Raw genomic sequence first — 57,267 nt, 5'->3', positions numbered from 1 at the left:
TCGGCCGGCTCTCGGCGGCGCTAGAGCTGATCTCGCGCTCCACCCTCACCTATGACCGCCCGGCCTATGGCATCGACAGTGTGATGGTAGGAAACCGCGAAGTCGCCGTCCGCGAGGAGATCGCCTACGCGACCCCGTTCGGCTCGCTGCTGCACTTCAAGAAGGCGGGCGTCGCGGAGCAGCCGCGCATGCTGCTGGTGGCGCCGATGTCCGGCCATTTCGCGACGCTCTTGCGCGGCACCGTGAAGACGCTGCTCCAGGACCACGACGTCTACATCACCGACTGGCACAATCCGCGCGACATTCCCCGCAGCGAGGGCCGCTTCGGGCTCGACGACTACACCGAGCATCTCATCGACTTCCTGGGACAGCTCGGCCCGCGCCCGCACATGGTCGCGATCTGCCAGCCCTCGGTCTCGGCGCTCGCGGCGGCCGCGATCATGTGCGAGGGCAACCACCCATCGCGCCCCGCAACGCTGACGCTGATGGCGGGGCCGATCGACACGCGCATCCAGCCGACCCGGGTCAACGAGTTCGCCAAGAGCCGGCCGATCGAGTGGTTCGAACGGAACCTGATCAACTACGTGCCGATGCAGTGCCGCGGCGCGCTGCGCAAGGTCTATCCCGGCTTCGTGCAGCTCACCGCGTTCGTCTCGATGAATCTCGAGCGCCACATCAAGCAGCACATGGATCTCGCCAACCACATCGCCAAGGGCGAGAAGGACAAGGCGGCGACGATCAAGACCTTCTACGACGAATATTTCGCCGTGATGGATCTGCCCGCCGAGTTCTACATCGAGACCGTGCGCGACGTGTTCCAGGAGCACCTCTTGCCGCAAGGCAAGCTGATGCACCGCGGCCGTCCCGTGAACACCAAGGCCGTCAGCCGCATGGGCCTCATGACGGTCGAGGGCGAGAAGGACGACATCTGCTCGATCGGCCAGACGCTCGCGGCGCAAGACCTCTGCACCGGCGTGCGCGCCTATCGCCGCGTCCACCACATGCAGGCCGGCGTCGGCCATTACGGCGTGTTCTCGGGCAAGCGCTGGAACAACGAGATCTATCCGCTGCTGCGGGATTTCGTGCACGTCAATTCGTGAGCGTCATCTCTGCCCAAACGACCGCCGGCCAGGGGAAACGCCACGTGCCTCATGCTCTTGCCTGAGCAGCTCCTGCGCTTCCACGAATTCCGGAAGATTTCGTTCAGTCTCGAATTCTGCGAGCACGGGAGCAAGCACCTCGGATATCGCACCCGCTCGGCCAGTCGTCTTGTACAGGCGTGCAAGTTCAAGGGCGCTGCGCAGCTCGAAAGTCCTGGTCTGCTGGTGTCGCGCGATGTCCAGCGCTCGCTTGAACGCGTCTTCGGCACTGGATTCGTCCGAAGGGTCATGGCGCGATAAAAGCTTACCGCGGACACGATGCAGCTCGGCATCAAGCCAATGCTGGCCGGATTGTCCCGTCCCGGCGATCAATTCGTCCAGGATTTCCAGCCCGGTCTCGACTTCGCCTAACTCTGCATTCGCCAGGGCGACATGCATCCCCCAGAACGGTTCGCAGAGGTAGCAATCGTTCTCGTGCAGAAAGGTCCAGCCGTGACGCATATCCGCCAGTCCGGCCATTCGGTCGCCGGCACGCCACTTGGCCAGGCCATTCAGATAGGTGCCCGCGGCAACGTACAGCGGCATCGTGTGGTCGCGCGCGAGACCGAGCGCCAGGATCGTCTCTGTCTGCTGCAACATGCCCCCGCATACCCCGTCGAACACAGCGCGATGAACCAGCGCATTGGCCTGGGACAGCGCCCGTTTTTCTCCCGAAGCCCCCACCGCGTCCGCGGCGAGCTTGCGCGCGCGAGCGGTGCTACCGAGCGGCCAGAGCACCAGGGCAAGAAATCTCATGATCACGAACGGCAGATCCAGCGCCGAAGCCCTGAAGGTCGCAGGATCCGGTTCGGCACCATAGATCGCCAGCGCCCGCTCGAGATGCGTTAGTGCATTCACGTAATCGCCGGCGAACCAGCAGGTGACGCCGCCCGTCCAATGGGCGACGACGGCGGCCACCGGCGAGTCCGGTCGTCGGTCCGCGGCGCTCCTGATGGCATCCGCCAGCTCCCGCATCGGAGCGAGTTCGCCGTGTGTCAGGCAGGCATTGAAGAGCCCCGAATGCACCGGCGCAAGTTCAACGGGATCATCGATGTCGGCTGCGAACTGGCGCGCACGCGTCCATGCCGCGACCGTTTCTGGAGCACTGTGGCCGAGGCTGCCCCGCAAGGCACGGCCATATGCGATTTGAAGATGCAGCCTGCTCATCATCCGCCGGGGCTCGTCAGGCAACTGATCGGCGGTTGCAATGGCTTTGCCGAGATGCGCGACCGCCTCGGTATAGGCCGAGCGTTTCAGCGCCTGCAGGCCCGCCTTGCGCCACCATTCGAGGGCGACCTCGCTCAGCCCCGCCTCAGTAAAGTGGTGTGCGAGAACCTCCGGCTCGGTCTCGGCGACGGCTGGAAACTTCTCGCGCAGGACATCGCCAATTCGCGTGTGAAGCAGCTGCCGTTTGCTCCTGAGCAGGCTCTCATAGGCCGCTTCCTGAACGAGGGCGTGCTTGAAGCTATAATTTGCTTCGGGCGGAGTCCCACGACGCAACAGCAGTTCGGCCTCTTCAAGTTGTCCCAGCGCAGCGCTCAGCGTCAGATCATCGCGTCCCGCCACGTATCTCAGCAGCGCGTATGAGAAGTCGCGGCCGATGGCGGCGCCGATCTGCGCCACCTCCTTGACCGGAGCGAGCCGGTCGAGCCGCGCCATCAGCGAATCCTGCAGCGTGGCGGGAATAGCAAGCGGCGGGAGCGGACTATGCAGGCGGTAGCGCCCGGCATCCTCGACGAGCAGGCCGGACTCCAGCACCATCTTGGTCAACTCCTCGACGAATAGCGGGACGCCATCCGTCTTGTCGATGATCTGCTTCATCATCTCGCGCGGCAGCTGGCGACCGACGACCACCTGCTCGACCAGCGCGCGCGTGTCCTGCCGATCGAGCCGGTCGAGCCGCAACAGACTGACGTTGGCAAGGCCCGACCAGGAAGGCTCGAACTCCGGCCGGGATGTCATGAGCACGAGTATCGGCAATGCCCTGATCCGATCGACCGCGAGATCGAACAGTTCAAGGGTCGTGGCATCGGCCCAATGCAAATCCTCGCAGATGATCAGCAGCGGCTGGTCTCTCGCCAAACCCTCAAGCTGATCGAGAAGGGCGGCAAATGTCTGTCGCCGCTGCTGCGCCGGGCTCAAGCCAAGGGGCGGGCAATGGTTTCCGGTTGGAATCGAAAGCAGAGCCGCAATGAGCGGCGTTGCCCGGGCGACCTGCTTGGTTCCAAGCGCCAGCATTGCCTCGAGCTTGCCGAACTTTTGTTCCGGCGTGTCGTGCGAGCGGATTCCGGCGGCGCGCTCGAGTTGCGCGACAAAGGGATGAAGCGCACTGTTGGTGTGGTAAGGCGAACACTGATATCGCACCCGACGGTGCGTCCCCAACGAGGGGCTTTCGGCTAGCGTTGCGACAATGCGCGACTTGCCGATGCCCGCTTCACCGGAAATCAATACGATCTGGCCCTGCCCCTGCCATGCCTCACGCTGGCGCGAGAGAATGAATTCGATCTCGTCCTTGCGGCCGACGAAGCCGATCGAGCGCGCGGCACGGACCGCCTCGAAGCGGCTCTCGGATGCGGTCGCTCCTTCCACCGCCCAGACCGCGATGGGCTCGCCTATCCCCTTGACCTCGCGGCGACCGAGATTGCGAAAGGTGAAGAGATCGCCAAGCAGCCGGCGCGTCGACGATGCAACGACGACCACTCCCGGTTCCGCCAGGCTTTGAAGCCGAGCCGCGAGGTTTGGCGTATCGCCGACGGTTGCGTGTTCCTCCGACGCATCTCCGCTGATGAGGTCGCCGACCACCACAAGCCCGGTCGCAATTGCGATCCGCAGCTCAACCTTTTCGCCGGCGCCTGTCTCGAGTTGGCGAATCGCGGAGATGATGTCGAGGCCCGCTCGCACTGCGCGCTCCGCATCATCTTCGTGGGCGCGCGGATAGCCGAAATAGACGAGTATCCCGTCACCGACGAACCTGGCGATCCTGCCGTCATAAGCGGCAATGACGCGCGCGCACGCGGCGCGGTAGGCCCGGATCACTTCCCACATATCCTCGGGATCGAGACGCGCCGAGAGCGCAGTCGAGCCGACCAGATCGCAGAACATAACGGTGAGGTGGCGCCGCTCGGCGTCATGAGGAGGAGCCGGCGACGCGATCAACGCGGCTGGATCGAGCTCGGCAATGGCACGCAGCATCTTGCGGCGATGACCGAGCAGGACTCCGAGCTTGTCAAAGTCCTCGTCCATCAGTTCGGGGAGGATGCCCACGTCGATCCCATTTTGGGCAAAACGCTCCGCGTATTGCCCAAGCTCCAACTTCTCGAGCCACTCCGCAATCTGCATGGCTCCACCGATCTTGTGGCTGGCAGTTAGCAGAATTTTGGACCACGGCCGCGCGCAGACAATATCCCAACGCCACCATGATGGCACGTCTTGTTTGCTGTGCGAAAATTTAGGTTACTCGATACCGATAGGGGTTCGGCCGGGACACCGCTCGAAGCGAACGGCCGCGCTACCAAACATCGCTGGCACGCAGCGTTGGACGGCAGAGGTTGCGATGAGTCGTCACTGCTCACTCGAGACCTGAAGCCGAACCAACACTGCGGCTTTCGCTCACGTACGATGCCAAGCGGGCGTCTTTCCGTGAGCGCACTTCTTTCGAGCGCGCTTCCTTCATTGCTCGTTCGTGGACGCATCGCGGCTGCGAGCCATCGTGCCCGCCGCAACCTGAAGCGAAGAACCAACCACCCAACAGCCGGCGACAAAGCCTATCAGGCCGTCAGGCAGATTTTGGTCAAGGACAAGGATGCTGACGGACAGAGTTGCGGCAATGGCCGCGCCGAACGTTCCGGCCGCACTCATGATCTCAGCCGGCTCGGAGCCGGTCCATTCTTCCGAGATGCTCGATCTCGGCTTCCGTGCGACATTGCCGGACAAATCAATTCCGACATAATAGCTGATAGCTCCGTAGAGCATTGTCAGGAGCACGATCCAGCCGCTTTCAAACAGTCCGCCTTTCTGACGCAACAGGGTTGCACCGACATAGAGGCCGCAAGAGGCCCCAACGGCCGCCAGGCCAATTCTTTCAAGGATATGGGCTGACTTGATCAGACTGGAACGGGCGATCCGAAGACTGCCGATGTGCCTCTTGAGGGAGGATGCGCTGGAAATTTCGCTGCTCATCTTCATTGGGGGGCTCCTTCTGAGTAATTGGCAGCCTACTGGCTGACCCCAAATAGAAGCTGCCTGGACGCGTTTCTCGATGCCCTTGATTCCCACTTCTGAAAAATTTGTGCTGAGTGATGGGGCTGGCTTGCTCGTGAGCAAGACGAGGAGCCAGGCCAAAGCTGCGAGCACGCGGCTGCGCAGGCATTGCATCTCACCCGCGTTCGTCAATGAGGTCCGGGTGCGGCAATTTCTTACGGGAGTGGTAGTTCAGAAAAAGAGTGACCGAGTATGAAGCGGTTCACATTCCGCGGTTTCCTGTCGCTCCACCCGGTCACAATTTCCGGAGGACGTGTGGCGCTCGCAGTCAGGCGGACCACTCCTCGCCCCAGACCTGGACGACGTGTCCGGGCGACACTTCGCGATATTGACGCACCGGCGGCTGGTAATCCGGTGCGCGCACCGGGCTTCTGATCTCGTCGTTGGAGGCTTCGCGCCTCGTGCCGCGACGCGACGGGTCTGGCACTGGCACCGCCGCCATCAGCTTCTTCGTATAGGGATGCTGCGGATTGCCGAACACGGCAGCGCGCGGGCCGATCTCGACGATCTCGCCGAGATACATCACCGCGACGCGATGGCTCATCCGCTCGACCACCGCGATGTCGTGCGAAATGAAGAGATAGGCAAGGCCCATGCTGGCCTGGAGGTCGAGCATCAAATTGACGACCTGCGCCTTGACCGAGACGTCGAGCGCGGACACCGCCTCGTCGGCGACGATCAGCTTCGGCCCGAGCGCGAGCGCACGCGCAATGCAGATGCGCTGGCGCTGGCCGCCGGAGAATTCATGCGGGAAACGCGCGGCCATGTCGGCAGTGAGGCCAACGCGCACGAGCAGGTCGGCGACCTTGTCGCGCGCCTGCGCGGCATTGGCGAGGCCGTTGGCGAGCAACGGAGCCGCGATCGCCGTTCCCACCGACATGCGCGGATTGAGGCTCGCGAACGGATCCTGGAACACGATCTGCATGTGCTTGCGGAAATCGCGTAAAGCCCGGCCGTTCATGGCCAGCACGTCCTGTCCCTCGATCAGGACCGTCCCGCTGCCGGGCTCCGTCAGCTTGAGGATCGAGCGGCCCGTCGTCGACTTGCCGCAGCCGGACTCGCCGACCAGCGCCAGCGTCTCGCCGGCGCGCAGCGTGAAGGAGACGTTCTCGACCGCGTGAACACGGCCCGAGACTTTTCCGAACAGGCCCGAGCGGATCGGAAAGCGCGTGGTGAGGCCTGAGACTTCCAGCAACGGCCGCTCGGCCGTCGAGACCGTATCGGGCGTCTCCACCGGTTCGTCCGATGTGCCCGTCACCTTGTCGACGATGGGAAACCGCATCGGCCGCACCCGGCCGTCCATCGAGCCGAGACGCGGCACGGCGGCGAGCAGCGCGCGGGTATAGGGATGCGAGGGCGCGGCGAAGATGCGCGAGGTGGCGTCCGTCTCCACCGCCTGCCCGCCATACATCACCACGGTGCGGTCCGCGATCTCGGCGACCACGCCCATGTCGTGGGTGATGAAGAGGATCGACATCCCCTCCTCCTGCTGAAGCTCCTTCAGCAGTTCGAGGATCTGGGCCTGGATGGTGACGTCGAGCGCGGTGGTCGGCTCGTCCGCGATCAGGAGCTTCGGCTTGCAAGCCAGCGCCATCGCGATCATCACGCGCTGGCGCATGCCGCCGGAGAAGCGGTGCGGATGCTCGTGGAAACGCGATTTCGCCGCGGGGATGCGGACCCGGTCGAGCAGGCGCACCGTCTCGGCCTCCGCCGCCGCGCGCGACAGGCCGCGATGCTGGATCAGCGCTTCCGCGATCTGGAAGCCGATGGTGAGCACGGGATTGAGGCTCGTCATCGGCTCCTGGAAGATCATGGCGACGTCGTTGCCACGGATGTCCTTCATGCTCGCTTCGGGCAGCGACAGCAGGTCGCGGCCGGCGAGCGTGACGCGGCCCTCGACGCGGCCGATCTCCTTCGGAACAAGCCGCATGATCGAGAGCGCGCTGACGCTCTTGCCCGAACCGGACTCGCCCACGATCGCCACGGTTTCGCGCGGCGCGATGTCGAACGACACGTTGCGGACGACGGGAATCCATTGCCGCTCGAGCATGAAGGACGTGGTCAGGCCTGAGACCGACAGCACGGGGGACTGCGCTTCGGCAACGGCCTGGTCGGATCTGCTTGTGCCGATGCTCATGCGTCGCCCCTGACGCTTGCCGCGGAGAAGATGCGCCCCCTCCCCCGCTTGCGGGGGAGGGTTGGGGAGAGGGTGTTTCCACGATCGAGGACCCCCAAGAGGAGGGAGCCCTCACCCGGCGCTTCGCGCCGACCTCTCCCGCAAGCGGGAGAGGCAAGAGGAGCTCGTGGCAGCACCGGTGTTCCCATCACCATCACGCCCTCAGTAACCACGGCTGCGATCGACCCGCCCGGGAAGCTCTTCGCCGCGGCGGTGACGTGCGATGACGTCGAGCACGTAGTCGACGGCCGTATCGGGCGTGGTCATGCTGGCATTGTGCGGCGTGAGCAGGATGCGCGGATGGCTCCAGAACGGATGGCCCACCGGCAGCGGCTCGGGTTCAGCGACGTCGAGCACCGCGCCCGACAGTGCGCCGCTGTCGAGAGCGGCGAGGAAATCGGCTTCGACGAGATGCGGGCCGCGTCCGACATTGACGAGCCCCGCACCGCGCGGCAGGCCCGCGAAGAGGTCCGCATTCAGGATGCCGCGGGTCTCGTCGGTCAGCGGCAGCAGGCAGACGAGGATGTCCGTCTGCACGAGGAAATCCGGCAAGGCCTCAGCACCTGCGTAGCAAGTGACGCCGTCGATCTCGCGCGGCGAGCGGTTCCAGCCGAGAAGCGGAAAACCGAACGCCTTGAGCCGCTCGAGCACAGCCTGGCCGAGTTGGCCGAGCCCCATCACGCCGACACGCCGGCGCCTGGCCGGCGTGATCCGGATCTCGCGCCAGACCTGCTCCTTCTGCTGGTTGATGAAGTGCAGGAGATCGCGATGCAGGGCGAGCACGCTCATGGTGACGTATTCCACCATGGTCTCGGCGATGCCGGGCTCCAGCATCCGCAGCAGCGGAATGTGCGGCGGCAGTTTCGTCGGATCGAACTGGTCGACGCCGGCACCGACCGAGAACACCAGCTCGATGTTCGGGAACGTCGTCGCGATGTTATCAGGCGGCACCCAGGTCACGAGATAGCGCACCTCTGCGGGATCGCCGATGTCGGGCCAGAGCCGGAACGGCATGTCGGGCGCGCGCTCCGCGAAGAAACGGGCCCACTCCGCGCCGCGCACCGTGTTGGCCTTGTAGAGAACCGTCATGTCACGAGCATCCTCAGAACGGGCTGACCGGCGCGAGCCGGCGGCCGTCGATCATGCGCTTGTGGCTGTAGGCGGCGGGATCGACCAGCGGCGTCGCGCCCGTCACGATGTCTGCGGCGAGCTTGCCGGCCGCCGGACCAATGCCGAAGCCATGGCCGGAGAAGCCGGTCGCGAGGAAGAAACCCGGCAGCGCATCGACCGGTGAGATCACGGGAATGGTGTCCGGCGTGCAGTCGATCGTGCCGCCCCAGGCTTCCGCGATCTCGATGTCCTTCAGCTCGGGGTTGGACTTGATCAACGAAGCCAGCGCCGCATTGACCAGCGACATGTCGGGCGCGGGATCACGTACACGCTCGGTCTCGAACGGCGACGGCTTGTCGAGGCTCCAGCTCGTGCCACGCATGAGCTGGTCGAAGAACGATTTGCCAAACGACAGCTTCAAGCCGTTCTTGCGATGCAGATAGGTCGGCCAGAAGGTGCGCGCGTAACGGAACAGATCGGGCGACAGCTCGACCGTGCCGCGGTTGCGCAGCGCCAGCGTGAAGCCGCCGTCGAGGCGGCGGCGGATGCAGTAGAAGTCGGTGCCGAGCGCGCCCGAGGTGATCTCCGGCCCCGGCGTGGTCCGGCAGGCCGTTGCGTTGACGAGGCCGATCGGCAGCTCGATGCCGTGGCGGCGGCAGAACAGCGACGACCAAGCGCCGCCCGACAGCAGCACGGATTGGGTGCGAATGGTGCCCTTCTCGGTGACGACGGCACTGACCTTTCCGCCGGTCGTCTCCAGCCCGCGGGCGGCGCAGCCCTGGTGAATGGTCACGCCGTGCTTGCGTGCGGCAGTCGCAAGAGCGGGCACGGCCATCGACGGCTCGGCGCGGCCATCGCTCGGCGTGTGCAGTCCGCCGACCCATTTGTCGGCATTATCAGGCAAGCGCTCGGCAACCTCTGCCGGCGTCAGCACGGTGGAGTGGACCTGCTGCTCGCGCGCGATTGCGGCCCAGCGCTCCCAACCGGCGAGCTCGTCCTTGCTCTTGGTGAGGAACAGGACGCCGGTGCGGCGAAAGCCGGCATCGACGCCGGCGTCGTTCTGCATGTCCTCCCACAGCCGCAGCGCCTCGCGCGCCAGCGGGATTTCCTCACGGGCGCGGCCCTGCTGGCGGCACCAGCCCCAATTGCGGCTCGACTGCTCGCCGCCGACATGGCCTTTCTCGACGAGGGCGACGGAATGGCCCTTCTTCGCGAGATGATAGGCCGCGGAGACGCCGATCACACCGCCGCCGATGACGACGACGTCCACCTGCGCCGGCAGGCGTTCGTCGCTATTTATACGGTTGAGCGGCGGGGACATGGGGCACTCCTGGCATTCACTTCGGTCGAGCTCTTGCTCGTCATGGGATGTTCATTCGCGGATCGAGCGCATCGCGCAGCCCGTCACCGAGGAAATTGAAGCTGGTCACCGCGAGCGTGATGGCGACGCCCGGCACGATCGCGAGCCATGGCGCGCTGGTGAGATAGATCTGCGCGTTGTTGAGCATGTTGCCCCAGCTCGCGGCCGGCGGCTGGATGCCGAAACCGAGATAGCTGACATAGGATTCGAGCAGGATCGCCTTGGCGACGTTCAGTGTCGCCGCCACCACGATCGGCGCGATCGCATTGGGCACGAGCTCGCGGAACATGATGCGCAGGTTCGACGACCCGAAGGCGAGCGCGGCCACGGCGAACTCGCGCTCGCGCAGCGATCGCACCTGGGCTTCGACGACGCGGGCAACGGCCATCCAGGCCGTGGCCGCGATCAGCACCGTGGTGGTGACGAGGCCGGGCTCGGTGAGCGCCGCGAGCGCGAGCAGGAGGAAGATGGTCGGAAAGCACAGCACGGCGTCAACGAGCCGCATCAGGACCGCACCGACGGCGCCGCCATAGAAGCCGGCGAACGCGCCGACGACGATGCCGATCGCCATCGCCATCACCATCGCGACGATGCCGATCGAGAGCGAGACGCGCCCGCCCATCATCAACCGCGCCAGCACGTCGCGGCCGAGCTCGTCGGTGCCGAGAATATGCGCGCCCGACAGCGGCGGCGCGAACCGCTTCATGATGTCGATATAGGTGTCGTCGAACGGCAGGAGATAGGGGCCCAATGCCGAGCCGAGCACGAGAACGAGGATGATCAGCGCACCCGCAAGCGCCAGACGGTGACGGCAAAAGCGCCGCCACGCGGCCTGACCGGGCGTGCGCTGGACAGTGGAGAGGGCCGCAGTCGCCATGCCTAGCCCACCCGGATGCGCGGATCGACGACGGCATAGAGGATGTCGGCGAGCAGCGAGCCGATCAGCACCATCGTCGCCGAAAACATCAGGATGCCCATCACCACGGGATAGTCGCGGTAGCCGATGGAATCCAGGAACAGCCGGCCCATGCCGGGCCAGGTGAACACGGTTTCCGCCACCAGCGCGCCGCCCAGCAGCGTCGGGAACTGCAGGCCTGCCACCGTGATCATCGGCAGCAGCGCGTTGCGCAGTGCGTGCACGGTGAGGATGCGCCATTCCGGCATGCCCTTGGCGCGCGCGGTGCGGATGTAGTCCTGGTTGATGACCTCCAGCATCGAGGAGCGCATGAATCGCCCCCACATCGCGGTCTCGACCAGCGCCAGCACCATGGCCGGCGCAATCAGGTGATGCAGCAGGTCGAGGAAGGAGCCATCGCCGATGGTCTGCCGGTTGCCGGCCGGAAGCCAGCCGAGCTTCACCGAGAACACGTAGATGGTGACGAGGCCGAACCAGAAGGTCGGGATCGACAGCGCGATCATGGCGCCGACGGTGGCGAGCGTATCGAACACCGAATAGCGGCGCAGCGCGCCAAGGATGCCGATCCAGCAGCCGAGCAGCACCGCGATGATGGTTGCCGTCGCCATCAGCTCCAGGGTGGCGCCGAGATGCGAGGAGATCACCGACAGCACGGCCTCGCCGTCGCGATAGGACTTGCCCCAATCGCCTTTCAGCATGCGGCCGAACCAGTCGAGGTACTGAATCGGCAGCGGCCGATCGAGGCCAAGCTGCTTCGTGACGCGGTCGAGGTCCTCCTGCGTCATCTGCCCGGAGACGGCAAACTGCGAGAGCGGGCCGCCCGGCGCTAGATGCAGAATGGCAAAGCCGATCGCCGAGACGATCACGAGCAGCATGATCGCCTGCGCCAGGCGATTGGCGACGTAGCGGGCCATCTCAGGCGATCCAGCCGGCCTGAGACATCAGGCCCAGTACCATTCGCGCATGTTCCAGCTGTTGATCGACATGTTGATGTTGGGACGGAAGCCTTGCAGCCCCTCCTTGATACCCTCGGCGATGAAGCTCTGGAATAGCGGCAGGATCGCCAGGTCGTTGCGGATGAGCTTTTGCAGCTCACCATAGGTCGCCTTGCGCTGCGCCAGGTCGAATTGCTTGGCGCCTTGAGCCAGCAGCCGGTCGGCCTCCGCACTCTGATATTGATACGTGTTGTAGCCGCGGCCGCCCTTGGCGGGAATGGCGCCGGAGCCGAAGCGCGGCGTCACGTCGGGGTCGCTGCCCAGCATGAAGTTCACGCCGACGATCACCGAATTGAACTTCGATTGCTGCCAGAAGTCACCCCAGATCACGGCCGCCGGCATGTTGTTGACGCGCATCGTTGCGCCAATGGCGCGCCAGTCCTGGATCAGGAGCTGCTGGCACTGCTCGCGCACGGCACTGCCCGCCGTCGTCGAGTTGGTGAATTCGAGCTTGACGCCGCCCTTCTCGCGAATGCCGCTGGAGCCGCGAACCCAGCCCGCTGCGTCGAGCAGCGCATTGGCCTTGGCAGGATCGTATTTGTGCTGCGGCAGCCCCTGCTGGAACGACCAGGCCTGCTGCGGCACGAAGCTCTCGGTCTGCGTCGGCAGGCCGTAATAGAGCGCATCGATGATCGCCTGCTTGTTGATGCCGAGATAGAGCGCCTCGCGCACGGCGCGATCAGTGAAGGGGCCAAAATCCAGGTTCGGCGCGATATGCTCGACCGAGGACGTCGAAGAGACGAAGATCTTGCGGCCCTTCAGCGTCTTCGCCTCCTGCACGAAGTTCGGCAGGATGCCTGCAAGGCCCGTGTAGTCGACCTGTCCAGTGCGGAACTGCGTGTAGAGCACGGTGAGATCAGGGATGTATTTGAAGACCACGCGTTCGACGTACGGCCCCTTGCCGTGATAGCCGGTGTGGGCATTCAGCTGGATATGATCGCCGGGTACGCGCTCACCCCAACGGAACGGGCCGGTCCCGACCGGCGCATTGTGGAACGGCGAGGCGTTCGGATCGGACACCTTCTCCAGGATGTGCTTGGGCACGATGAAGGTGAACGACGCCAGGATCGACATATAGGGCGAATAGGGCGCTTCCATCCGCCAATGGATCTCGTCGGGCGCCACGACGGTGATGTCCTTGACGAGGCTATGGCCGACCCGGCTGCGCGCGCGAAAACCGGGATTGTTGATCAGCTCGATGGAGAATTTGACGTCCTCCGCCGTGAACGGCGTGCCGTCGTGCCACTTCACGTCGCTGCGGAGCTTGATCTTCCAGGTCAGGCCGTCGGCCGACAGGCCGCCATTCTCGAGGGTCGGGACCTCGCGGGCGAGGTCGGGAACGAAATTCCCGTCGGGGTCGATGTACCAGAGCGGCGAAAACACCTGCCACCAGATGCCCTGATCGACCTCGATGCCGGGCATCAAGGGATGGAAGACGGTCGGCTCCTGCGACAGCGCCGCGATCACCTGGCCGCGCGGCTTGTCCGGCGGGCTGGTCGGGCGCTCGGTCTGCGCGAAGGCGCTGCCTGCGAGGCTCCATCCTGCCGCGGCGCCGACGCCGAGCTGGAAGAACTGACGGCGATTCGGAACACCGAGATGCACTGCCCCAACGCCGAACTTGCCGGTGTCGCCTGCCATGACCCACTCTCCTTGTCGCACGCGGCACCGTCTCCCGCGCCCCCGAGACCCCGGCAAGGGACAAGGAGTGGGCTTTAGTGCTTCTAAATTTTTCGATCAAAAGTTCATCATGACTAAATACAGCTGTCAATCACATTGCTAGGATGCGCAAACTTTTCACTGTGGCTGAACCCCAGATCGATCCGGTCCGGGGTGAGACGATGCATGGGAGAGCGACATGGATGGTCGCGGCGATACGAACGGCACCAAGGACGCCCCGGCGATCGAGGCCGACGATGCGGTCGACCAGCGCCTCGGCGAGACCGTGCGGCTGCTGCGTCAGCGCGCCGGGCTCTCGATCCAGGACGTCGCCAACAAGACCGGCCTCTCCAACGGCATGATCAGCCAGCTCGAGCGCGCGCGCGCCATGCCGTCGATCCGCACCCTGCGCCTGCTCAGCATCGCGCTCGACGTGCCGATCTCCTACTTCTTCGAGACCAGCGATCCCAGCGACGTGCAGCGCTACATCGTGCGCAAGAACAACCGGCGCCTGCTGCGGCTCACCGCCAGCGGCGTCGTCAAGGAAGCCCTCACCCCTGACGGCAAGGGCCAGCTCGAGCTCTACGAGCTCACGCTCAATCCCGGGGCGTCCTCGGGCACCGACTTCCTCCAGCACACCGGCGAGAAGGCGGGCTACATCCTGTCGGGCAGCCTGCGGCTGTGGCTCGACAACCAGGCCCATCTGCTCGAGGCCGGCGACAGCTTCCGCTTTCCGAGCATCGTGCCGCACATGTTCGACAACCCGACCCAGCAGGTGGCGCGCGCCATCTGGGTGACGACGCTGCGCCAGACCGATTCGCCGCCAGGTTGAAGCATATTCCCTGTTCCCGGCGGCCTTTCGGAGCCGCAAATTGACCATCGACGGAGAGCCGGGCAGTCTGTAGCTCACATGATGCCGGGCTCGTCGACATGCGCGGCTGACGTCTTTGGTGTGAGACATGAAACTCAGGGGGCTTCTGACACTCGCGATGGCCGTGCAGGTCGTCGTGACCGCCGCAGCCCTCCTCGCCTCCTATGCCGTGACCGGAGCCGTCGGTGGCTTCGGCACGCCCCAGATCATTGCTCTGCTCGCAAGCGCCGCCAGTGCGGCGCTGATCGCGCGTCTGTGCCTGCCTGCGATCGAGACGACGCAGCACGATCAGGCGAAGGCCATCGCCGAGAGCGCGCAGATCACGCAAGCCATCATCAAAACCGCGCTCGACGCCTTTGTGCAGACCGATGAGCGCGGCATCGTCCTGGAGTGGAGCTTCCAGGCCGAAGCCCTGACCGGGTGGTCGCGACAGGAGGCGCTCGGCGCCGACGTCGTCGACCTCCTCATCGCCGCGCCGCTCCGCGACGGCTTCCGGCAACGCATGATGCGGCTGCTGCCCGAACTGACGGATACGCCGATCGGCATCCGCTTCGAGGCGAGCCTGCTGCATCGGAACGGCGACGAGATCCTGATCGAGGCATCGAGCACGGCGCTGCACCTCGGCGAACGCACCATCATCAACACCTTCGTCAAGGACGTCACCCAGAAGCGCGCCGCCGAGGAGCAGCTGATCCAGGCCCAGAAGATGGAGGCGGTCGGGCAGCTCACCGGCGGCATCGCGCACGAATTCAACAACATGCTCACGGTGATCACCGGCACGATCGAGATCCTCGCCGATGCCGTGAAGGACAATCCGCCGCTTGCGACCATCACCAAGCTGATCAGCGAGGCTGCCGATCGCGGCGCTACGCTGACATCGAGCCTGTTGTCCTTTGCCCGCAAGCAGGCGCTCCAGCCGGCCGAGATCGACGTCAACGAACTGCTCGAGGAACTGGCAAAGCTGCTGCTGGCGACCTTCGACAAGAAGATCGAGATCGTGACGAAGCTGGACGCCAATGTCTGGCTGGCCTTTGCCGATCGCGGTCAATTGAGCTCGGCGCTGCTCAACCTTGCCATCAACGCCCGCGACGCGATGCTGGGCGGCGGCAGGCTGACGCTGACGACGCGCAACGTCGTGTTCGGCGTCCGCGAGGCCGTGGCGGTCGGCGCCGGCTATGCCGGCGACTATGTCGAGATCGAGATCGCCGACAACGGCACCGGCATTCCGCGGGCCATTCTCGAACGCATCTTCGATCCGTTCTTCTCGACCAAGGAGGTCGGCAAGGGCACGGGGCTTGGGCTCAGCATGGTGTTCGGCTTCGTCAAGCAGTCCGGCGGCGGCATCAAGGTCGCCTCCGATGAAGGCCGCGGCACGACATTCAAGATCTACCTGCCGAAGGCCGAGACCAGCACGCTTCGCCCGGCCGGCTATGACGAGCGCAAGATCGTGGGCGGACAGGAAACCATCCTTTGCGTCGAGGACGACCGCGACGTCCGCCAATACGTCACGGTGCAGCTTGAGAGCCTCGGTTACAAGGTCATCCCCGCCGCGAACGCCACCGAAGCGCTCGCCATCGCCGCGGACGGCAAGGCGTTCGACCTGCTGTTCACCGACATCGTGATGGCGGGCGGCATCAACGGGCGCGAGCTCGCCGAGCAGATGGTGGCCGCGCGGCCGTCGCTGAGAGTGCTGTTCACCTCGGGCTACGCCCATGACTCGCACACGCAGGCCCGCGCCACGATGAGCGCACCGCTGCTGACGAAGCCGTACCGCAAGGCCGAGCTCGCGCGCATGCTGCGCCGCTCTCTCGACACCGCCGTCGATTCCGCGGGCGACGCGATCCCGACGCCATACTCGGTGCAGGCCGACGTCGAGGGCTTTTTGCGCAGGCAGACGGCTGAAGACAGCGGCACCACGCGATCGCGAAAGTAGCCGCCTCGGGCCTAGCTCATCCTTCGCCGCAGCGTCGCCGACGGCGTCTCGCCGAATTTTTCGCGGTAGGCGCCGGCCATGCGGCCGAGATGGGTGAAGCCGAGATCGAAGGCGATCTCGGTGATGGAGGCATCGGGTGCGGATTGCGCAAGACGCGCATGCAGGCCGGCAAGGCGCATGTCGAGCAGCATCTGTGAGATCGAGACGCCGAAGTGACGGCGGAAGCCGAGCTGGAGCGCGCGGATGCCGATGCCGGAGGCGCGGGCAAGCTGCACGAGGTCGAGCGGCTCGCCGGCATTGTCCGCAAGATGGTCGCGCGCGGCGCGGAGCGCGCGTGGCAGACGCTCGGCTTGCCCCGAGAACGTCCGGATCGCATCCGACAGGCCATGCCGCTGGCCGTTGAGGAGGTGATCGAGCAGCGCCTCGCGCCAATCCGCCATTGCGACCGGTGACAGCCTGCCGGACGGCCCGAGGCGTTCGGCTATCAGCATCAGCTCGGCAAGGCTGGCTTGCAGGCGGCGCCCGGACGGCGCGTCCAGGTCGATCGCAGCATCGAACTCGACCGCGTCAGCCGCCCTGCCCGACAGCGCCGCGGCGCGCTGCTCGACCATGCGGCGGTCGAGCAGCAGGATCGCCTGCGCGCAGTCGCTCCACACCATCCGGGTCGGGATGGTCGGCGACAGCAGCGAGGCGGTCCGGCCCGGCACGGCGTCGAGCTCGCCGGCGCCGGCACGTATGCGGGCCGAGCCCGTGAGCGGGACCTGCACCAGGAAGAAGCGCTCGAGGCAGCCGGGATCGATACTGACCGATCCGCCATAGGCGACGTAGTTGATGGAAAACCCTGCGAATGCCGCGCAATTGTGCCGGGCGGAGAACCCGGAGGCGCGCAGCCGTGACGGTGTGAGATCGTGCGGGCAGAAGATGCGCCCGATCTGCTCGGCCGCTTCGTCGACATCGTCGGTGGTGACGCGGGCGAAATCCGCAAGCCGTTCGGCTGCAGACGCCCTTGCGCTCACCTCCAGCACGGCTGCGGACATCGTCGACCACGCTTCGCGTCACGGAATTGCTTTAAGCCTATAATAGTTCCCCCGACGCGAAAAGGGCCGCACCCGCAAAATCGTCGTGCTGCAGGGCAATAGCCGCATCCGGATTCGTTTAGCGGATAGACAGGCGGCCCATCGCGGGCGGAAGCTCCCTCCCCGCCGGAATCCATCAGGAGCAAGCCATGACTGCACTCGAAAAGGGCATTACCGCGAACGGCACGGGCTATGGCGGCAAGAGCTGGAACATTCTTGGCCAGGTCTATTTCCCCAAGGCCGTCACCGATTCCACCTTCGCGTTCGAAACCAACAGCGATCCCGGCCAGTTCGTGCCGGTGCACATCCATCCGACCCAGGACGAGTTCATCCTGGTGCAGGAAGGCACGCTCGACCTCAAGCTCGACGGCCAATGGGTCAAGGCCCACGCCGGCGACCTCGTGCGCATGCCGCGCGGCATTCCGCACGGATACTTCAACAAGTCCGACAAGCCGTGCCGCGCGCTGTTCTGGGTCTCGCCGATGCAGAAGCTGGAGGCGCTGTTCAACCAGCTGCACAATCTGACTGACCCCGCCGAGGTCGTGCGCATCTCGGCACTGCACGAGGTCGACTTCCTGCCGCCCGAGGCCAACGACTAGGCGGCAGCCTCCTTCGTCCACTTTCATCTGCTTGCAGGCACTGACGGCCGCGCCTTGCGGCCGAACGTGACCGCATGCGCGAAACACATCGATTGCGAGCAACCCCATGGTCAGCCCAAAACATGTCTGCGTGATCGGCGCCGGCGTCTCCGGCCTTGCCGCCGCAAAGGCGTTCGCCGCCCGCGGCCACCGCGTCACCATCGTCGAGCGCAGCGGCGATCTTGGCGGCGTCTGGGAGCCGGCGCGCTCCTATCCTGACGTGCAGACCCAGAGCCCGAAGGATCTCTACCGCTACACCGATCGCGCGATGCCGGACGCCTATCCGGAATGGCCGACCGGGCCGCAGGTCCACGCCTATCTCGCCGACTATGCGAAGGGCTTTGGCCTCGACCGCATGTTGCGCCTCGACACCGAGGTCGCCGGCATGGCGCGGCGTGCCGACGGCAGACCGGGCTGGACGCTGGCGTTATCGAACCAGGACGGCGCTACGACGAACGAAGATTTCGATTTCGTCGCGGTCTGCACCGGGCAGTTCAACGAGCCGCGCGAGCTGCATTGTCCGGGCGAGGACGGTTTTCTGGCGCAGGGCGGCCAGATCCTGCATTCGTCGAAATACGGCGATCCTGCGCTGGCAAAAGGCCGCCGCGTCGTCGTGCTCGGCGGCTCGAAATCGGCCACCGACATCGCCGTGAACGCGGTGAGGTCAGGCGCACGCGAGGTCACCATCGTGATGCGCGAGCCAGTCTGGCGCATCCCCTATTTCATCGGCGGGCTCGTGAACTTCAAGCGCATCCTCTACATCCGCGCACAGGAGGAGATGTTTCCGGGCTGGGGCGCCAGCGCGATGGCAAGGCTCGCGCATCGCATCGCCGCGCCGCTGGTCTGGGCAAACTGGCGCGGGCTGGAGAGCCTGTTGAAGGCGCAGCTCAAGCTCAAGCAGTGCAAGATGGTGCCGACGGAGCGGATCGAGGACGGCGTCAACTGCTCGGTGCCGATCGCAACGCCGGACTTCTATCCGATGGTCGCCGATGGCCGCATCAAGGCGGTGTTCGGCACGTTCGATCATTATGAAGGCGACAGCATCGTGATGAGCGGCGGCGAGCGCATTGGTGCCGATGTCGCGGTGCTCGCGATCGGCTACAAGCTCGGCGTGCCGTTCCTGCCCGAGGCCTATCGGCAGAGGCTGGTCGATGCGGACGGGCAGTACCGGCTCTATCGCCTGATCGCCAACCCTGACCTGCCGGAGCTCGGCTTCGTCGGCTTCAACTCGTCGTTCTGCACCGTGCTCTGCGCCGATCTCGCGGCCAACTGGCTGGTGCGCTACGCCGACGGCCAGCTCGCGAACCAACCGACGACGCAGGCGATGCGCGACAACATCGAGATGATGCTGCACTTCAAGCGCGTCGAGCGGCCCGCCGCGGGCGTCTACGGCGGCCTCTGCGTTGCGCCCTATCACTACCGCCATTTCGACGAGCTGATGGCCGATATCGGCGCAAAGAACTGGAAGCGCGGCGGGCTCAAAGGCCGCTTCCAGCCGCCTGACGCGGATGCCTATGCCAAGTTCCTGACGACGGCGCCGGACTACCGGGCGGCGTGAGAGGAGAATTGCGGCTGCGCGCGTCTGATGCTTACGATCTCCCTGGCCATCGAATCGACGGGAACCGCCATGGGATCGAGACGACTTGCCGCCGCGGCCTTTGCAGCTATTGCCTTCTTCGTCACGACGCCCGCCGTTGCACAGGGCGGCGCGCCGACGCCAAAGCAATCCGAGGCGCTCGCCGCCTACGAGCGCGCGCTCGGCGATTTCAAATCGATCCTCGCCGAGAGGCGGCGCCAGATCGAGGCGAAGGAGCCGCTGCCGAACCTGCCGGGACAGGCGCTCTATCTCGCGCGCGTCGCGGTGATCAGCAGCTACAAGGATCTTACGGATGCCATGCCGTCGCGGATCGGCAAGCCCAACAAGTTCGAGATCCCGCCGGCCTATTTCGACGCCGATATCGAGCCGCTGGTCGACGAATACGGAAAGCTGTTCGACATCATGGAGGCGCCACCGGCCAGTGCGCAGAACTCGGCGACGCCGTTCAAGGACGTCGTCGATCTCGCGGCCGCGATCGCGCGTGCCAAGGGGCTTGCACCTGGTCACGCCGAAGCTGCCGGGCGAATCAGCCTCGGGCTATTCTTCGCCGAGACCAACGGCAAGCAGAATGTCCGCAATGGGCGCTCGAACACCTATATGGGCAGCTTCCAGACCGGCCCCTCCGAGGACCGCAACGGCCGCAGGAAATGGGAAGCGATCAAGGGCGAGATCGCAGCGATCGATCCCGAGCTGAACGCGCGTGACGACAAGGAAGAGGCGCGCGCCCGCGGCACCGATCACCGCTTCAACCACTGGACCAATGTGCGCGACGGCCTGATGAACGCGCATGCGGACATCTTCCGGGAGATCCCGGCAATCGTGAAGACGCTCCCTGATCCGATCGACCAGATGAAGCTGTTCGAGCTGATCCAGATCGTGCCGACCCCGACAAGGTCCGCGCTCAAATCGGACGACCTCCTGAACTACAGGGTGTCCAGCCCCACCATCATGAAGCACCTGCGCAACAACAGCATTTTCGCCTTCGGACAGGCCGACCGGGCCCGCTCCTCGGCAAGCTTCCGCGAAATCCTCGCGGCGATGTGGCTGTTCAACCGGAAGTTCGAGAAGGCCATGGCGAAATATGCAGAGATCAAGCCGCGCTGAGGAAGCGGTTTGCAACTGCAACTGGACGTCGTAGGCTCCCTCCCACTCCCTCGTCATAGGGAAGGAAGCGCCACGATGCCATCGGCCATCTCATGCGCCTGCTAATCCTCGGCGGCAGCCAGTTTCTTGGGCGCGCGATCGCCACCCATGCCTGTGCGGCCGGGCACGACGTGACTTGCGCGGCCCGCGGCCTCGCGGGACCGATCGCGGCGGGGGCCCGCTTCGTGATGATCGACCGCGACACTGTTGACGGGCTTGCGCCGCTTGCGGGCGGGACGTTCGATGCGGTAGTCGATGTCTCGCGTCATCCCGGTCAGGTCCGCCGCGCGGTGGCGGCGCTGAAGCGACCGGGCGTGCACTGGACCTTCGTCTCGACCGTCAGCGTCTATGCGGACAATCGCACGCCCGGGCAGCGCGCCGACACGGCGTCGCTGCGCGAGGCCGCAACAGTGGATATCGAGCACAGCACCGACGCCATCTATGGCGCCGCCAAGGTCGCCTGCGAACAGACGGTCGGCAAAGACGCCTTCATCTGCCGGGCCGGGCTGATCGTCGGGCCGGAGGATCCGACGGGACGGTTTTCGTGCTGGCCGGCGCGACTGGTGCGCGGCGGCGAGGTGCTGGCACCGGGATCGCCCGACGACGCCATCCAGTTCATCGACGTGCGCGATCTCGCGCAATGGATCGTGCATGCGGCGGAGGTCGGCCTCACCGGCATCTATGACGGCATCGGACCGGTTCGCACGCGCGGCGAAGTTCTGGCCGAGTGCGCATCCGCCCTGAACCCATCCTGCAAATTCACCTGGATCGATCGCACCTTCCTTGAAGCGCACGACGTCCGGCGCTGGACCGGCCCGCGGTCGCTGCCGATGTGGCTGCCCCTGCCCGATTTCGCCGGCTTCATGGCGCGCGACACCTCGCCGGCGCGCGAGGCCGGGCTGACCGCGCGACCGCCGGCGGTCACCGCGCGCGATACGCGCGCCTGGCTCCGCAGCAGCAAGGGACCTGTCGTCGGGCTGACAGAGGATGAGGAGAAGGCCGTGCTCGCCGCGTGGCATGTCGGCAAGGCGAGCTAGTTCTCCGGCTTGTGGCCGTCCGCCAGCGTCGTCCTCGCCAAATGGGCGCACGTTCCCATGCCCGCCGGGGCCCTTCATGTCCTTTTATTCCCCGGGCCCGGGCAAAAATGATCGCGGTCAAGTTTGTTGCGTCCGGCGCCCGGTTGCATTTAGCTTGGCCGGACAAGAACTAATCTCTCGGGGGAAACATGACAGCCATTCCTCGCCTATGCGTGCGCCATGCCGCGTCAGCCCTGGTCGCAACGTCCCTGGCTGGCTTTGCCAATTTCGCGGCCCATGCCGAGATCGTCGTCAGCGCCAATGACGGCAAGATGGTGCTGGAGAACGGCAGCCCCGTCGTGCGCAAGCAACCGCTGCCGGATACGGTCAGCGTCATCGACTTCACCGACGGCACGTTGAAACTGCTCGGCGAGGTGCCGGCGCCTGCCAGCGTTGTCGGCCCGCCGCCGAGCGTGGCAATCGCGCCGGACGGCGCCTTTGCGCTGGTGACGGGCGCCATGAAGGTCGATCCGGCGGATGCGACCAAAACGGTGCCGGACGACAAGCTTTCGGTCATCGACCTAAAGTCCTCGCCGCCAAAGGTGCTCGCAACCCATCAGGCCGGTGCGGGCGCGGCCGGTGTCTCGATCAACCGCGCGGGCACGCTGGCGCTGGTTGCGAACCGCAGCGAAGGCACCGTCTCGGTCTTTGCGATCAGTGGGAGCGCGCTGACGCCGGCCGGCAAGATCCAGCTTGGTGATGCCAAGTCAGGCCCGAGCCACGCTGTGTTCTCGCGTGACGGCGCGACCGCGCTGGTCACCCGTGACGGCGACAGCAAGATCTCGCTCCTGACCGTGGACGGGACCAAGGTCGAGTACGCCAAGCGCGACCTCTCCGCGGGCGTCCGCCCCTATGACATCGACCTCACCGGCAGCGCGGCCGCCGTTGTCGGCAATGTCGGCGCCGGCAGCGGCGACAACGACACGATCAGTCTGATCGACATGACCGCCACGCCGATCCGCGTCGTCTCGACCGTGACCGTCGGGCAGACACCTGAAGCGGTGAAGATGTCGCCGGACGGCGGCCATGTTGCGGTGACTGTCATGAACGGCTCGAACAAGCCGCCCGCCTCGCCGTTCTTCAACGATTTCGGCCTGCTGAAGATTTACAAGATTTCAGGGACTGATCTCACGCCGGTGGCGGAGGCCAAGATCGGCCATTGGTGCCAGGGCATGGTGTGGTCGAAGGACTCCAAATATCTCCTGACCCAGTGCATGGTCGAAAGCGAGCTGATCGCATTCTCGTTCGACGGCAAGGCGCTGACCAGGACGTCCACGCTCAAGCTGCAGGTGAGCCCCGCGGGGATCAGAACCGCGGAGCCGTAGGATCAGCGCGCGGCGCAGCCAAGCTGCGCCGCATGCCCTACTCCGTGCGGATCGGCGTGTCCTTCAGGCCGTTGTTGTCATAGGCCTTGCGCAGGGTGCCGTTGGTCACCGCTTCGTTCATGAATTTGCTGACGAAGGTCAGCGCCTGGTTGTGGCCAAGCGGAACGGCGACGGCGGTCACCGTCTTCTTGAAGGTCTCGTCGAGCACCCGTGTACCCGGAATCTTCTGCGCCATCTTGTTGAGCTGGTCGCGCGACAGCGCGAAGGCATCGATCTCGCCGCTCTTCAGCAGGCCGAAGATTTCATCGTATGTCTGATAGCCGGTCACCTTCGCATTCTTCAGATGCGCGATCGCGCCGCGCATGGTGGTCGTCGCGTTGACGGCCGCGACCTTGATGCCGGGTTGGTCCAGCGTGGCGAAATTGGTGATGCTCGAACCCGGCTTGACGATGTAGGTGGCGTCCGCGACCTCGTAGATCGGGCCAAACAGCATCTTGCTCTCGCGCTCGGGATCCTTGGGGAGCCATGTGACGTCCCAGGTGCCTTTGCCGGCCGCATCGGTGATCTGTCCGGAATTCTGGTGCACGACATATTCGACGGGCACACCGATCTGCGCGGCCATCTCCTTGCCGAGGTCGACCGGCACGCCGGCGAAGCTTGCTTCCGTCCTGGTCGACCAGAACGCGCCGCCTGCCGGGCTGATCGCGATCGCGACCCGCAGCTTGCCGGTCGGCGCGATCTCGTCCTTCAGGCCATCGGCTAGCGCAGGCATGGCGAGGGCCGCTGCGAGAACGAGGCCGGCAAGGGCCGAGTGGAGGATCGTGGGCATGTCATGTTCTCCTCACCTTTTCTTCTTTCAACTGCTCAGTCTCCGGCACACGGCCTGACACAATTCTGGTCGATCGTGCGCGCAGTGAAAAGCGGTTTGTCATGACAAATCTGTCAAAAGCCATGGCGCGGTTTGCAGTGCAAGGCCCGTGACTGCCATGGCTATGGTGTTCCACGGCCGGGCGTTTGTTGGTAGCCTGCCGCACCGACAGACAATAATCGGGGGCTACCGAATGACCTGCGCGAATCCCGCATCGCTCGCCCATCGCAATGGAGCGTGGAGACATGTCGGACGGGCGCTGGCCGCCGCGAGCGCCATGATCGCGCTCGCCGGCTGCGAGGACAAGAACGCCTACGTGGCGCCGCCGCCGCCGAAGGTGGACGTGGCGACCCCGGTGCAGCGGCCGGTGACGCGCTATGTCGAGGCCACCGGCAACACCGCGCCGATCAAGAGCGTCGATCTCGTCGCACGCGTGCAGGGTTTCCTGCAATCGATCGACTATCAGGACGGCAGCTTCGTCAAGCAGGGCACCCAGCTGTTCACGATCGAGCCGGAGACGTACAAGCTCAAGGTCGAGCAGGCGAAGGCCGCGGAGGTCGGCGCGCAAGCCACGGTCAAGCAGGCCGAAGCCGATTTCAAGCGGCAGGTCGAGCTCGTGCAGCGCCAGGCAGTCTCGCAGTCCACCCTCGACACCTCGACATCGACCCGCGACAACGCCCAGGCCAACCTCCAGCAGGCCCAGGTCAATACCAGGCTCGCCGAGGTCAATTACGGCTACACCAACGTGACCGCGCCGTTCGACGGCATCGTCAGCGCGCACCTGGTTTCGGTCGGCGAGCTCGTCGGCGTCTCCTCCCCGACCCAGCTCGCGACCATCGTCGCGATGGACCCGATCTGGGTGAACTTCACGGTCAACGAGCAGGACGTCCTTCGCATCCGCGCCGAAGCGGCCCGCCGCGGGCTGACCGTCGCCGAGCTCAGACAGTTGCCGGTCCAGGTGGGCCTCCAGACCGAGACCGGCTATCCGCATGAAGGCCACCTCGACTACGTCTCGCCGACCCTCAATACATCGACGGGCACGCTCGCGGTGCGCGGCGTCGTGCCCAACGACAAGCGGGCGCTGCTGCCAGGTTATTTCGTCCGCGTCCGCGTGCCCTTCACCCAGGAGAAGGAAGCCCTGCTCGTCCCCGATACCGCGCTCGGTAGCGATCAGGGCGGCCGCTATCTCCTCGTCGTCAATAACGACAATGTCGTCGAGCAGCGCAAGGTGCAGATCGGGCCGACCGACAACGGCCTGCGCGTGATCGAAAGCGGGCTGAAGCCGGACGACCGCGTCGTGATCGCGGGACTGCTGCGGGTGATCCCGGGGCAAAAGATCGACCCGCAGGTGACGAAGATCGACCAGTCCCAGGCGTCCACCAAGTAGGAGCCGCCGGCCATGATCTCAAAGTTCTTCATCGAGCGGCCGGTCCTCTCGAACGTCATCGCGCTCTTGATGATCCTGATCGGCGGCGTCGCGCTGTTCAATCTTGCGGTCGCGCAATACCCCGACGTGGTGCCGCCGACGGTGCAGGTCACCACGCGCTATCCCGGCGCCAGCGCCAAGACCGTGATCGACACGGTTGCCTTGCCGATCGAGCAGCAGGTCAACGGCGTCGAGGACATGCTCTACATGCAGTCCTACAGCGGCTCCGACGGCACCTACACGCTGACCGTGACGTTCAAGATCGGCACCGACCTGAACTTCGCGCAGGTGCTGGTGCAGAACCGCGTCTCCAGCGCGCTCGCGCAGCTGCCGCAGTCGGTGCAGAACCAGGGCGTCACCGTCCAGAAGAAATCGACCGCGATCCTGCTGTTCGTCACGCTGACCTCGCCTGGGGCCAAGTACGACAGCCTCTATTTGAGCAACTACGCCACCATCAACATCCGCGACGAGCTCTCCCGCCTGCCCGGCGTCGGCAACGTCACGGTGTTCGGTGCCGGCCAATATTCGATGCGGGTGTGGCTCGATCCGAACAAGCTGCTGGCGCGCGGATTGGTGCCGCAGGACGTCATCAACGCGATCCAGCAGCAGAGCCAGCAGGTCTCGGCCGGCCAGGTCGGCGCGCCGCCGACGCCGCCGGGCCAGGCCTTCCAGTACACGCTCAACGTCAATGGACGGCTCGACGACACCACCCAGTTCGAGAACATCATCGTCAAGACGGGGACCAGCGGCGACGTCACGCGGGTGCGCGACGTCGGCTGGGTCGAGCTCGGCGCGCAGACCTACAGCCAGATCTTCTCGCTCAACAAGCAGCCCGCCACCGGCATCGGCGTGTTCCAGTCGCCCGGCGCCAACGCGCTCCAGGTCGAGCAGGCGGTCGAGAAGAAGATGGCGGAGCTTGCCAAGCGCTTCCCGGAGGGCATCAAATACGACACGCCGTTCGACACCACCAAATTCGTCGAGGCCTCGGTGCACGAGGTCTACATGACGCTGATCGAGGCCGGCCTGCTGGTGCTGGTCGTGATCCTTGTTTTCCTGCAGGACTGGCGCGCGATGCTGGTGCCGGCGACGACGGTGCCGGTCACCATCATCGGCGCCTTCGCCGCGATGGCGGCGCTCGGCTTCACCATCAACATGTCGACGCTGTTCGCGATTGTGCTCGCGATCGGCATCGTGGTCGACGACGCCATCGTCGTGGTGGAAGGCGCCGCGCACAATATCGAGCAGGGCATGAACGGCCACGATGCCGCGATCAGGGCGATGGACCAGCTGTTTGCGCCGATCGTCGGCATCACCCTGGTGCTGATCTCGGTGTTCCTGCCGGCCTCGTTCCTCGCGGGCCTGACGGGCCGCATCTACTCGCAATTCGCGCTGGTGATCGCGGCGACTGCGCTGCTGTCCGCCATCAACGCGGCGACCTTGAAGCCGACGCAATGCGCGCTGTGGCTGCGGCCGACGGTGCCGCCGGAGCAGCGCAACTTCTTCTATCGCGGCTTCAACAACGTCTATAACCGGGTCGAGCGCGGCTATACGCGGCTGATCACCTTCCTGGTCAGGAACGCCACGGTGTCGGTCGCCGTCGCGCTGGTGCTGATCGGGGTTGGCGGCTATGGCCTGTCGCGGGTGCCGACCGGCTTCCTGCCGATCGAGGACCAGGGCTACCTGATCGCCGCCATCCAGCTGCCCGACGGTGCCTCGCTGGAGCGGACCCAGAAGGTGCTCGACCGTGCCAGCGAGATCATCAAGGATGCGCCGGGCGTGGCGCAGGTCATCACCATCGCCGGCATCTCCGCGCTCGACAGCAGCGCGAGCCTTGCCAATGCCGGCGTCGCCTACATCATCCTGAAGGACTGGGATGCGCGCAAAGGGCCCGGCGAGGATCTGCGCTCGCTGGTCTACGGCCTCAACGACAAGCTCGCCGTGATCATGGAGGCGCGCACCATCGTGCTGCCGCCGCCGCCGATCCAGGGCATCGGCAACGCCGCCGGCTTCTCGATGCAGGTCGAGCTGCGCGACGGCAACAGCGATTTCGCCAAGCTGCAGGCGATCACCGGCGCGATGGTGAGTAACGGCCAGAGCCAGAGCGCACTGCAACGCGTGCAGTCCTCGTTCCGCTCCTCGGTGCCGCAATTCAACGTCGAGATCGACCGCATCAAGACCCAGACGCTGCACGTCACCACCGACCAGGTGTTCTCGGCGCTATCGACCTATCTCGGCTCGTCCTATGTCAACCAGTTCAACAAGTTCGGCCGCGTGTTCCAGGTCTATACGCAGGCCGATCCCGCCTTCCGCGTCACCGAGCGCGACATCGCCAACATGCAGGTGCGCAACTCGAACGGCGACATGATCCCGATCGGCACCGTTGCCAAGATCACGCCGGCGACGGGTCCGTCGCTGATCAGCCTTTACAATCTCTATCCCTCCTCGACCATCATCGGCCTGCCGGCGCAGGGCTACTCCTCCGGCCAGTCGCTGAAGCTGATGGAGGAGATCGCGGACAAAACGCTGCCGCCCGGCACCGGCTATGAATGGACCGCGATGTCGTATCAGGAGAAGGCGGTCTCAAACCAGATCTACTGGGTGTTCGGGCTTGCCATGCTGCTGGTCTATCTCGTGCTCGCCGGCCAGTACGAGAGCTGGTACGCGCCGATCTCGGTGATCCTCGCCGTGCCGCTGTCGCTGATCGGGCCGATGCTGATCCTGAGCGGCCTCAAGATCGACAACAACCTCTACTGCCAGATCGGCCTGATCCTCTTGATCGCGCTGTCGGCGAAGAACGCCATCCTGATCGTCGAGGTCGGGCTCGAACTGCACGGCCGCGACGGCAAGCCGATCCTGGAGGCGGCAATCGAGGCGGCGCGCGCCCGCTTCCGCCCGATCCTGATGACGTCGTTCGCCTTCATCCTCGGCGTGGTGCCGCTGGTGCTCGCGACCGGCGCTGGCGCCAGCGCCCGCAAGTCGATCGGCATCACCGTGTTCTCAGGGATGCTGGCCTCGACTTGTCTCGCGGTGCTGTTCGTGCCGGCCTTCTTCGTGGTGGTGCAGCGCTTCGAGAACTGGCGCGCTTCGAAGAAGGCACCGAAGCCGCAGCCGGTGGCGGAGGTGAAGCCTTAGGCCTTCTTCGCCGACGCCTGCCGCGCCTCGCCGCTCGAGACCAGCAGCACCGAGACCTTCGACTGCCGTAGCACGGCGTCGGCGACGCCGCCGAAGGAGAGATGATCGGCCTGGATGCGGTCGACGCCGATGACCACGAGATCGACGTCGGTGGTGTCTATCTCGCGCAGGATCGCGGCCTCCGGCGACCGGTTCACGCGCAGCGTCGTGGTGATGTCGACGTCGTAGCGGGCGGCGAGATCGCTGGCGTCCTTCAGGATGCCCGTTTCCTGGCTGAGGCCACGGGACGCCCCGCGTTGCGCGCCCTTGTCCCGCGTCGTCGCCACATAGATCACACGCAGCGAGCCTGACCCGGCCTGCGCCAGCGCGACCGCGACCTCGGCGCCGCGCTTGGAGACGGCGCTGCCGGAGACCGGGACGAGGATGTTGAGACCATTGGGCACCGGCTGCTTCAGATGGCTGCCCTTGGCCAGCACGATCGCGAGCGGCCCTTCGAATTGGGCGGCGATGTCCTCGACCTTCCTGTCGAAACGATCCTTGGTCGCGATGACCTTGTCGATGCCGACGACGAGGAAATCGAAGCCCTTCTTCGCCTCCTCGCCGACCGCTTCGCCGAGGTCCGATCTGCGAATTCGCGTCGTCACATCGACGTTCCCGGCCGCGGGATCGGGAGCCACCATTTCGGCCGCCCTCTTCACCACGGCTTCATGGCTCTCCTCCACGTCGCGGCCCCTCTCCTGCTCCGTGGCGCGCTTGCCGACATGCAGCACGGTGATCGGCAGGCCGCGCATGCCGGCGATCAGGCCCGCGATGTGGGCGGCAAAGGTGGCGTTGACGCTCTCGTCGACCGCGAGCAGGGGACGTTCGAGGTTGGCGACGAAACCGCGCTTCTCGAATTCCTCGCGCTCCAGGCGCTCCTTCTCCTCCTCGTTCATCGGCAGCCTGGACAGTGCCGCGCGCAGCATCGGCGGCATCGCCATCGTGGTCACGATCGCCATCGTCACGATCATCGTGAACAGGTTCTGGCTGAGCACGCCGATGGACAGGCCGATGGTGGCGATGATCACCTCGGTCGAGCCGCGCGCGTTCATGCCGCTTGCGAGCGCCAGCGACTCCCGCGTGTTCAACCCGCCCAATGTGCCCCCGACGAAGGCACCGCCGAACTTGCCGACGCTGGCGATGACGACGAGGAGGCCGGTGAGCATCAGGAGGTTGGGATCGCGCAGCACCGACAGATCGGCGGCAAGGCCCGCAAGGCCGAAGAACACCGGCATGAAGAAGCTCGAGATCAGGCCGCGCAGGCGCTCGTCGATCTGCCGCGTCAGGATCGGCGACTCCCCGACCAGGATGCCGGCGACGAAGGCACCGAGCACGGTGTGCACGCCGATCAGGTGCGTGATCAGTGCCATCGTGCCCATCAGCAGCAGGATCACGGTGATGACGGGCGCGGTGCTGACGAGGGTGTCGTTGGCCCAGCGGATGAGCTGGAACACCAGGCGGCGGCCGATGGTGAAGCTGACCACGAGGAAAGCCAGCGTGCCGAACACGGCCTTGGCGACCGAGGCCACGTCAATCGTGCCTTGCGAGGCCAGGCTGAAGATGACGGCGATGATGATCCAGCCGATGGTGTCGTCGATCACGGCGGTCGCGACGATGATCTGCCCGACATCGCGGCGCATGAAGTTCATCTCGCGGACGACCACGGCGACGATCTTCACGGAGGAGATCGACAGCGCCGTGCCCATGAACAGCGAGGCGACGAGGCGCGCGTGCGGATCGGGCAGCAGCGCGTCCGGCAGGAACTCGCCGAGGGCAAAGCCGCAGGCGAAGGGCACGACGATGCCGGCGATCGAGATCGCGATCGCGGCCTTGCCGACCTTCCTGACCAGCTTGAGGTCGGTCTCCATGCCGGTCAGCAACAGCAGAAAAAGAATCCCGAACTGGGCGATGCCGTCGATCATCGCCTTCTGCTCGGGCGTCTTGGGGAAGATGGCGTGCTGCGCCTCCGGCCAGAGCCAGCCGAGCAGCGACGGCCCGAGCAGGATGCCGGCGAGCAGTTCGCCGATCACCGAAGGCTGGCCGATGCGCTGCATGAGTTCGCCCAGACCGCGACCGACGGCGATCAACAACACGATCTGCAGAATCAGGAGGGACTCGGAGGGGCCGGCCGATTTGCCGCCTTCGGCGCCCGCTACAATGGTGGTGAGGACGAGCACCGCGGGGACGAGGCCGACCGGTCGGAGCAGGCGCCACTGCATGCAGCTATCTTGTCCCCTTTATCTGCCCCACAGGGATAGAACCCGCGGGAGGTGGAGCAGGTTCCCGCCGCCGCTCGCGGCGGGGGTAAAGGGAGCGAAAACAAAAAGTGCGAAAACAACCCCATGCACAGTAGAGATGGGGTTGAAAAAGCTTCTGAAATTTCGGCCTTGCCGAAACGACTTGTTCCGTCGGGCAAAACAGGGGCATAATGGCATTGTGGGTGGCATGCGTGGCGTGCCGCGCTCATTGCCAGCGCAACTCTCTCGTCATTCCGGGGCGTCGCGTAGCTACGATGCGCAATTGCGCGTCTGAGAATCCATTTGTCCGCAATCTCTGCCGCCCGATGGATTCCGGGTTCGCGCTTCCGCGCGCCCCGGAATGACGGAGCCCTCACGCCGCCTGCGGCGTCCTGATCTCCCGCGGCAGGATCAGTGCCGCGACGATCGCAAGCAGGCAGAGTGCGGCGAAGGCATGCAGCATGGTGACGAAGCCGCCCTGCTCGTAGAGCCAGGCAACCAGGCCCACGGAGGCGCCGGCCGCGGTGAAGCCGACGAAATAGCGCACGGCGTAGGCGCGCGAGCGCCATTCTTCCGTGGTGTACTTGCCGACCATGGCGTCGTTCACCGTGACCTGCCCGAACGCGCCCATGACGATGCCGATCGAGACCATGATCAGCGGCAGATTGTTCAGGCTGGCGGCGAGATACAGGAACGGCGCCAGCATGAAGGACAGCGGCAGCGCCACGGTCTTCAGCGAATAGCGGTCGAGCAGCCGGCCGATCGTGTACTGCGTCATCGCGCCGAACACGTAGACGCAGGCCGCGATGCCCCCGAGCAGCGCCGGGCTTTTGGTCAGATCGGCGAGCCGCTCCGCGAACAGCTTTGGCAGCGCGACGGTGACGGCGTTGAATGTCGTGGAGATCGCGATGACGACGATCAGCAACGCCAGGATCACGCGCCACATGTCCTGCTTTGCCACCCGCGCCTGGGCCGCCGCCTGCTTGGAGCCCTTGCGGTCTTCATGCACGATGCTCATCGCGAAGGCGATGCCGATCAGGACCGTGACCACGCCGGGAACGATGAAGGCAAAGCGCCAGCCGAGATACTGCCCGATCACGCCGGTCACAAGCGCGGAGGAGGCGACGCCGAGATTGCCCCAGACGCCGTTGATGCCCATCTCGCGGCCAAGCCGGTCGGCATAGGACACGATCATGGCGGTGCCGACGGGATGGTAGATCGAGGCGAAGATGCCGATCGCCAGCAGCGCGGCGCCGAGTTGCACGGGGGTCTGCACGAAGCCGACCGAAATCATGGAGGCGCCAATGCCGACGAAGAAGATCAGCATCATGTGGCGGCGGCTCCAGCGGTCCCCGAGCCAGCCGGTGAGCAGCGAGCCGGCACCGAAGGCGATGAAACCCGGCGTCGCGTAAGGCAGCAGTTCCGAATAGGCCATGCCGAGCGCCGGCCCCATGATGATGACGGCGGCGGCAAAAATCAGCATCGAATAATGGTCGATGAAATGGCCCGCGTTGACGAAACTGATGACCCGGCTGGGGCTGTTCATTACGAATCCTCTCCTGCTCCGAAATGAGTTATATGTCGGACCCATGACGGGATGCTGCCAATGACTGTCTTGGAAACGCCAATCTTGGAAACGCCAATCCTGAGGGAGGTCCGGAGCAACCATCGCTCGCCGGCGGGCGTGCACCTGGTCGCGCGCGACTATCCCAAGGGCATGCGGATCGATCTGCACATGCACCGCGAGGCGCAGCTGATCTATGCGGCACGCGGCACCATGCAGGTGACGACGCCCGGGGGACGCTGGCTGGTGCCGCCGGACCGCGCGGTCTGGGTGCCGGCCGGGCTGGAGCACGCCATCGACCTGCTCGCCGACATCGAGATGCGCACGCTGTATTTCGACCTGTCCTGGCTGAAGCACGAAAAGCGTTATCAGGGGTTGACCAGGGAATTCGTGGTGCGGGTGTCGCCGCTGCTCAACCAGGCGATCCTGGCGTTGTTCGACGCGCGCAATACGGAAGAGCGCACCGAGCTGCTGGTCCGCCTGGTGATGCTGGAACTGCACCAGGCCGAGGATTCCGCCACCTTCGTTCCGCTGCCGCGCGAGCCGCGCTGCCGCCGCGCCGCGATGATCGTGCTCGACGATCCCACCGGCCTGCACGACATCGACACGCTGGCACGCGAGGTCGGAACCTCCGCGCGCACGCTGTCGCGGCTGTTCTCGAGCGAGACGCAGCTGAGCTTCAAGAGCTGGTGCCAGCGCGCAAGGATTGCCGCGGCGATCCAGCTTCTGTCGACGGATGCGAGCGTGTCGGTGAAGCAGCTGGCGACGCAGCTCGGTTATGCCAGCGTGCCGGCGTTTTCGGCGGCATTCCGCCAGGTGACGGGGCGGACGCCGACGGAGTTTGCGGGGAAGGGGTAGCCCCAACCTCGTCATTGCGAGCGCAGAACTCGTAGGGTGGGCAAAGCGAAGCGTGCCCACGGTTCTTTTGCAGTTAGCGAGAGATCGTGGGCACGGCGCAAGGGCGCCTTTGCCCACCCTACGGCAGCGCGATGAACCGATAGGTCGCATCATAGTAGATGCCCGCCCTCACCAAGCATGCCACCCTTCCCGAAACGCACGGCCCAACTAAAGATACAAAATCCGCCTGCTTGATTGTGATCGGCTTCCGCTTAAATCCCGTGTAAGCTTCGCATCGCACAATCCCGGACTCGAAAGCCCAGATGGCCAACGCCTTCTTCTCCGACCTGCTCGCCACCATCTCCGAGCGCGGCCGCACGCTGCTTCGCCGCGGAGACAGCGCGGACACCAGACAGGACGCCGACGGGCTGATCGAGCTCTGCGGCGCGCTGCTGTCGGGCCGGGGCGAAGCCTCCGGCACGGCGATGGCGCGCGAGGTGCTCGATCTCTACAGGGATCTGGATGCGACGGGACGCCGCGCCTTCTTCGAGGCGCTGGTGCGCGATTTTGGCCCGGACCGGGAACGCCTGTCCCAGGCGATCGAGAAGTGGCGCGCCAAGCCGACGGACGAAGACGCAAGCTCGCTGCATTTCGCCTCGGAGCCGCGGCGGCAGGAACTGATCCGCCGCCTCAACCGGGCGCCCGGCGGCACCGGCGACCTCGTCGCCATGCGCGCCGATCTGCTCGGGATGATGAACGGGCACGCCGATCTCGCCGCGCTCGATCGCGACGTCTCGCACCTTCTCTCTTCGTGGTTCAACAGGGGGTTTCTCGTGCTGCGCCGGATTGACTGGTCGACCCCGGCCAACATCCTCGAAAAGATCATCCGCTATGAGGCCGTCCACGAGATCAGCGACTGGGACGATTTGCGCCGCCGCATCGATCCGGTCGACCGCCGCTGCTACGCCTTCTTCCATCCGGCGATGGTCGACGAGCCCTTGATCTTCGTCGAGGTGGCGCTGACCGAAACCATCCCCGGCGCAATCGCGCCGCTGCTTGCCGTCGATCGCCAGCACCTTCCGATCGAGAAGGCGCGCACTGCCGTGTTCTACTCGATCTCCAACACCCAGCGCGGTCTTGGCGGCATCTCCTTCGGCAGCTTCCTGATCAAGCAGGTGGTGGAGGAGCTGCGCCGCGAGCTGCCGAAGCTCGACAATTTCGTGACGCTGTCACCGGTGCCCGGCTTCATGCAATGGGTAACGCAGGACAAGGACCTGCCGCTGTCCGACGAGGACCGCGAGGTGCTCAAGCGCCTCGACGATCCCAAATGGTTCGAGAGCCCCGAGACCACGACGCTGCTCCGCGGCGTGCTGGAGCCGCTCGCCGCCTATTATTTCCTGAAGGCGCGCACGCCCAAGGGCCGGCTGATCGACTCCGTCGCCCGTTTCCATCTCGGCAACGGCGCCCGGCTCGAGCGCATCAACTGGCTGGGCGATCTCTCGCCGAAGGGCGTGCGCGAGTCCGCCGGCGTGATGGTGAACTACCTCTACCGCCTCGACGACATCGAGAAGAACCACGAAGCCTATGCCAATGACGGCGAGGTCGTGGCGTCCAGCGCGGTGAAGAAGCTGCTGAAGGGCGAAGGCCGACGGCTGCTGGACATGCGGCTGTCGTAGGGCCAACTCAGCCGTCGTCCCGGACAAGCGCAGCGAAGCGGAGTGCAGATCCGGGACCCATAACCACAGGCAGACGTGGTTACGGGGACTCGGAGTTGCCAGCTCGCAACGCGACTCCTCCCTGGGGTTATGGGTCCCCGCCCCCGTGCGCAACTGCGCACTAGGCGGGGACGACACCGTTGTTGGCGCGGCCATCGCTTCGCGCCGCAAAGAGACTGCTGAAAGACGGCTACTGGACACGCGCCCGTCCCAAGCGCTATCCGTTTCATCGAACTCCTGCATCAAAGACGGGACACCATGAAACGACGCGACTTTCTCAGGCTGACCGCAGCGGCGGCGACCGGCCTCTCGCTTCCGCCGGCACGCGGTTTCAAACGCCCGAGCACGGGGCCCGAGATGACGGCGCTGTGCGACTACATGAGCGCCGCCAAAGCCCGCGCACTGCCGCCTGACATCGTCGAGCACGCAAAGCACCACATCCTCGACACGCTGGCCTCGATGATATCAGGGTCAGAGCTGCCGCCCGGCCAGGCGGCGCAGCGTTACATCCGTGCCAATGCCGCACAGGGCGCATCGACAATCGCCGGCACGGCGCTTAACGCATCGCCGGTCGAGGCCGCGCTCGCCAACGGCGTGATGGCGCATGCCGACGAGACCGACGATTCCCACATTCCGTCGCGCTCGCACCCGGGCTCTTCGACTGTGCCCGCCGCGCTCGCGCTCGGCGAAAATCTCGGCATTGACGGCGCGCATTTCCTGCGCGCGGTAACGCTCGGCTACGACGTCGGCACCCGCGTGGTGATGGCGATGGGCGGGGCCGATTTCAGCTATGAGAGCGTGCTGAGCACGCACAGCATTGCCGGCACCTTCTGCGCCTCGGCCGCCGCGGCCTGCGTCGCCGGCTTCGACGCGCAGCGGATGCGCTGGGTGCTCGACTATGCCGCGCAGCAATCCTCCGGCTTCATCGTGTGGCGCCGTGACGTCGATCATATCGAGAAGGGTTTTGTGTTCGCCGGCATGCCGGCCCGCAACGGCGTGACCGCGGCGCTGCTGGTGCGCTCGGACTGGAACGGCGTCGATGACGTGTTCTCGGGGCCGGACAATTACTTTCTCGCCTATGCACCGAAGGCTGCGACCGACAAGCTCGTCGAAAAACTCGGCGAGCGCTACGAGATCGCGGGCACCGACATCAAGAAATGGACCGTGGGCTCGCCGATCCAGGGACCGCTCGATGCGATCTATGCGATCCGCAGCAAGCAGGCGTTCGAGGCCGGAGAGGTCAAGGGCGTCACCGTGCGCCTTGCGCCATCGGTCGCCGAGGTCGTGGACAACCGCGACATCCCCGACATCTGCCTCCAGCACATGGTCGCCGTGATGCTGCTCGACAAGACCGCCTCCTTCCATGCCGCGCACGACAAGCCGCGCATGCAGGACGCGGCAGTGCTGAAGGAGCGCGCCAAGGTGAATTTGGTGCGCGACGAGGAACTGGCAAAACTGCTGCCGGTGCGCGTCGCCATCGTCGAGATCGAGCTCAACGACGGCGCTCGCCTGTCCGAGCGTGTCACCGCGGTGCGCGGCACCCCGCGCAACCCGATGACGCGGGAGGAGGTCATCGACAAGGCGCGCGACCTGATCGCACCGGTGGTCGGTGCGGAGAAGAGCGAGCAGCTGATCAAGGCGGTGTATGAGATCGAGGCTGTGACGGACATCCGCACGCTGCGACCGATGCTGCAACGGGGGTGAGCGGTAAACTCAGTGTCATCGCCCGGTCAAGCCGGGGCATGACAGCGGTGGGCTTGGCAAGGTCGTAGTCGCAAACTCAGTCGTCGTCCCGGACAAGCGTAGCTCCCGACAACGCGTAGCGTTGTCTAGAGCGGAGCGCTGATCCGGGACCCATAACCACAGGAGAGCGTGGCTACGGGGACTCGGAGTCATCAGCTTCAAGAGACGACTTCTCCCTGGGGTTATGGGTCCCGGATCGGCGCGCGCTTAAGGCGCGCTTGTCCGGGACGACACTGAGTGTGTGGCGCGGCCATCGTGCCCTCGCGCCGTCGCGCCCTTACTCCGCCAGCGCCTTCATCTCCTTGTAGAGATCGGACTTACCTTCGAAGCCGATGCCGGGGAGATCGGGCATGGTGATGTGGCCGTTCTCGACGCGGACGCCGTCCGGGAAGCCGCCGTAGGGCTGGAACAGGTCGGGATAGCTTTCATTGCCGCCGAGACCTAAACCCGCGGCAATGTTCAGCGACATCTGGTGGCCGCCGTGCGGGATGCAGCGGCTGGGGGACCAGCCGTGGGTTTTCAGGACTTCTAGCGTGCGCTGGTATTCGCACAGGCCATAGGACAGCGCGCAGTCGAATTGCAGCCAGTCGCGGTCGGGGCGCATGCCGCCATAGCGGATCAGATTGCGGGCGTCCTGGTGGCTGAAGAGATTCTCGCCTGTCGCCATCGGGCCGGGATAGAATTCGGCGAGCGCGGCCTGCAGCGCGTAGTCGAGGGGATCGCCGACCTCCTCGTACCAGAACAAGGGATACTCGCGCAGCATCTTGGCGTAGGCGATGCCGGTCTCCAGATTGAAGCGGCCGTTGGCGTCGACGGCGAGCTGCGCGTCCTTGCCGATCTCTTCCAGCACGGCCTCGATGCGCTTACGGTCCTCTTCGATCGGCGCGCCGCCGATCTTCATCTTCACGACGTTGTAGCCGCGATCGAGATAGCCGCGCATCTCGCCGCGCAGCATCGATAAGCCCTTGCCGGGATAGTAATAGCCGCCGGCGGCGTAGACGAACACGCGCGGATTGGCTTTGACACCGTGGCGTTCGGCGAGCAGGCGGAACAGCGGCTTGCCCGCGATCTTCGCCACCGCATCCCACACCGCCATGTCGATGGTGCCGACCGCGACCGAGCGCTCGCCATGGCCGCCCGGCTTCTCGTTGCTCATCATCGCGGCCCAGACCTTGTCGGGGTCGAGATTGTCGCCGGCTTCATCGAGCAGCAACTTCGGATCGGCTTCCAGGATACGCGAGGCGAAGCGCTCGCGGATCAGGCCGCCCTGCCCGTAGCGGCCGTTGGAGTTGAAGCCGTAGCCGACGACGCGCTTGCCGTCGCGCACGACATCGGTGACGACGGCAACGAGGCTGGTCGTCATCTTGGTGAAGTCGATATAGGCGTTGCGGATCGGCGAAGAGATCGGCTTGGTGATCTCGCGGACGTCGACGATGCGGACGGACATGGGGGGCCTTCGATTTGTTAGTGCGTCATTCCGGGATGGTCCGAAGGACCAGACCTCAGGTGCGCAAGTGCGCACCGGGGAATCTCGAGATTCCGGGTTCTCGCTTCGCGAGCCCCGGAATGACGGCTTCGCCGTCACTTCTTATCCCTGAAATACGGCTCGACAGGACCATGCACCTTGATGGTCAGCGGATTGCCGTAGCGGTCCTTGGCGTTCCCTGCGGTGACGCGGACCCAGCCTTCGCTGATGCAGTACTCCTCGACATTGGTCTTCTCGATGCCCTTGAAGCGGATGCCGACGTCGCGGGCCAGGATGTCCGCGTTGTAGTACGGGCTGTTCGGGTCGACCGACAGGCGGTCGGGAAATTCGTCGCTCATGATTGTCTCGCTCACAACAGGGTCTCGATTTGGTGCCGCAATCCTTCGGGCCGGGCGGTCGGCGCATAGCGCGCGATCACCTTGCCGGCACGGTCCACCAGGAATTTGGTGAAATTCCATTTGATGGAGGCGCCTAACAGGCCGGATTGCTGACGTTTCAGGTACTCATACAGGGGATGCGCATTGGCGCCGTTGACGTCGATCTTCTCGAACAGGGGGAAAGTGACGTCGTAATGGGTCGAGCAGAATTCCTGGATCTCGCTCGCCTGCCCCGGCTCCTGCGCGCCGAACTGGTTGCAGGGAAAGCCGAGCACCGCGAAGCCGCGCGGCGACAGATCGCGATAGAGATCCTCGAGGCCGCGATATTGCGGCGTGAAGCCGCATTTGCTCGCGGTGTTGACGATCAGCAGCACCTGTCCTTCGAAGCGGCGCATCGGCACCTCCTCGCCGGCAAGCGAGTTGGCCTTGAAGTCGTAGATCACAGACATCGCTAACCCACGGGGTCGATCGGCGACGGCGGCACGCCGCCGGCCTCGATCGCTTCGCCTGCGAGCAGGCACAAATCCTCACGATAGCGGCCCGACACGATGTGCACGCCGACCGGCGTCTTGCCGACGAGGCCGGTGGACACCACGAGGCCCGGCAGGCCCATGAAGGGTGTGGCGATCTGCGGCATCTGTGCTTCCCAGACGCGCTTGAAGGACTCCTCGTCCTTGCAATCGAGATGATCGGGGAACGGCAATTCGCCCGAGACCGGCGTCAGCACCACGGCATATTTTTCGAAGAACAGCATCCAGTCGCGCGTCAGCGTGGCTCTTCGGGTCAGCGCCTTGGCGTAGTTGGCCTGGTCCATCGGCGTGACCCTGGCGCGGTTGCCGCGCAGACAGGCCAGCGCGCCGGGATCGCCCTCGCGCTCGGCCATCTCGAGCTGCGCCTCATAGCCGTCGCCGAGCCACAGCTTGATCTGCCACTCGACCGCTTCGCGCATCGGCGGGGTGTTTTCGATCGTCTCGACGGTCCAGCCGGCGCGCTCGAGGCGCTTGCCGGCATCGCTCACCGCGGCCTTCACCTCCGGGGTGGTGGCAAGGCCATCCGGGTTGAGGCAGAGCGCGGCACGCTTCGGCCGCGCGGGGCCTTGCAGCGGCGCGGGAACATACCAGGGGTCGCGGATGTCGCGGGCAGACATCGCTTCGAGCGAGATGCGCAGATCGTTGACGGTGCGGGCGAGCGGGCCCGAGACCGCCATGATCTGCGGCCCGATCGGGCGCTCCGGCAGCACCGGGTTGAAGGCGGGGATGCGGCCGAGCGTCGGGCGCAGGCCGTGCACGCCGCAGGCATAGGCGGGGTAGCGGATCGAGCCGGCGATGTCGGTGCCGTGGGCGATGTGGCCGATGCCGGCCGCGACCGCCGAGCCGGCGCCGCCGGAGGAGCCGCCCGGCGTCAGCGAGGCATCGCGGGGGTTCTTGGTGTCGCCATGGACCAGATTGGTGGTGAACCAGCGATAGGAGAAGGCCGGGCAATTGGTGCGGCCGAGCAGGACGGCGCCCGATTTGCGGAAATTGGCGACCACCGGATTGTCCTCGCGCGCGATCAGGTCGCGCTGCAGCTTGAGGCCGTTGGTGGTGGCAAACCCCTCCTGGTCGACATTGGCCTTGATCGTGACGGGCACGCCGGCGAGCGCGCCGGGGTCCTCGCCCCGGCCAATCGCGGCATCGACGGCGTCGGCCTGCTTGAGCACATCCTCCGGGCGGTGGTCGATCACGGCGTTGAGGGCGGGATTGACCGCGTCCAGGCGGTCGAGGCCGGCCTTGGCGGCCTCCCGGGCGGACACCTTCTTGGACCTGACGAGGGTGGCGAGGTCGGCAGCCGACAGGCGCCAGAGATCTTGCATGGCTTGCTCCGTATGACCGGCGTCTTTTAGCGCCGGGAACGCGGCAAAGCCATGCGGATTTCGCAGGGGCGAAGGTGTGATGTCAGTGCTGCACAGGTCTCACCACGGGCACGCTGCAACCTCTCCCGCTTGCGGGAGAGGTCGCGCCGAAGGCGCGGGTGAGGGCTTTTTCCTCTGGGGGATTGTCCCGCTTGCGGAGACACCCTCTCCCCAACCCTCTCCCGCAAGCGGGAGAGGGAGCGCAGCTTGCGAGCCGCTAATGCCTTGTCGCCGACTGGTCCGGCATGTCCAGCAGCGCCTCGGTGAAGGGAAACTCCAGCACGATCTCCCCGTCGGAATCGGTGACCTCGATGACCGCCTCCAGCAGCGCCGGCTGGGTTCCTTCCGATTTCAGGACCTCCAGGATCATCTGGCGGGCGACCTCCCAGGCGCGATCGGGGTTGCGCAGGTCCTCGCCGTCAGGATCCACGATCAATTCGTCGCCGATACGGGTGTTGAAGAAATATCTGGGCATGCCTGATCCAATGGGGTCGCCTGTAGCCGATTGGAAGCCGTTCTATACTCACAACTGGTTTATCCCGACAGGGATCACGACCTATCGGCCGATTTTGCGTATGTCATTCGCTCATCTTTACGGCCGCAATACGCTCTCTTTGCAGCGCACCAATTAAGCCGGCCTACTACCTAGGTCGGGAAAATTTCACTGGCGAACTTTTCCGCCCGCATTAATTTATCTGCGGGCGGATACGTCCGAATTCGCGAAAATGGAGAGCCAAATGGCCTGGAAAGCCCCGAAGATCGTCGAAGTGCCCTGCGGCATGGAAATCAACATGTATGTGAGCGCCACCCGCAAGTAAGCGGTTGGTGTGTACGCGTTCTGCGCAGGTGGTTCTTGCGGTCGGGCACTTTCGGTCACGACGCGTTTCCGGAAGATAGATTTTGTGTCGGCCTGAGATCCACCTCGCGACGTTGCCTCCAGGAGACGGATCATGCTTCGCGTCGTCGTCCTGGGCGCAGGGGCCGGCGGCGGAGTGCCGCAATGGAATTGCGGCTGCGAGGGCTGCCGCGCGGCCCGTGCGAATGGACATGAGCTGCATCGAACCCAGGCGTCGGTTGCCTTCAGCGGCGACGGCGAGCACTGGTTCCTGATCAACGCCTCGCCCGATCTTCGCCAGCAACTGAATGCCACGCCGCAACTGCACCCCAAGGCGGGCGCGCTGCGCCATACGCCGGTTGCCGGCGTGATCCTGACCAACGGCGAAGTGGATGCCGTGGCCGGCCTGCTGTCGATGCGCGAAGGCTCGCCCTTCACGGTCTATGCGCATGAGAAGGTGCTCGCGATCCTTGCCAGCAACAGCATCTTCAACGTGCTGAACGAGAAGAACGTGCGGCGCCAGTCGATCGACATAGGCGAGCCGTTCGAGCCGCGCCTGACCGACGGTACGCGCTCAGGGCTCGAGGTGCTGCCCTTTGCCGTGCCCGGCAAGTCGGCCTGGTATCTCGAAGGCAAGGCCCATCCGGGCGGCGAGACCGGCGACGGCGACACGCTGGGCCTGAAGATCACCGACAAGGCCACCGGCAAGTGCTTCTATTTCATCGCCGCCTGCGCCGAGGTGACCGACGCGCTCAAGGCCGAGATCGACGGCGCCGCGCTGGTGTTCTTCGACGGCACGGTCTGGCAGGATGACGAGATGATCAGGGCCGGGCTCGGCCACAAGACCGGCAAGAGCATGGGCCATGTCGCGATGTCCGGCGCCGATGGCGCGATTGCGCGGCTTGCCGACCTCGATATCGACAGGAAGATATTTCTGCATATCAATAACTCGAACCCGGCGCTGCTGCCCGCCTCCCCGGAGCGGAAAATGGCAGAACAGGCGGGCTGGCAAATACCTGGGGATGGAACGGAGATCGTGCTGTGAATGCCGCGTCAATGACTGGAATGACCGCGCTCTCGATCGGCAAGGACATCAGGCTGAATTCGGCCGAGGAGCTGGAGGCGACGCTGCGCCATATCGGGGCGACGCGCTATCACAGCCTGCATCCGTTCCATAAGCTCTTGCACGGCGGCAAGCTGAACAAGGGCCAGGTGCAGGCCTGGGCGCTCAACCGCTACTATTACCAGAGCACCATCCCGATCAAGGACGCGGTGGTGATCTCGCGCTTCCGCGACCGCGCCACGCGCGTGGAATGGCGTCACCGCATCGAGGACCATGACGGCGATGTCGGCTCCGAGGGCGGCATCGAGCGCTGGCTGAAGCTGACCGAAGGCCTCGGCCTCGACACCGCTTACGTGGAATCGACCGAAGGCATTCTGCCGGCGACGCGCTTCGCGGTGGAGGCTTACGTCCACTACTGCCGTGAAAAGAGCCCGCTGGAGGCAATCGCCTCCTCGCTCACCGAGCTGTTCGCGCCGAGCATCCACGAAGAGCGCATCTCCGGCATGCTGCAGCATTACGACTTCGTCAATCCCGACATCATGAGCTACTTCAAGCGCCGCCTGACGCAGGCGCCGCGCGATGCCAATTTCGCGCTCGACTACGTCAAGACGCACGCCACGACGCCGGAGCAGCGCGCGCAGGTGTGCAACGCGCTGATCTTCAAGACCAACGTGCTATGGGTGCAGCTCGACGCCCTTCAGCACGCCTATGTCGAGGGCAACATTCCGCCGGGCGCGTTCGTGCCCAAAGCGAGCTAAAGAGGAACTGGGATGGCCGGGCCGCGTCATATCAGCGTCAGCGAGGCAAGCCGCCCCGTGCTGCCGCGGCATGCCAAGCTGAAATACGACGAGACCCGCAAGGTCTGGGTGATCCTGGCGCCGGAACGCGTGCTGGCGCCGGACGAAATCGCGGTGGAGGTCTTGCAGCTCTGCAATGGCGAGCGCAATGTCGGCGACGTCGCGGATCAGCTCGCGGCCAAATACGCCGCACCGCGCGAGGCGATCCTGGCCGACGTCATCGTGATGCTGCAGGATCTCGCCGACAAGGGCTTCCTCACCGAGGCCCGGGAGAAGACGTTATGAGCGACGTGCTCGGCAATATCCCGCCCGGGATGAGCGACAGCCTCGCGGTGCTGGAGAAGCAGCGCTCGACGGCAGAGACCTTTGGGATTCCGCTCGCGGTGCTGCTCGAGATCACGCACCGCTGCCCGCTGCAATGCCCCTACTGTTCCAACCCGGTCGAGCTCGACCGCTCGGGCAAGGAGCTGACCACGGACGAGTGGAAAAAGGTCTTGAGCGAGCTCGCCGAGATCGGCGTGCTGCAGGTGCATTTCTCCGGCGGCGAGCCGACGGCACGGAAAGACCTCGTCGAGCTGGTCAAGCATGCGAGCGACGCCGGGCTCTATACCAATCTCATCACCTCGGCCGTGCTGCTGACGCGCGAGAAGCTTAGCGATCTCGCCGACGCCGGGCTCTGCCATGTCCAGATCTCTTTCCAGGGCGTCGAGGAAGGCCTTGCCGACCGCGTCGCCGGCTACAAGAATGCGCATCGCAAGAAGCTCGAGGTCGCAAAATGGACGCGCGAGCTCGACCTGCCGCTCACGGTGAACGCGGTGATGCACCGGCAGAACCTGCACCACCTCCCCGACATCATCCAGATGGCGCTCGATCTCGATGCCGACCGGCTCGAGGTCGCCAATGTCCAGTATTACGGCTGGGCGCTGAAGAACCGCGCCGCCTTGATGCCGACCGTGGCGCAGCTCGATGAGTGCACCCGCCTCGTCGAGGAGGCGCGCGAGCAGCTAAAGGGCCGGCTGACCATCGACTACGTCGTGCCGGATTATTACGCGCTGCGGCCGAAGAAGTGCATGGGCGGCTGGGGCCGGCAGTTCTTCAACATCTCGCCCGCCGGCAAGGTGCTGCCGTGCCACGCCGCCGAGAGCATCACCGGGCTCGATTTCGAATCCGTGCGCTCCAACCATTCGATCGCCTGGATCTGGCAGAACTCGGAGGCCTTCAACCGCTATCGCGGCACCGGCTGGATGAAGGAGCCGTGCAAATCTTGCGAGTTCCGCGAGATCGATTTCGGCGGCTGCCGCTGCCAGGCGTTCGCGCTGACGGGCGATGCCGCCAACACCGACCCGGCCTGCGCGCTGTCGCCGCTGCACGAGACCATCTTCAAGCAGGCCGAGCGCGAGGCCGAGGGCGAGACCAACCGCTTCCTCTACCGCAACTTCGCCGGCGGCACCCTGGAACCCGAGAATGACGCCTGACGCCGACGCGGCCAGCTCGGTCAGGCGTGCCGACCCCTTTGCGCCGCTGACCTCCGACATGCTCGATGTCGGCGACGGCCATGAGCTCTATGTCGAGAGCGTCGGGCGCGCCGACGGGATCCCTGCGGTCTATCTGCATGGCGGGCCCGGCAGCGGCTGCCAGCCCGATCATCGCCGGCTGTTTGATCCCGAGCGTCTCCATGCCGTTCTGTTCGACCAGCGCGGCTGCGGCCGCAGCCTTCCAAAGGGATCGCGCGAGCACAACACCACGGCGCACCTGATCGCGGACATGGAGAAGATCCGCGAGAAGTTCGGCATCTCGCACTGGATGGTGGTCGGCGGCTCCTGGGGCGCCACGCTGGCGCTGGCGTATGCGCAGGCCCATCCCGAGCGCGTCTCGGGCATCGCGCTCCGCGCGACCTTCCTGGGCACGCGGGCCGAAGTCGTGACGGCCTTCACGACGCGCCTGTCGCAATTCTATCCCGCGCTCTACGAGGATTTCCTCAGCGTGCTGCCGCCCGAGGAACGGGATCAGCCGGTGGACGCCTATTGGCGCCGCATCCTCGATGCCGACCCGGCCGTGCATGGCCCGGCGGCGAAGGCCTGGCACGACACCGAGCGCATCCTGTCCGAGCACAGGCCGGCGAGGACGCGGCTCGACCTCGCCTCGCTGAACGTCTGGCGCACATTGCCGGCGACACCGTTCATGGAAGCGCATTACTTCCTCAACGACAGCTTCATGACCGGGAACCAGTTGCTGCGGAATGCCGGCCGGCTCGAAGGCATTCCCGGCATCATCATCCAGGGACGCTACGACCTGTTGTGCCCTCCTGAGACATCTCAGGCGCTTGCAAAAGTCTGGCCCGGTTCCGAACTTCGCATCGTGGAAGAAGCCGGGCATTCGCTCTATGATGGCGGCGTGAGGGACGCGGTCATGAAGTCGATCGCGGACCTTGCTTCGAAGGCCGCGCGCGAGCGCGCATAACAGGACACCAAGAAAATGCCGCTCGCCGGGAAAGGCATGCTGCTGACGTCGATGAATATCGACGCCGCCGATGAGGCCGAGTTCAATCGCTGGTACGATCGCGAGCATCTGGAAGAGCGCGTCGCGATCGAGGGTTTCCTGGAAGCGCGGCGCTATGTCGCGCACGCCGCCAATCCCAAATATCTCTCGCTGTATTCGACCGCCACACTCGACGTGCTCGACAGTCCCGCCTACCGGGCGCGGCTCGCCAACCAGACCGAATGGTCACGGCGGACGATGGCGCATTTCAAGGACATGCTGCGCGTGGTCGCGCGCATCACCATCAGCAAGGGCACCGGACGCGGGGCCGCGCTCGGCGTGGTGCGGCTGCGGCCGACGCCTGACAATGCCGCACCCTGGCGTGATGCACTGCAAGAAAAGCTGGCACCGGAAAAGCACGCCGGCATCATCTCGATGCATCTGCTCGAGAGCGAGTCGGAATTGTCGGGTGCCACGGCGGATATTCCAGCGGTGCGCAACGAAGGTGCACGGGACTGGTTCGTGCTGATCGACGGCACGCATGTCGGCGCGGTCTCGGCCGTCATCGCCGAGCGCTTCACCGGTCCCGCCGCATCACCCTTCCCGCTTCCGGTCTCGGTCGGCACCTACTGCCTGATGTGGGACCTCGCAAAGAGCGACATCGCGCGCGGCTGAAGCGGCCATCCGCATTGCAACATATTGCACCGCCGCATGTTGCGCGCGGCGCGTTAATGCTGTGCACGCGCAGCTCCCATGAAAGCGGGAGATCACCCAAATTTGCCGTTGTGCTTCGGAATGGTTCTAATAAGCTAACCCAATGACGTCATTCAGAAACCGGATTGAAGCGCGCTAAAGCGCTCGCCAAGCTCAAGAAAAGGCCGCGGGGGTCTTTGGGCCTGCGCGGACAGGGTAGGAATGAAACCGACCGATATCGCGGCCCCCGACTACTTTCACAAAGTGGTCGATTGCCAGTGGGCCTGTCCTGCACACACCCCGGTTCCCGAATACATCCGACTGATTGCACAAGGCCGCTACAGCGACGCCTATATGATCAATTGGAAATCGAATGTGTTTCCCGGAATTCTGGGACGCACCTGCGATCGTCCCTGCGAGCCGGCGTGCCGCCGCGGACGCGTCGAGGAAAATCCGGTGGCAATCTGCCGCCTCAAGCGCGTCGCCGCCGATTTCAAGGACGACATCAAGCAGCGCCTGCCGCGGCCCTCGCCAAAGAATGGCAAGCGTGTTGCCCTTGTGGGCGGTGGTCCGGCGTCGTTGACCGTTGCACGCGATCTCGCGCCGCTCGGCTACCATTGCACCGTGTTCGACGGCGATCCCGAAGCCGGCGGCATGATGCGCTCGCAGATCCCGAAATTCCGCCTGCCCAATTCCGTCATCGACGAGGAGACCGGCTACATCCTGGGTCTCGGCGTCGACTTCAAGGGCGGCCATCGCATCGAGAGCATGAAGTCGCTGCTGGCGGAGAAATACGACGCGATCTTCGTCGGCTCCGGCGCGCCGCGCGGCCGCGAGCTTGACATTCCCGGCCGGAAAGAGGCCGCCGCGAACATCCATATCGGCATCGAATGGCTGGCCAATGTGTCGTTCGGCCATGTCGACAAGATCGGCAAGCGCGTCATCGTGCTCGGCGGCGGCAACACCGCGATGGATTGCTGCCGCACCGCACGCCGGCTCGGCGGCGAGAAAGTCACGGTGGTCGTCCGCTCCGGCTTCGAGGAGATGAAGGCCTCGCCCTGGGAGAAGGAAGACGCGCTCCACGAGGATATCCCGATCCTCAACTACATGGTGCCGGTGGCCTTCAAGCATGTCGCCGGCAAGCTGATCGGCGTCACCTTCCAGAAGGTGAAAGCCGAATACGACGCCAAAGGCCGGCGCAACCTGGTGCCTTCGGGCGAGCCCGACGAGACGATCGTATGCGACGACGTGCTGGTCGCGGTCGGCCAGGAGAACGCCTTCCCCTGGATCGAGCAGGATTGCGGCATCGAGTTCGACAAATGGCACATGCCCATGGTCGATCCCAAGACCTTCGCCTCGACCAATCCAAAGGTGTTCTTCGGCGGCGACGCCGCGTTCGGGCCGAAGAACATCATCTGGGCGGTCGCGCACGGCCATGACGCCGCGCTGTCGATCCACAAGATGCTCTCGGGCGAGGACATCACCGAGCGCCCGCTACCGGAGGTGCAAATCTCCTCGCAGAAGATGGGCATCCACGAATGGAGCTATGACAACGACATCTCCAACGACAAGCGCTTCAAGGTGCCGCATCGCGACAAGGTCATCGCGCTGAAGGACATCCGCGCCGAGGTCGAGCTCGGCTACGACGTCAAGCTCGCACTGGGCGAAGCCGAGCGCTGCCTGAACTGCGACGTCCAGACGGTGTTCTCGACCTCGCTCTGCATCGAGTGCGACGCCTGCGCCGACATCTGCCCGATGGACTGCATCACCTTCACGGACAATGGCGAAGAGAGCGACCTGCGCCAGCGTCTGAAGGCGCCCTCGCCGCGTCCGGACCAGGACCTCTACGTCTCCAGCGACCTCAAGACCGGGCGCGTGATGGTGAAGGACGAGGATGTCTGCCTGCATTGCGGGCTGTGCGCCGAGCGTTGTCCCACCGGCGCCTGGGACATGCAGAAATATTTCATCGATATGACCCACGCAGGTTCGACATGTCCGACAAAAAGCCGATCAGCAGCGTAAACGACTTCGTCGTCCGCTTCGCCAACGTCAACGGCTCGGGCTCGGCCAGCGCCAACGAGATGTTCGCGCGCGCGATCCTGCGCCATGGCGTGCCGGTGTCCCCGCGCAACATCTTCCCATCCAACATCCAGGGCCTGCCGACCTGGTACGAGGTGCGCGTGACGGAAGCCGGCCATCTCGGCGCCCGCGGCGGCGTCGACATGATGGTGGCGATGAATCCGCAGACCTGGGACAAGGACGTCGCCGGCATCGAGCCCGGCGGCTATCTGTTCTACGATTCCACCAAGCCGATGCCGTCGACCAAGTTCCGCGACGACATCACGGTGATCGGCGTGCCGCTCACCGCGATCACCAACTCGACCTATACCGATCCGCGCCAGCGCCAGCTGTTCAAGAACATCATCTATCTGGGCAGCCTCTCGGCGCTGCTCGACATGGACCCGAAGCTGATCGAGCAGCTGATCGGCGAGCAGTACAAGGGCAAGGAGAAGCTGCTCTCCTCCAACGTCCATGCGCTGCATCTCGGCCGCGACTGGGCGCTGCAGAACCTGAAATGCCCGATCGGGCTCAGGGTGAAGAAGTCCGACAAGGTCGGCGACCGCATCTTCATCGAGGGCAACAGCGCCGCCGCGCTCGGCGCCGTCTATGGCGGCGCCACCGTGTGCGCCTGGTATCCGATCACGCCGTCCTCGTCGGTGGCGGAGGCCTTCACTGCGCATTGCAAGAAGTACCGGCACGATCCGGAGACCGGCAAAGCGAAATACGCGATCGTGCAGGGCGAGGACGAGCTGGCTTCGATCGGCATCGTCATCGGCGCCTCCTGGAACGGCGCGCGCGCCTTCACGGCGACCTCGGGCCCCGGCATCTCGCTGATGACGGAGTTCATCGGCCTCTCCTATTTCGCCGAGATTCCGGCCGTGATCATGAACATCCAGCGCGCCGGCCCCTCCACGGGCATGCCGACGCGCACCCAGCAATGCGACATCATCGCCTGCGCCTATGCCTCGCATGGCGACACCAAGCATGTGCTGCTGTTCCCGGAAGATCCGGCCGAAGCGTTCGAGTTCGCGGCGGCCGCCTTCGATCTCGCCGAGCGGCTGCAGACCACGATCTTCCTGATGCTCGACCTCGACATCGGCATGAACCATCGGCTCTGCCGCCCGCTGAAGTGGGATGACGCCCGGCAATACGACCGCGGCAAGATCATGACCGCGGAGATGCTGGAAGAAGGCCGCGACTTCGGCCGCTATCTCGACGTCGACGGCGACGGCATTCCCTATCGCACCTATCCCGGCACGCATCCGACCAAGGGCTCCTATTTCACCCGCGGCACCTCGCGCGACCGCTATGCGCGCTACTCCGAGGAAGGCACGGTCTACGCCGACAACATGCAGCGCCTGGTGCGCAAGTTCGAGACCGCGCAGGACCTGGTGCCGCGGCCGCTGCAGGCCAATGCGGAACGGCCGACCAAATATGGCGTGATCTATTTCGGCTCGACCTCGCCGGCGATGGACGAGGCGATCGGCCTGCTGGAGGCACGCGGGCATCAGCTCGATCGCCTGCGCATCCGCGCCTTCCCGTTCCATTCGAGCGTGGCGAGCTTCCTCGCCGAGCACGACTTCGTCTACGTCGTCGAGCAGAACCGCGACAGCCAGCTCCGCCAGCTCATCGTCAACGAGAACGGCATCGACCCGGTGCGTCTCGTGCCGATCGTGCATTACGACGGCTCGCCGATCACCGCCCGTTTCATCGCAAAAGCCATTGGCGACCACCAGGATCACCTCAAGGTGACCCCGCTCCGCAAGGCCGTGTCATGACCTATATTGCCAAACCGAAATTCCATCATCCGGGCCTCAAGAAGAACGAGCTCGGCTACACGCATCGCGACTACGAGGGCAAGATCTCGACGCTGTGCGCCGGCTGCGGCCACGATTCGATCACGGCCTCGATCATCGAGGCCTGCTACGAACTCTCGATCGAACCGCACCGGGTGGCGAAGATCTCCGGCATCGGCTGCTCGTCGAAGACGCCGGACTATTTCCTCGGCAATTCGCACGGCTTCAACTCCGTGCACGGCCGCATGCCCAGCGTGCTCACAGGCGCCAACCTCGCCAACCGCGACCTGATCTATCTCGGCGTCTCCGGCGACGGCGATTCCGCCTCGATCGGCTTCGGCCAGTTCGCGCATTCGATCCGGCGCGGCGTCAACATGACCTACATCGTCGAGAACAACGGCGTCTACGGCCTGACCAAGGGCCAGTTCTCGGCAACCGCCGACCGCGGCTCGAAGAGCAAGAAGGGCGTCACCAACACCGACAACGCCATCGACCTCGTCGCGATCGCGCTGCAGCTGGGCGCAACCTTCGTGGCGCGCTCATTCTCCGGCGACAAGAGCCAGCTTGTGCCGCTGATCGCGGCCGCGATCGGCCACAAGGGCGCGTCCTTCATCGACGTCATCAGCCCCTGCATCGCCTTCAACAATCACGCCGGCTCGACCAAGAGTTTTGACTATGTCCGCGAGCACAATGATGCCGTAAACCGGCTCGACGTGCTGGTCGGCCGCGATCCGATCGCAGTCGACTACGCACCGGGCACGGTGCAGCTGGTCGAGCAGCATGACGGCAGCAAGATCGCACTGCGCAAGATCGACGCCGATTACGACCCGCATGACCGGTTGGGGGCTCAGACCTTCCTCGCGAAGCACGCCGCCAAGGGCCAGATCGTCACCGGCCTGCTCTATGTCGACCCGGATGCGGAGGACCTGCACGAGCACCTCAACACGGTCGAGACCCCGCTCAACACGCTGGAAGCGGACACGCTCTGCCCGGGCTCGGCGGTGCTGGACAAGATCAACGCCAGCCTGCGCTGATCACTTGCCGGCAAGCGGTTGCCTGACACGTATGGTGATCTTCTCGGACACGATGGGCGGCTCGAACGGATAGTGCTTGGCGTCGCCAAGCACCAGTTGCAGCGTGTGCGTGCCGGGGGCAAGTTCGAGCTGGGTCTCGGTCTGCCCGGCGCCGAAGTGCAGATGCGACTTGTCCTGCGGAATTGGCTCCTTGGGATCGATGGGATCGTTCACGTCGACCAGCAAATGGTGATGGCCGGCGTTCTGGTAGTCGTCGCCGGCATGCGTCACGCCCATGTTGCGTAAGCCGAACCGGACCCAGAATGCGCCGCGAAGCTTCTGCCCGTCACGCGGGCTGATGAAATAGACCTTGGCGTCCTTGGGCGCGGTCTTGCCCTGCGCGTAGGCCGCGCCCGGAGGCAATGCGATCGCTGCCGCCAATGCGGCGCCAAGAATGATCTTCATCAAATCCCCTCCGGCACTTACGGACTGAGCGCGACGCGGAAGCCATGCGTGGGGTAACGGACATTGGTATCGTAACCATCGCGGTTGGACGGCCGCACATATCGCGAATCGTTCTTCCAGGAGCCCGAGCGCAGGACGTGCGAGGAGCAGTCACCGCCGGCCCATGCCGAGCCGTCGCCGGGCGCGCCTTGATAGCTCTTGTGCCAGCAATCCTCGACCCACTGGTCGATCGCGCCGCCCATGTCGTACAGCCCGAACGGGTTTGGCTTGAAGCTGCCGACCCTCGCCGGCTGCTCGGACCCGAGATTGCCGCAATCCTTGCAGCCGGCCATGCCCGGCTGGAGCTTGTCACCCCACCAATACTTGCCCTGCGTTCCGCCGCGCGCCGCGTACTCCCATTCGGCTTCGCTCGGAAGCCGATACGGCTTCTTCGTCGCCTGGGAGAGATACGACACATATTGTTGCGCGTCGGTCCAGCTCACATTGCTGACCGGCGCATCGTCCTTGCCGGTCGCCGTGAATCCGCACGCCTTCGCAGCGGCGCATTCGTTCCACTCCTGCACCGTCACTGGATATTTGCCGATCGAGAACGGCTTGATCGTGACCTGGTGGACCGGGCGTTCCGTCGGATCGTCATTGCTTCCCATGGCGAAGCTGCCGCCGCGAATGGCGATCATCTCGGGTTCTCGGACCGGTGTCACCGATGGGGCGGATGCCGGAGATGGTGAAGGCGATGCTGCAGGCGATGGCGTCGTTGTGGGCAACGGAGACGCCGCGGGTGCGGCTTGTGGCGCCGGCGCCGCCGGGCTCGGCAACGACTGAACGGATTGCGGCATCGGCGAAGCTGACGGCGCCGCGATCGGAGGAGCTGCAGCCTGTTGCCCTATCTGGCTGCGGTGCTGCACCAGCACGTACCAAAGCACGTAGCCGGCAATCACCAGCAATGCCGTGATCAGAAGAAAGAGCAGCACGCTCTCGCGCCGGCCGCGCGTCCTGCCGACTGCGTCTGCGTCCGGCAGCACGCGATAGACCCGCACCGGATCGGTGATGTTCTTGACCTTGCGGTCCCCGAGCGACTCATAGCCGCATACGACCTTGTGCTTGATCTGCTCGTAGATCGCACCCGAGATATAGACCTGACCGGGCTCCGCAATGCCTTCGATGCGTGTGGCGATGTTGACGCCGTCGCCGTAGACATCGTCCGGCTCCACGATGACGTCGCCGAGATTGACGCCAATCCGGTATTCGAGCCGTGAATGCTTGGGAAGCGGGGCGTTGCGGCCGATGAGATTCTGCTGGATGACGATGCTGCATCGAACCGCCTCGACCGGGCTATCGAAGATCGCGATAAAGCCGTCGCCCGTCGTCTTCACCAGCGTGCCATGGTGCTCGACGATGCTGGGCTGGATGATATCCCGCTCGATCCGCTTGACGCGGACATGCGTTCCCTCCTCGTCGGCCTGCATGATGCGACTGTAGGAAGCGATATCGCCGACGATGATCGCCGCGAGACGACGAGGCATGGGGCCGTGTGGAGGCGGCCCGTCCTGATTTCCGGATCTGAAGTTGCGAATTTCGCCCATTGCGGGGGACTCCACACACTTACCAGAGGCGGCCCCACCCTACGACTGCCAGGAGCAATCGCCTGTGAAGGCTATCACATCGACGAATGGGGACAATGTCGAATGGCTGACGGCATCGAGTTCCCAAAAAGCGAAGGCCCGCGCCGATTGAACCTTCCTGTCATGAGGTTCGACTAAGGCCGCACATGGAACCAGGCCGCCTCGCTCCGCCCTGCGCGGTTATGCGAGTTGAACGCGTCACGCATGCGGCGACTGCCAACACACAGCGTTTCGTGAGAGCAACGCGGTCCGTCTCGGCTGCAGCCTTGACTAGAGCCTTTCCCGTTCCGATGGAATTGGAACGGGGCTCTAGATTCTTGGTTTTGACGCGTTTTCTTGACGCGAACCGGTACCCACTTCGCTCGAAAACGCTCTAGCTGACAGGCTCGGGCTCGGCTGCTGCGCGACCCGTATATGCCAGCCGTCCTGCCGTCCAGTATTGCTTGCAGGTCTCGAACAGCGTTTCGCCGTCCATGGTCAGGCCGCCCGTGACGAGCACGCCGTCCGCACCAATGGGCTTGTTCAGCAGCGACAAGACGCGCTTCAGAAAGCCGCCTTCGAACCGCTCGGCGAGAAGAGGATCGACCTGAAGAACGACGATCCTCTGGCTGCGATACCGAAAGATCGATATGTCCCGCACCGATCGCCACGAGATGGTGTCATCGGCGATCCTGGTGTCGCGAATGCCGACACGGGTGATGAAGAGGACCGGCTCCCTGGCGGAGATCAACGTCCACAGCGTCTTGAAGGTGGCCAGGCCGAAAAACACGATGCCGAAATAGCTGAGCGCGATCTGGATCGTGGCGATGTCCCTGCCATAATGCCAGCTGAACGCGAGCGCGCCGCACAGCAGCGTCGCCAACAGGCCGGCACCCAGCAACTTGAACAGCCGCGGAAGGGAATAGCCGATCGCAAGGTTGGGCAAGTTCTGACTTACGGACATTTTGACCGCCACCAGCCATTTGCAACAACCGGGGGTTTACCAACGCCCCTCCTTCCAAATGATTAAGGCGGGAACCTTGCGCGGGGCTGCCCACAAGGCGTGCGGCCGGGAGCGCTTGAACGCGCCGTTCGCTGCCTGCGACTAAAGGCCAGTTGGCCCGCAGGTTGACGACGGTTCACACGCCCCGGTGCGATCATGAAGCTTGCCCTCATCCTTCCGCTTGTCCTTGCCGGCTTCGTCGGCGCCGCCCGGGCCGAGGAGGCCGACGACATCCGAGAGGCCACCAAGGCCGAGGCCGACTCCTTCAACGCGCGCATGTATGCGGGCAGGCCCGGCGACAAGGCCTATGCCTGCTTCGTCCGCCGTTACGACGCCGAGCATCTGGCACGGCACCCGAAGCAGAAGGTCGCGTCGATGAAGCTGCTGATCTCCGCGGAGGTCGACAAGGAGGACAAGCAGCTCCACAACTCGTTCCGCCTCGGCTTCAGGTATCGCCATCGCAGCGGCGATTTCGATTCCAGCGGCTCCTGCAACCACGCCGTGTTCACCAAGGACGGCACCGAAACCCGCCTTGGCTGCGGCGTCGACTGCGAGGGCGGCGGCATCGGCGTTGCGCTCTCCAAGGACGACAAGTCGGCGATCGTGCGCCTCGCGCGGGTCAGGGTCTGGCAGAACAACAAGCCGGACGACGATGCCGAGCAATCGCTGGTCGCCGGTGCCGACGACAAGATTTTCCGACTCGACCGCACCGACACCAGCGAATGCGCTTCGCTGGTGACCGACCGCAAGGAACTCGCGGCGCTGCGCCACAAGTGATATCTGTCTGGCAAGTCAGGCTAGGGAGACCGCCATGAACCGCCGGAACATCTTGTGGAGCGCCATCTCGGCTTTGGGCGCGGCGCTTGGCGCCTCCCGCGCGCAGGCCGCGACGGAAGCCGGCGCCGGCAGCAAGCTGAAGGTCGTCTATCACCTCAGCGATGCCGAGAAGGTCAATTTCGTGCTCGGCAACATCCAGAACCACATCGACGGCGTCGGTGGACCCGACCATGTCACGATCGCGCTTGTCATCCACGGGCCGGCGCTGAAGGCGTTTCACTGGGCGCAGGCCAATCCCGACATCAGCAAGCGGATCAGCGATTTCTCCAAGGACGGCGTCGAACTCGCCGCCTGCGGCAACACGATGAAGGCGCAGAACGTGACGTTGACGGACCTGCTGCCCGGCTTCGTCAGCGCGGAGAAAGGCGGCGTGGTGCGTTTGGCCGAGCTCCAGTCGCAGGGATATTTGTATTTGCGGCCGTAGGGCAGCGCGGCGTCGCCACATCCCCCGTCATTGCGGGCGCCATATCCTCCCCTTAGCACTTGACTTACCCATAACCCGCCAGTTATGAATTAATCCATAACCTCGGAGTTATGGATTACCCATGTCCGCCGCCCACGACCTCCTGTTCAGGACTCTCGCCGATCCGACCCGGCGAGCGATCTTCGAGCGGCTGTGCCGCGAGGGCGAGCAGACGGTCGGGGCACTAACGCTGCGGTCCGGCGTTTCCCAGCCGGCGGTCTCGAAACATCTCGGCGCGCTGAAGCAGGCGGGCCTGGTGCGCGACCGCCATGAGGGACGCCAGACGCACTACAGCGCGCAACCCGGCGCGCTCAATCCGCTGGTCGACTGGACCAGCCAGATGACCGGCTTCTGGCAGAACCGGCTCGACGCTCTCGATGATCTCCTGAAGAGGATGGACCAATGACCGAAACACGATCCGTTGTCGTCGAGCGCGAGTTCGCCTTCCCGGCCGAGCGGCTCTGGCGCGCGCTGACGCAGCCGCATCTGATCGAGGAATGGCTGATGAAGAACGACTTCAAGCCCGAGGTCGGTCACCGTTTCAACCTGCGCGGCGAATGGGGCGGCGTGCTGGACTGCGAGGTGCTCACCATCGAGCCGCAGAAGACGCTCGCCTACACCTGGAATTTCTCACATGAGGATGCCGCGTTCGACCTCAGAAGCGTCGTGACCTTCACGCTGACGCCGACAGGCGCGGGCACGCATCTGCGCGTCGAGCAGGCTGGCTTCAGCCCGACGCAGAAGCAGGCCTATGGCGGCGCGCATGCCGGCTGGAAGCAGTTCTTCAACAAGCTCGACGAACTGCTGGCGCGGACAGCCTAGGTCGCCGGCGTCTCTTCCATACATTTTCCAAAGGAGGTCCCAATGAGCACACACATGTGGATTCGGCAGATTCATCGCTGGCTGTCGATGGCGTTCACGGTCGCGGTCATCGCCAACATCGTCGCCATGACCATGCAGCTTCAGGCCGTATGGATCGGCTTCCTGGCGCTCGTCCCGCTGATCCCGCTGCTCGCGACCGGGCTGTATCTGTTCGCGCTGCCTTATGTCAGCCGCGGCGACGGCGCGCGGCAAGAGGCGTGATCATGAAGAAGGCCGTCACCGCAAGGAAGAGCAGCGCAAAGGACGCGGACGGAGCGTCGGCCTCGAAACTGATCGACGGCCGGATCAGGGAGCTCGGCGACTGGCGCGGCGAGATGCTGGCGCGCATCCGCGGCCTGATCAGGGAGGCCGATCCTGAGGTGGTCGAGGAATGGAAATGGCGCGGCGTTCCCGTGTGGGAGCACGACGGCATCATCTGCACCGGCGAGACCTACAAGGAAGTCGTGAAGATGACCTTCGCCAAGGGCGCGGCGCTGGATGATCCCGCGGGCCTGTTCAATTCAAGCCTCGACGGCAATGTGCGCCGCGCGATCGATATTCGCGAGGGTGAGAGGATCAATGAGAAGGCGCTGAAGGCACTGATCCGCGCGGCGGTGGCGCTGAATGGGTCGAAGAGGAAGCTGGCAGCAAAGCGCTCCACATAGAAGAGCCGTTGTGCAATCACGAACGCCTTCCTTCTCCGCCTGTGGGAGAA

The 57,267-nt window shown here is 64.9% G+C and carries 49 protein-coding genes (1 of these 49 only partly in view); 29 read left to right on the top strand and 20 right to left on the bottom strand.

The genetic code is table 11. The features are described 5' to 3' along the window. On the top strand, positions 1-1,100 hold the 3' portion of the coding sequence (locus tag JQ635_RS24085; RefSeq protein WP_211412282.1) for a polyhydroxyalkanoate depolymerase. It extends 124 nt beyond the left edge of the window; the window shows 1,100 of its 1,224 coding nt (coding positions 125-1,224); its start codon lies beyond the left edge, outside the window; the stop codon is at positions 1,098-1,100. Between the two features lie 3 nt (positions 1,101-1,103). Here JQ635_RS24085 and JQ635_RS24080 read toward each other — a convergent pair whose 3' ends face one another. From JQ635_RS24080 to JQ635_RS24045, 8 genes are all read right to left on the bottom strand, one after another. Then, the gene (locus JQ635_RS24080) at positions 1,104-4,478 is read right to left on the bottom strand and encodes an adenylate/guanylate cyclase domain-containing protein (protein ID WP_211412264.1); all 3,375 of its coding nucleotides are present in this window, start codon (positions 4,476-4,478) and stop codon (positions 1,104-1,106) included. Between the two features lie 330 nt (positions 4,479-4,808). After that, positions 4,809-5,324: a hypothetical protein gene (locus JQ635_RS24075; RefSeq protein WP_211412263.1), complete on the bottom strand. Its 516-nt coding sequence runs from the start codon at positions 5,322-5,324 to the stop codon at positions 4,809-4,811. Between the two features lie 343 nt (positions 5,325-5,667). Beyond that, positions 5,668-7,536, bottom strand: coding sequence for an ABC transporter ATP-binding protein (locus JQ635_RS24070; protein WP_211412262.1), 1,869 nt, complete (start codon positions 7,534-7,536; stop codon positions 5,668-5,670). A 201-nt stretch (positions 7,537-7,737) separates the two neighbouring features. Then, positions 7,738-8,664: a 2-hydroxyacid dehydrogenase gene (locus JQ635_RS24065; protein WP_211412261.1), complete on the bottom strand. Its 927-nt coding sequence runs from the start codon at positions 8,662-8,664 to the stop codon at positions 7,738-7,740. Positions 8,665-8,677: 13 nt separating this feature from the next. Next, complete coding sequence (locus JQ635_RS24060) at positions 8,678-10,006, bottom strand: NAD(P)/FAD-dependent oxidoreductase (protein ID WP_211412260.1); 1,329 nt, start codon at positions 10,004-10,006, stop codon at positions 8,678-8,680. 40 nt (positions 10,007-10,046) lie between these two features. Further along, positions 10,047-10,922, bottom strand: coding sequence for an ABC transporter permease (locus tag JQ635_RS24055; protein ID WP_211412259.1), 876 nt, complete (start codon positions 10,920-10,922; stop codon positions 10,047-10,049). Positions 10,923-10,924: 2 nt separating this feature from the next. Next, on the bottom strand, positions 10,925-11,875 hold the full coding sequence (locus JQ635_RS24050) for an ABC transporter permease (RefSeq protein ID WP_211412258.1): 951 nt from the start codon (positions 11,873-11,875) through the stop codon (positions 10,925-10,927). A gap of 27 nt (positions 11,876-11,902) precedes the next feature. Next, positions 11,903-13,594, bottom strand: a complete 1,692-nt coding sequence (locus JQ635_RS24045) for a peptide ABC transporter substrate-binding protein (RefSeq protein ID WP_211412257.1) — start codon at positions 13,592-13,594, stop codon at positions 11,903-11,905. Between the two features lie 217 nt (positions 13,595-13,811). Between JQ635_RS24045 and JQ635_RS24040 the strand changes: the two genes are divergently transcribed. Beyond that, positions 13,812-14,444, top strand: coding sequence for a cupin domain-containing protein (locus JQ635_RS24040; protein ID WP_211412256.1), 633 nt, complete (start codon positions 13,812-13,814; stop codon positions 14,442-14,444). Positions 14,445-14,571: 127 nt separating this feature from the next. Next, positions 14,572-16,416 (top strand): ATP-binding protein, encoded by a 1,845-nt coding sequence (locus JQ635_RS24035; protein ID WP_211412255.1) that lies wholly within the window; start codon positions 14,572-14,574, stop codon positions 16,414-16,416. A gap of 11 nt (positions 16,417-16,427) precedes the next feature. Here JQ635_RS24035 and JQ635_RS24030 read toward each other — a convergent pair whose 3' ends face one another. Next, on the bottom strand, positions 16,428-17,453 hold the full coding sequence (locus JQ635_RS24030) for an AraC family transcriptional regulator (RefSeq protein ID WP_211412254.1): 1,026 nt from the start codon (positions 17,451-17,453) through the stop codon (positions 16,428-16,430). Between the two features lie 188 nt (positions 17,454-17,641). On the opposite strand from JQ635_RS24030, the gene JQ635_RS24025 reads away from it, so the two are divergent. From JQ635_RS24025 to JQ635_RS24005, 5 genes are all read left to right on the top strand, one after another. Then, entirely contained in the window at positions 17,642-18,091 is a 450-nt protein-coding gene (locus tag JQ635_RS24025) for a cupin domain-containing protein (RefSeq protein ID WP_024339447.1), read from the top strand. Positions 18,092-18,197: 106 nt separating this feature from the next. After that, on the top strand, positions 18,198-19,688 hold the full coding sequence (locus JQ635_RS24020; protein ID WP_211412253.1) for a flavin-containing monooxygenase: 1,491 nt from the start codon (positions 18,198-18,200) through the stop codon (positions 19,686-19,688). A gap of 69 nt (positions 19,689-19,757) precedes the next feature. Beyond that, entirely contained in the window at positions 19,758-20,831 is a 1,074-nt protein-coding gene (locus tag JQ635_RS24015) for a hypothetical protein (RefSeq protein ID WP_211412252.1), read from the top strand. Positions 20,832-20,923: 92 nt separating this feature from the next. After that, the gene (locus tag JQ635_RS24010; protein WP_211412251.1) at positions 20,924-21,907 is read left to right on the top strand and encodes an NAD-dependent epimerase/dehydratase family protein; all 984 of its coding nucleotides are present in this window, start codon (positions 20,924-20,926) and stop codon (positions 21,905-21,907) included. Between the two features lie 188 nt (positions 21,908-22,095). Beyond that, positions 22,096-23,271 (top strand): YncE family protein, encoded by a 1,176-nt coding sequence (locus tag JQ635_RS24005; protein WP_211412250.1) that lies wholly within the window; start codon positions 22,096-22,098, stop codon positions 23,269-23,271. 37 nt (positions 23,272-23,308) lie between these two features. Here JQ635_RS24005 and JQ635_RS24000 read toward each other — a convergent pair whose 3' ends face one another. Beyond that, the gene (locus JQ635_RS24000) at positions 23,309-24,100 is read right to left on the bottom strand and encodes an ABC transporter substrate-binding protein (protein WP_211412249.1); all 792 of its coding nucleotides are present in this window, start codon (positions 24,098-24,100) and stop codon (positions 23,309-23,311) included. Between the two features lie 232 nt (positions 24,101-24,332). Between JQ635_RS24000 and JQ635_RS23995 the strand changes: the two genes are divergently transcribed. After that, positions 24,333-25,526, top strand: coding sequence for an efflux RND transporter periplasmic adaptor subunit (locus JQ635_RS23995; RefSeq protein WP_211412248.1), 1,194 nt, complete (start codon positions 24,333-24,335; stop codon positions 25,524-25,526). A 12-nt stretch (positions 25,527-25,538) separates the two neighbouring features. After that, the gene (locus JQ635_RS23990; protein WP_211412247.1) at positions 25,539-28,697 is read left to right on the top strand and encodes an efflux RND transporter permease subunit; all 3,159 of its coding nucleotides are present in this window, start codon (positions 25,539-25,541) and stop codon (positions 28,695-28,697) included. Here the strand turns inward: JQ635_RS23990 and JQ635_RS23985 are convergent. Both JQ635_RS23985 and JQ635_RS23980 read right to left on the bottom strand, forming a co-directional pair. Further along, on the bottom strand, positions 28,694-30,955 hold the full coding sequence (locus JQ635_RS23985; RefSeq protein WP_211412246.1) for a cation:proton antiporter domain-containing protein: 2,262 nt from the start codon (positions 30,953-30,955) through the stop codon (positions 28,694-28,696). The two genes, JQ635_RS23990 and JQ635_RS23985, sit on opposite strands and share 4 nt — an antisense overlap. Before the next feature lie 391 nt (positions 30,956-31,346). Next, on the bottom strand, positions 31,347-32,519 hold the full coding sequence (locus tag JQ635_RS23980) for an MFS transporter (protein WP_211412245.1): 1,173 nt from the start codon (positions 32,517-32,519) through the stop codon (positions 31,347-31,349). Positions 32,520-32,570: 51 nt separating this feature from the next. Between JQ635_RS23980 and JQ635_RS23975 the strand changes: the two genes are divergently transcribed. The 3 genes from JQ635_RS23975 (at position 32,571) to JQ635_RS23965 (ending at position 36,793) form a co-directional block, all read left to right on the top strand. Beyond that, positions 32,571-33,395, top strand: a complete 825-nt coding sequence (locus JQ635_RS23975) for an AraC family transcriptional regulator (RefSeq protein ID WP_211412244.1) — start codon at positions 32,571-32,573, stop codon at positions 33,393-33,395. Positions 33,396-33,697: 302 nt separating this feature from the next. Then, complete coding sequence (locus tag JQ635_RS23970) at positions 33,698-35,050, top strand: malonyl-CoA decarboxylase (protein WP_211412243.1); 1,353 nt, start codon at positions 33,698-33,700, stop codon at positions 35,048-35,050. 297 nt (positions 35,051-35,347) lie between these two features. After that, on the top strand, positions 35,348-36,793 hold the full coding sequence (locus JQ635_RS23965) for an MmgE/PrpD family protein (protein ID WP_211412242.1): 1,446 nt from the start codon (positions 35,348-35,350) through the stop codon (positions 36,791-36,793). Between the two features lie 316 nt (positions 36,794-37,109). Here JQ635_RS23965 and tarD read toward each other — a convergent pair whose 3' ends face one another. From tarD to JQ635_RS23940, 5 genes are all read right to left on the bottom strand, one after another. Beyond that, positions 37,110-38,279, bottom strand: a complete 1,170-nt coding sequence (gene tarD / locus JQ635_RS23960; RefSeq protein WP_211412241.1) for a D(-)-tartrate dehydratase — start codon at positions 38,277-38,279, stop codon at positions 37,110-37,112. Between the two features lie 134 nt (positions 38,280-38,413). Then, a complete protein-coding gene (locus JQ635_RS23955; RefSeq protein ID WP_035730878.1) occupies positions 38,414-38,656 on the bottom strand; it encodes a DUF3297 family protein in 243 nt (80 codons plus the stop codon). Between the two features lie 11 nt (positions 38,657-38,667). Next, entirely contained in the window at positions 38,668-39,144 is a 477-nt protein-coding gene (locus JQ635_RS23950; protein WP_211412240.1) for a glutathione peroxidase, read from the bottom strand. Positions 39,145-39,146: 2 nt separating this feature from the next. Then, complete coding sequence (locus JQ635_RS23945; protein ID WP_211412239.1) at positions 39,147-40,547, bottom strand: amidase family protein; 1,401 nt, start codon at positions 40,545-40,547, stop codon at positions 39,147-39,149. A gap of 256 nt (positions 40,548-40,803) precedes the next feature. Further along, positions 40,804-41,061, bottom strand: a complete 258-nt coding sequence (locus tag JQ635_RS23940; protein ID WP_130365152.1) for a DUF6894 family protein — start codon at positions 41,059-41,061, stop codon at positions 40,804-40,806. 262 nt (positions 41,062-41,323) lie between these two features. Between JQ635_RS23940 and pqqA the strand changes: the two genes are divergently transcribed. The 10 genes from pqqA (at position 41,324) to JQ635_RS23890 (ending at position 51,343) form a co-directional block, all read left to right on the top strand. After that, the gene (pqqA, locus tag JQ635_RS23935) at positions 41,324-41,404 is read left to right on the top strand and encodes a pyrroloquinoline quinone precursor peptide PqqA (RefSeq protein ID WP_007595659.1); all 81 of its coding nucleotides are present in this window, start codon (positions 41,324-41,326) and stop codon (positions 41,402-41,404) included. A gap of 132 nt (positions 41,405-41,536) precedes the next feature. Next, complete coding sequence (gene pqqB / locus JQ635_RS23930; protein WP_211412238.1) at positions 41,537-42,466, top strand: pyrroloquinoline quinone biosynthesis protein PqqB; 930 nt, start codon at positions 41,537-41,539, stop codon at positions 42,464-42,466. Between the two features lie 20 nt (positions 42,467-42,486). Beyond that, positions 42,487-43,242 (top strand): pyrroloquinoline-quinone synthase PqqC, encoded by a 756-nt coding sequence (pqqC, locus tag JQ635_RS23925; RefSeq protein ID WP_246583721.1) that lies wholly within the window; start codon positions 42,487-42,489, stop codon positions 43,240-43,242. A gap of 12 nt (positions 43,243-43,254) precedes the next feature. Further along, entirely contained in the window at positions 43,255-43,566 is a 312-nt protein-coding gene (gene pqqD / locus JQ635_RS23920) for a pyrroloquinoline quinone biosynthesis peptide chaperone PqqD (protein ID WP_211412236.1), read from the top strand. Beyond that, positions 43,563-44,756, top strand: a complete 1,194-nt coding sequence (gene pqqE / locus JQ635_RS23915; protein ID WP_211412235.1) for a pyrroloquinoline quinone biosynthesis protein PqqE — start codon at positions 43,563-43,565, stop codon at positions 44,754-44,756. Before pqqD ends, pqqE begins: the two co-directional genes overlap by 4 nt. Continuing rightward, entirely contained in the window at positions 44,746-45,741 is a 996-nt protein-coding gene (gene pip / locus JQ635_RS23910) for a prolyl aminopeptidase (protein ID WP_211412234.1), read from the top strand. Before pqqE ends, pip begins: the two co-directional genes overlap by 11 nt. Before the next feature lie 15 nt (positions 45,742-45,756). Next, complete coding sequence (locus JQ635_RS23905) at positions 45,757-46,434, top strand: DUF4286 family protein (RefSeq protein ID WP_211412233.1); 678 nt, start codon at positions 45,757-45,759, stop codon at positions 46,432-46,434. Positions 46,435-46,674: 240 nt separating this feature from the next. After that, positions 46,675-48,474 carry an FAD-dependent oxidoreductase gene (locus tag JQ635_RS23900; protein WP_211412232.1) on the top strand — a complete coding sequence of 600 codons (1,800 nt, stop codon included), beginning with the start codon at positions 46,675-46,677 and terminating at the stop codon, positions 48,472-48,474. Further along, complete coding sequence (locus tag JQ635_RS23895) at positions 48,444-50,291, top strand: 2-oxoacid:acceptor oxidoreductase subunit alpha (protein ID WP_211412231.1); 1,848 nt, start codon at positions 48,444-48,446, stop codon at positions 50,289-50,291. The genes JQ635_RS23900 and JQ635_RS23895 overlap by 31 nt, the downstream gene beginning before the upstream one ends. Next, the gene (locus JQ635_RS23890; RefSeq protein WP_211412230.1) at positions 50,288-51,343 is read left to right on the top strand and encodes a 2-oxoacid:ferredoxin oxidoreductase subunit beta; all 1,056 of its coding nucleotides are present in this window, start codon (positions 50,288-50,290) and stop codon (positions 51,341-51,343) included. The genes JQ635_RS23895 and JQ635_RS23890 overlap by 4 nt, the downstream gene beginning before the upstream one ends. On the opposite strand, the gene JQ635_RS23885 is transcribed toward JQ635_RS23890, so the two are convergent. The 3 genes from JQ635_RS23885 to JQ635_RS23875 all read right to left on the bottom strand — a co-directional run bounded on the left by JQ635_RS23885 (position 51,344) and on the right by JQ635_RS23875 (position 54,352). Next, on the bottom strand, positions 51,344-51,787 hold the full coding sequence (locus JQ635_RS23885; RefSeq protein WP_211412229.1) for a DUF4399 domain-containing protein: 444 nt from the start codon (positions 51,785-51,787) through the stop codon (positions 51,344-51,346). It lies immediately after the preceding gene. A gap of 17 nt (positions 51,788-51,804) precedes the next feature. Then, positions 51,805-53,370 carry an SUMF1/EgtB/PvdO family nonheme iron enzyme gene (locus JQ635_RS23880; protein WP_211412228.1) on the bottom strand — a complete coding sequence of 522 codons (1,566 nt, stop codon included), beginning with the start codon at positions 53,368-53,370 and terminating at the stop codon, positions 51,805-51,807. Positions 53,371-53,782: 412 nt separating this feature from the next. Continuing rightward, entirely contained in the window at positions 53,783-54,352 is a 570-nt protein-coding gene (locus JQ635_RS23875; RefSeq protein WP_211412227.1) for an STM3941 family protein, read from the bottom strand. A gap of 195 nt (positions 54,353-54,547) precedes the next feature. Between JQ635_RS23875 and JQ635_RS23870 the strand changes: the two genes are divergently transcribed. From JQ635_RS23870 to JQ635_RS23845, 6 genes are all read left to right on the top strand, one after another. After that, positions 54,548-55,168, top strand: a complete 621-nt coding sequence (locus tag JQ635_RS23870) for a hypothetical protein (protein ID WP_211412226.1) — start codon at positions 54,548-54,550, stop codon at positions 55,166-55,168. A gap of 34 nt (positions 55,169-55,202) precedes the next feature. Then, a complete protein-coding gene (locus JQ635_RS23865) occupies positions 55,203-55,652 on the top strand; it encodes a DsrE family protein (RefSeq protein ID WP_211412225.1) in 450 nt (149 codons plus the stop codon). A gap of 121 nt (positions 55,653-55,773) precedes the next feature. Beyond that, positions 55,774-56,097, top strand: a complete 324-nt coding sequence (locus JQ635_RS23860; RefSeq protein WP_211412224.1) for an ArsR/SmtB family transcription factor — start codon at positions 55,774-55,776, stop codon at positions 56,095-56,097. Further along, a complete protein-coding gene (locus tag JQ635_RS23855) occupies positions 56,094-56,513 on the top strand; it encodes an SRPBCC family protein (protein WP_211412223.1) in 420 nt (139 codons plus the stop codon). The genes JQ635_RS23860 and JQ635_RS23855 overlap by 4 nt, the downstream gene beginning before the upstream one ends. Before the next feature lie 42 nt (positions 56,514-56,555). Further along, positions 56,556-56,774, top strand: a complete 219-nt coding sequence (locus tag JQ635_RS23850; RefSeq protein WP_211412222.1) for a hypothetical protein — start codon at positions 56,556-56,558, stop codon at positions 56,772-56,774. Positions 56,775-56,776: 2 nt separating this feature from the next. Next, entirely contained in the window at positions 56,777-57,217 is a 441-nt protein-coding gene (locus tag JQ635_RS23845) for a DUF1801 domain-containing protein (protein WP_211412221.1), read from the top strand. The last annotated feature ends 50 nt before the right edge of the window (positions 57,218-57,267 follow it).

Source organism: Bradyrhizobium iriomotense (genome assembly GCF_018130765.1).
GTDB lineage: Bacteria > Pseudomonadota > Alphaproteobacteria > Rhizobiales > Xanthobacteraceae > Bradyrhizobium > Bradyrhizobium iriomotense_A.
This window is presented reverse-complemented; position numbering and strand designations above follow the sequence as displayed.

What these genes read in the sequence shown, in the direction of transcription:
- JQ635_RS24080 (WP_211412264.1), bottom strand. Translation starts at nt 4,478, where the DNA reads ATGCAGATTGCGGAGTGGCTCGAGAAGTTGGAGCTTGGGCAATACGCG.
- JQ635_RS24075 (WP_211412263.1), bottom strand. Translation starts at nt 5,324, where the DNA reads ATGAAGATGAGCAGCGAAATTTCCAGCGCATCCTCCCTCAAGAGGCAC.
- JQ635_RS24070 (WP_211412262.1), bottom strand. Translation starts at nt 7,536, where the DNA reads ATGAGCATCGGCACAAGCAGATCCGACCAGGCCGTTGCCGAAGCGCAG.
- JQ635_RS24065 (WP_211412261.1), bottom strand. Translation starts at nt 8,664, where the DNA reads ATGACGGTTCTCTACAAGGCCAACACGGTGCGCGGCGCGGAGTGGGCC.
- JQ635_RS24060 (WP_211412260.1), bottom strand. Translation starts at nt 10,006, where the DNA reads ATGTCCCCGCCGCTCAACCGTATAAATAGCGACGAACGCCTGCCGGCG.
- JQ635_RS24055 (WP_211412259.1), bottom strand. Translation starts at nt 10,922, where the DNA reads ATGGCGACTGCGGCCCTCTCCACTGTCCAGCGCACGCCCGGTCAGGCC.
- JQ635_RS24050 (WP_211412258.1), bottom strand. Translation starts at nt 11,875, where the DNA reads ATGGCCCGCTACGTCGCCAATCGCCTGGCGCAGGCGATCATGCTGCTC.
- JQ635_RS24045 (WP_211412257.1), bottom strand. Translation starts at nt 13,594, where the DNA reads ATGGCAGGCGACACCGGCAAGTTCGGCGTTGGGGCAGTGCATCTCGGT.
- JQ635_RS24040 (WP_211412256.1), top strand. Translation starts at nt 13,812, where the DNA reads ATGGATGGTCGCGGCGATACGAACGGCACCAAGGACGCCCCGGCGATC.
- JQ635_RS24035 (WP_211412255.1), top strand. Translation starts at nt 14,572, where the DNA reads ATGAAACTCAGGGGGCTTCTGACACTCGCGATGGCCGTGCAGGTCGTC.
- JQ635_RS24030 (WP_211412254.1), bottom strand. Translation starts at nt 17,453, where the DNA reads ATGTCCGCAGCCGTGCTGGAGGTGAGCGCAAGGGCGTCTGCAGCCGAA.
- JQ635_RS24025 (WP_024339447.1), top strand. Translation starts at nt 17,642, where the DNA reads ATGACTGCACTCGAAAAGGGCATTACCGCGAACGGCACGGGCTATGGC.
- JQ635_RS24020 (WP_211412253.1), top strand. Translation starts at nt 18,198, where the DNA reads ATGGTCAGCCCAAAACATGTCTGCGTGATCGGCGCCGGCGTCTCCGGC.
- JQ635_RS24015 (WP_211412252.1), top strand. Translation starts at nt 19,758, where the DNA reads ATGGGATCGAGACGACTTGCCGCCGCGGCCTTTGCAGCTATTGCCTTC.
- JQ635_RS24010 (WP_211412251.1), top strand. Translation starts at nt 20,924, where the DNA reads ATGCGCCTGCTAATCCTCGGCGGCAGCCAGTTTCTTGGGCGCGCGATC.
- JQ635_RS24005 (WP_211412250.1), top strand. Translation starts at nt 22,096, where the DNA reads ATGACAGCCATTCCTCGCCTATGCGTGCGCCATGCCGCGTCAGCCCTG.
- JQ635_RS24000 (WP_211412249.1), bottom strand. Translation starts at nt 24,100, where the DNA reads ATGCCCACGATCCTCCACTCGGCCCTTGCCGGCCTCGTTCTCGCAGCG.
- JQ635_RS23995 (WP_211412248.1), top strand. Translation starts at nt 24,333, where the DNA reads ATGACCTGCGCGAATCCCGCATCGCTCGCCCATCGCAATGGAGCGTGG.
- JQ635_RS23990 (WP_211412247.1), top strand. Translation starts at nt 25,539, where the DNA reads ATGATCTCAAAGTTCTTCATCGAGCGGCCGGTCCTCTCGAACGTCATC.
- JQ635_RS23985 (WP_211412246.1), bottom strand. Translation starts at nt 30,955, where the DNA reads ATGCAGTGGCGCCTGCTCCGACCGGTCGGCCTCGTCCCCGCGGTGCTC.
- JQ635_RS23980 (WP_211412245.1), bottom strand. Translation starts at nt 32,519, where the DNA reads ATGAACAGCCCCAGCCGGGTCATCAGTTTCGTCAACGCGGGCCATTTC.
- JQ635_RS23975 (WP_211412244.1), top strand. Translation starts at nt 32,571, where the DNA reads ATGCTGCCAATGACTGTCTTGGAAACGCCAATCTTGGAAACGCCAATC.
- JQ635_RS23970 (WP_211412243.1), top strand. Translation starts at nt 33,698, where the DNA reads ATGGCCAACGCCTTCTTCTCCGACCTGCTCGCCACCATCTCCGAGCGC.
- JQ635_RS23965 (WP_211412242.1), top strand. Translation starts at nt 35,348, where the DNA reads ATGAAACGACGCGACTTTCTCAGGCTGACCGCAGCGGCGGCGACCGGC.
- tarD (WP_211412241.1), bottom strand. Translation starts at nt 38,279, where the DNA reads ATGTCCGTCCGCATCGTCGACGTCCGCGAGATCACCAAGCCGATCTCT.
- JQ635_RS23955 (WP_035730878.1), bottom strand. Translation starts at nt 38,656, where the DNA reads ATGAGCGACGAATTTCCCGACCGCCTGTCGGTCGACCCGAACAGCCCG.
- JQ635_RS23950 (WP_211412240.1), bottom strand. Translation starts at nt 39,144, where the DNA reads ATGTCTGTGATCTACGACTTCAAGGCCAACTCGCTTGCCGGCGAGGAG.
- JQ635_RS23945 (WP_211412239.1), bottom strand. Translation starts at nt 40,547, where the DNA reads ATGCAAGATCTCTGGCGCCTGTCGGCTGCCGACCTCGCCACCCTCGTC.
- JQ635_RS23940 (WP_130365152.1), bottom strand. Translation starts at nt 41,061, where the DNA reads ATGCCCAGATATTTCTTCAACACCCGTATCGGCGACGAATTGATCGTG.
- pqqA (WP_007595659.1), top strand. Translation starts at nt 41,324, where the DNA reads ATGGCCTGGAAAGCCCCGAAGATCGTCGAAGTGCCCTGCGGCATGGAA.
- pqqB (WP_211412238.1), top strand. Translation starts at nt 41,537, where the DNA reads ATGCTTCGCGTCGTCGTCCTGGGCGCAGGGGCCGGCGGCGGAGTGCCG.
- pqqC (WP_246583721.1), top strand. Translation starts at nt 42,487, where the DNA reads ATGACCGCGCTCTCGATCGGCAAGGACATCAGGCTGAATTCGGCCGAG.
- pqqD (WP_211412236.1), top strand. Translation starts at nt 43,255, where the DNA reads ATGGCCGGGCCGCGTCATATCAGCGTCAGCGAGGCAAGCCGCCCCGTG.
- pqqE (WP_211412235.1), top strand. Translation starts at nt 43,563, where the DNA reads ATGAGCGACGTGCTCGGCAATATCCCGCCCGGGATGAGCGACAGCCTC.
- pip (WP_211412234.1), top strand. Translation starts at nt 44,746, where the DNA reads ATGACGCCTGACGCCGACGCGGCCAGCTCGGTCAGGCGTGCCGACCCC.
- JQ635_RS23905 (WP_211412233.1), top strand. Translation starts at nt 45,757, where the DNA reads ATGCCGCTCGCCGGGAAAGGCATGCTGCTGACGTCGATGAATATCGAC.
- JQ635_RS23900 (WP_211412232.1), top strand. Translation starts at nt 46,675, where the DNA reads ATGAAACCGACCGATATCGCGGCCCCCGACTACTTTCACAAAGTGGTC.
- JQ635_RS23895 (WP_211412231.1), top strand. Translation starts at nt 48,444, where the DNA reads ATGTCCGACAAAAAGCCGATCAGCAGCGTAAACGACTTCGTCGTCCGC.
- JQ635_RS23890 (WP_211412230.1), top strand. Translation starts at nt 50,288, where the DNA reads ATGACCTATATTGCCAAACCGAAATTCCATCATCCGGGCCTCAAGAAG.
- JQ635_RS23885 (WP_211412229.1), bottom strand. Translation starts at nt 51,787, where the DNA reads ATGAAGATCATTCTTGGCGCCGCATTGGCGGCAGCGATCGCATTGCCT.
- JQ635_RS23880 (WP_211412228.1), bottom strand. Translation starts at nt 53,370, where the DNA reads ATGGGCGAAATTCGCAACTTCAGATCCGGAAATCAGGACGGGCCGCCT.
- JQ635_RS23875 (WP_211412227.1), bottom strand. Translation starts at nt 54,352, where the DNA reads ATGTCCGTAAGTCAGAACTTGCCCAACCTTGCGATCGGCTATTCCCTT.
- JQ635_RS23870 (WP_211412226.1), top strand. Translation starts at nt 54,548, where the DNA reads ATGAAGCTTGCCCTCATCCTTCCGCTTGTCCTTGCCGGCTTCGTCGGC.
- JQ635_RS23865 (WP_211412225.1), top strand. Translation starts at nt 55,203, where the DNA reads ATGAACCGCCGGAACATCTTGTGGAGCGCCATCTCGGCTTTGGGCGCG.
- JQ635_RS23860 (WP_211412224.1), top strand. Translation starts at nt 55,774, where the DNA reads ATGTCCGCCGCCCACGACCTCCTGTTCAGGACTCTCGCCGATCCGACC.
- JQ635_RS23855 (WP_211412223.1), top strand. Translation starts at nt 56,094, where the DNA reads ATGACCGAAACACGATCCGTTGTCGTCGAGCGCGAGTTCGCCTTCCCG.
- JQ635_RS23850 (WP_211412222.1), top strand. Translation starts at nt 56,556, where the DNA reads ATGAGCACACACATGTGGATTCGGCAGATTCATCGCTGGCTGTCGATG.
- JQ635_RS23845 (WP_211412221.1), top strand. Translation starts at nt 56,777, where the DNA reads ATGAAGAAGGCCGTCACCGCAAGGAAGAGCAGCGCAAAGGACGCGGAC.